This window comes from Methylophilus sp. 3sh_L (genome assembly GCF_046766015.1).
Taxonomy (GTDB): Bacteria; Pseudomonadota; Gammaproteobacteria; order Burkholderiales; family Methylophilaceae; genus Methylophilus.
In genome coordinates, this window is sequence record NZ_JBKOUF010000001.1 from 338,318 (window position 1) to 395,012 (window position 56,695).

Annotated in this window: 57 protein-coding genes and 1 tRNA gene (2 of these 58 cut by a window edge); 27 read left to right on the top strand and 31 right to left on the bottom strand. The window is 49.7% G+C overall.

What is annotated here, in order from left to right:
• The 3 genes from ACIDF8_RS01710 to ACIDF8_RS01720 all read left to right on the top strand — a co-directional run.
• On the top strand, positions 1-629 hold the 3' portion of the coding sequence (locus tag ACIDF8_RS01710; protein ID WP_412008896.1) for a M23 family metallopeptidase. The gene continues 274 nt to the left of window position 1, outside the view; the window shows 629 of its 903 coding nt (coding positions 275-903); its start codon lies beyond the left edge, outside the window; it ends in the stop codon at positions 627-629.
• Between the two features lie 101 nt (positions 630-730).
• On the top strand, positions 731-3,463 hold the full coding sequence (gene secA / locus ACIDF8_RS01715; RefSeq protein ID WP_412008897.1) for a preprotein translocase subunit SecA: 2,733 nt from the start codon (positions 731-733) through the stop codon (positions 3,461-3,463).
• 51 nt (positions 3,464-3,514) lie between these two features.
• Entirely contained in the window at positions 3,515-3,700 is a 186-nt protein-coding gene (locus ACIDF8_RS01720; protein ID WP_412008898.1) for a DUF1289 domain-containing protein, read from the top strand.
• Between the two features lie 176 nt (positions 3,701-3,876).
• On the opposite strand, the gene ACIDF8_RS01725 is transcribed toward ACIDF8_RS01720, so the two are convergent.
• The 10 genes from ACIDF8_RS01725 to ACIDF8_RS01770 form a co-directional block, all read right to left on the bottom strand.
• A complete protein-coding gene (locus ACIDF8_RS01725; RefSeq protein WP_412008899.1) occupies positions 3,877-4,344 on the bottom strand; it encodes a MarR family winged helix-turn-helix transcriptional regulator in 468 nt (155 codons plus the stop codon).
• A 190-nt stretch (positions 4,345-4,534) separates the two neighbouring features.
• On the bottom strand, positions 4,535-5,299 hold the full coding sequence (locus ACIDF8_RS01730; RefSeq protein ID WP_412008900.1) for a DNA-binding domain-containing protein: 765 nt from the start codon (positions 5,297-5,299) through the stop codon (positions 4,535-4,537).
• Positions 5,299-6,177 (bottom strand): DUF692 domain-containing protein, encoded by an 879-nt coding sequence (locus ACIDF8_RS01735; protein ID WP_412008901.1) that lies wholly within the window; start codon positions 6,175-6,177, stop codon positions 5,299-5,301. Before ACIDF8_RS01735 ends, ACIDF8_RS01730 begins: the two co-directional genes overlap by 1 nt.
• A gap of 14 nt (positions 6,178-6,191) precedes the next feature.
• Complete coding sequence (locus ACIDF8_RS01740; protein WP_412008902.1) at positions 6,192-6,539, bottom strand: hypothetical protein; 348 nt, start codon at positions 6,537-6,539, stop codon at positions 6,192-6,194.
• A gap of 52 nt (positions 6,540-6,591) precedes the next feature.
• Positions 6,592-6,840 carry a zf-HC2 domain-containing protein gene (locus tag ACIDF8_RS01745; protein ID WP_412008903.1) on the bottom strand — a complete coding sequence of 83 codons (249 nt, stop codon included), beginning with the start codon at positions 6,838-6,840 and terminating at the stop codon, positions 6,592-6,594.
• A gap of 23 nt (positions 6,841-6,863) precedes the next feature.
• A complete protein-coding gene (locus ACIDF8_RS01750) occupies positions 6,864-7,406 on the bottom strand; it encodes a sigma-70 family RNA polymerase sigma factor (protein ID WP_412008904.1) in 543 nt (180 codons plus the stop codon).
• 79 nt (positions 7,407-7,485) lie between these two features.
• Positions 7,486-8,136 carry an MOSC domain-containing protein gene (locus tag ACIDF8_RS01755; RefSeq protein WP_412008905.1) on the bottom strand — a complete coding sequence of 217 codons (651 nt, stop codon included), beginning with the start codon at positions 8,134-8,136 and terminating at the stop codon, positions 7,486-7,488.
• Positions 8,137-8,259: 123 nt separating this feature from the next.
• Positions 8,260-8,709 carry a DUF1841 family protein gene (locus ACIDF8_RS01760; protein WP_412008906.1) on the bottom strand — a complete coding sequence of 150 codons (450 nt, stop codon included), beginning with the start codon at positions 8,707-8,709 and terminating at the stop codon, positions 8,260-8,262.
• 2 nt (positions 8,710-8,711) lie between these two features.
• On the bottom strand, positions 8,712-9,371 hold the full coding sequence (gene nth / locus ACIDF8_RS01765; RefSeq protein WP_412008907.1) for an endonuclease III: 660 nt from the start codon (positions 9,369-9,371) through the stop codon (positions 8,712-8,714).
• Positions 9,372-9,384: 13 nt separating this feature from the next.
• The gene (locus tag ACIDF8_RS01770; protein ID WP_412008908.1) at positions 9,385-10,104 is read right to left on the bottom strand and encodes an RnfABCDGE type electron transport complex subunit B; all 720 of its coding nucleotides are present in this window, start codon (positions 10,102-10,104) and stop codon (positions 9,385-9,387) included.
• 200 nt (positions 10,105-10,304) lie between these two features.
• Here ACIDF8_RS01770 and dapA point away from each other — a divergent pair, with 200 nt between their 5' ends.
• The 3 genes from dapA to ACIDF8_RS01785 are packed head-to-tail and all read left to right on the top strand — an operon-like array spanning position 10,305 to position 13,260.
• The gene (dapA, locus tag ACIDF8_RS01775) at positions 10,305-11,186 is read left to right on the top strand and encodes a 4-hydroxy-tetrahydrodipicolinate synthase (RefSeq protein WP_412008909.1); all 882 of its coding nucleotides are present in this window, start codon (positions 10,305-10,307) and stop codon (positions 11,184-11,186) included.
• A 40-nt stretch (positions 11,187-11,226) separates the two neighbouring features.
• Positions 11,227-12,480 carry an outer membrane protein assembly factor BamC gene (gene bamC / locus ACIDF8_RS01780; RefSeq protein WP_412008910.1) on the top strand — a complete coding sequence of 418 codons (1,254 nt, stop codon included), beginning with the start codon at positions 11,227-11,229 and terminating at the stop codon, positions 12,478-12,480.
• Positions 12,481-12,492: 12 nt separating this feature from the next.
• Entirely contained in the window at positions 12,493-13,260 is a 768-nt protein-coding gene (locus tag ACIDF8_RS01785; protein WP_412008911.1) for an MBL fold metallo-hydrolase, read from the top strand.
• Positions 13,261-13,267: 7 nt separating this feature from the next.
• Here ACIDF8_RS01785 and ACIDF8_RS01790 read toward each other — a convergent pair whose 3' ends face one another.
• The 12 genes from ACIDF8_RS01790 to ACIDF8_RS01845 form a co-directional block, all read right to left on the bottom strand.
• Entirely contained in the window at positions 13,268-13,600 is a 333-nt protein-coding gene (locus tag ACIDF8_RS01790) for a P-II family nitrogen regulator (RefSeq protein ID WP_412008912.1), read from the bottom strand.
• A gap of 44 nt (positions 13,601-13,644) precedes the next feature.
• Entirely contained in the window at positions 13,645-16,746 is a 3,102-nt protein-coding gene (locus ACIDF8_RS01795; RefSeq protein ID WP_412008913.1) for an efflux RND transporter permease subunit, read from the bottom strand.
• Positions 16,747-16,749: 3 nt separating this feature from the next.
• Positions 16,750-17,901 carry an efflux RND transporter periplasmic adaptor subunit gene (locus tag ACIDF8_RS01800; RefSeq protein WP_412008914.1) on the bottom strand — a complete coding sequence of 384 codons (1,152 nt, stop codon included), beginning with the start codon at positions 17,899-17,901 and terminating at the stop codon, positions 16,750-16,752.
• 10 nt (positions 17,902-17,911) lie between these two features.
• Entirely contained in the window at positions 17,912-19,156 is a 1,245-nt protein-coding gene (locus tag ACIDF8_RS01805; protein WP_412008915.1) for a TolC family protein, read from the bottom strand.
• Positions 19,157-19,249: 93 nt separating this feature from the next.
• Entirely contained in the window at positions 19,250-19,603 is a 354-nt protein-coding gene (locus ACIDF8_RS01810) for a hypothetical protein (protein ID WP_412008916.1), read from the bottom strand.
• A gap of 283 nt (positions 19,604-19,886) precedes the next feature.
• Positions 19,887-22,142 (bottom strand): ATP-dependent Clp protease ATP-binding subunit ClpA, encoded by a 2,256-nt coding sequence (gene clpA, locus ACIDF8_RS01815; RefSeq protein ID WP_412008917.1) that lies wholly within the window; start codon positions 22,140-22,142, stop codon positions 19,887-19,889.
• 260 nt (positions 22,143-22,402) lie between these two features.
• The gene (gene clpS, locus ACIDF8_RS01820) at positions 22,403-22,714 is read right to left on the bottom strand and encodes an ATP-dependent Clp protease adapter ClpS (RefSeq protein ID WP_412008918.1); all 312 of its coding nucleotides are present in this window, start codon (positions 22,712-22,714) and stop codon (positions 22,403-22,405) included.
• Positions 22,715-22,795: 81 nt separating this feature from the next.
• Complete coding sequence (locus ACIDF8_RS01825; RefSeq protein WP_412008919.1) at positions 22,796-24,067, bottom strand: HlyC/CorC family transporter; 1,272 nt, start codon at positions 24,065-24,067, stop codon at positions 22,796-22,798.
• An 82-nt stretch (positions 24,068-24,149) separates the two neighbouring features.
• A complete protein-coding gene (gene secF, locus ACIDF8_RS01830; RefSeq protein ID WP_412008920.1) occupies positions 24,150-25,094 on the bottom strand; it encodes a protein translocase subunit SecF in 945 nt (314 codons plus the stop codon).
• Between the two features lie 44 nt (positions 25,095-25,138).
• Complete coding sequence (gene secD / locus ACIDF8_RS01835) at positions 25,139-26,968, bottom strand: protein translocase subunit SecD (protein WP_412008921.1); 1,830 nt, start codon at positions 26,966-26,968, stop codon at positions 25,139-25,141.
• 60 nt (positions 26,969-27,028) lie between these two features.
• Complete coding sequence (gene yajC, locus ACIDF8_RS01840; protein WP_412008922.1) at positions 27,029-27,343, bottom strand: preprotein translocase subunit YajC; 315 nt, start codon at positions 27,341-27,343, stop codon at positions 27,029-27,031.
• Positions 27,344-28,353: 1,010 nt separating this feature from the next.
• Positions 28,354-29,544 (bottom strand): tRNA guanosine(34) transglycosylase Tgt, encoded by a 1,191-nt coding sequence (locus ACIDF8_RS01845; protein WP_412008923.1) that lies wholly within the window; start codon positions 29,542-29,544, stop codon positions 28,354-28,356.
• A gap of 156 nt (positions 29,545-29,700) precedes the next feature.
• On the opposite strand from ACIDF8_RS01845, the gene pssA reads away from it, so the two are divergent.
• From pssA to ACIDF8_RS01865, 4 genes are all read left to right on the top strand, one after another.
• Positions 29,701-30,489, top strand: a complete 789-nt coding sequence (gene pssA / locus ACIDF8_RS01850; protein ID WP_412008924.1) for a CDP-diacylglycerol--serine O-phosphatidyltransferase — start codon at positions 29,701-29,703, stop codon at positions 30,487-30,489.
• 124 nt (positions 30,490-30,613) lie between these two features.
• Entirely contained in the window at positions 30,614-32,146 is a 1,533-nt protein-coding gene (locus ACIDF8_RS01855; RefSeq protein ID WP_412008925.1) for a 2-isopropylmalate synthase, read from the top strand.
• Positions 32,147-32,229: 83 nt separating this feature from the next.
• Positions 32,230-33,123, top strand: coding sequence for a drug/metabolite exporter YedA (yedA, locus tag ACIDF8_RS01860; RefSeq protein ID WP_412008926.1), 894 nt, complete (start codon positions 32,230-32,232; stop codon positions 33,121-33,123).
• A 24-nt stretch (positions 33,124-33,147) separates the two neighbouring features.
• The gene (locus ACIDF8_RS01865) at positions 33,148-33,819 is read left to right on the top strand and encodes an HAD family hydrolase (protein ID WP_412008927.1); all 672 of its coding nucleotides are present in this window, start codon (positions 33,148-33,150) and stop codon (positions 33,817-33,819) included.
• 31 nt (positions 33,820-33,850) lie between these two features.
• On the opposite strand, the gene ACIDF8_RS01870 is transcribed toward ACIDF8_RS01865, so the two are convergent.
• Entirely contained in the window at positions 33,851-34,684 is an 834-nt protein-coding gene (locus tag ACIDF8_RS01870) for a cytochrome C assembly family protein (RefSeq protein WP_412009634.1), read from the bottom strand.
• A 137-nt stretch (positions 34,685-34,821) separates the two neighbouring features.
• On the opposite strand from ACIDF8_RS01870, the gene ffh reads away from it, so the two are divergent.
• Entirely contained in the window at positions 34,822-36,183 is a 1,362-nt protein-coding gene (gene ffh, locus ACIDF8_RS01875) for a signal recognition particle protein (RefSeq protein WP_412009635.1), read from the top strand.
• 139 nt (positions 36,184-36,322) lie between these two features.
• A tRNA-Lys gene (locus tag ACIDF8_RS01880) sits at positions 36,323-36,398 on the top strand.
• A 338-nt stretch (positions 36,399-36,736) separates the two neighbouring features.
• Here the strand turns inward: ACIDF8_RS01880 and ACIDF8_RS01885 are convergent.
• The gene (locus ACIDF8_RS01885) at positions 36,737-37,375 is read right to left on the bottom strand and encodes an FxLYD domain-containing protein (RefSeq protein ID WP_412008928.1); all 639 of its coding nucleotides are present in this window, start codon (positions 37,373-37,375) and stop codon (positions 36,737-36,739) included.
• A gap of 211 nt (positions 37,376-37,586) precedes the next feature.
• On the opposite strand from ACIDF8_RS01885, the gene ACIDF8_RS01890 reads away from it, so the two are divergent.
• A complete protein-coding gene (locus tag ACIDF8_RS01890; RefSeq protein WP_412008929.1) occupies positions 37,587-37,877 on the top strand; it encodes a hypothetical protein in 291 nt (96 codons plus the stop codon).
• 177 nt (positions 37,878-38,054) lie between these two features.
• On the opposite strand, the gene ACIDF8_RS01895 is transcribed toward ACIDF8_RS01890, so the two are convergent.
• On the bottom strand, positions 38,055-38,600 hold the full coding sequence (locus ACIDF8_RS01895; RefSeq protein WP_412008930.1) for a hypothetical protein: 546 nt from the start codon (positions 38,598-38,600) through the stop codon (positions 38,055-38,057).
• A 458-nt stretch (positions 38,601-39,058) separates the two neighbouring features.
• Here ACIDF8_RS01895 and ACIDF8_RS01900 point away from each other — a divergent pair, with 458 nt between their 5' ends.
• From ACIDF8_RS01900 to ACIDF8_RS01925, 6 genes are all read left to right on the top strand, one after another.
• Positions 39,059-39,268, top strand: a complete 210-nt coding sequence (locus tag ACIDF8_RS01900) for a hypothetical protein (RefSeq protein ID WP_412008931.1) — start codon at positions 39,059-39,061, stop codon at positions 39,266-39,268.
• Between the two features lie 213 nt (positions 39,269-39,481).
• Positions 39,482-39,817 carry a hypothetical protein gene (locus tag ACIDF8_RS01905; protein ID WP_412008932.1) on the top strand — a complete coding sequence of 112 codons (336 nt, stop codon included), beginning with the start codon at positions 39,482-39,484 and terminating at the stop codon, positions 39,815-39,817.
• Between the two features lie 334 nt (positions 39,818-40,151).
• On the top strand, positions 40,152-40,769 hold the full coding sequence (locus ACIDF8_RS01910; RefSeq protein ID WP_412008933.1) for a nucleotidyltransferase domain-containing protein: 618 nt from the start codon (positions 40,152-40,154) through the stop codon (positions 40,767-40,769).
• Complete coding sequence (locus tag ACIDF8_RS01915; RefSeq protein ID WP_412008934.1) at positions 40,714-41,157, top strand: hypothetical protein; 444 nt, start codon at positions 40,714-40,716, stop codon at positions 41,155-41,157. The genes ACIDF8_RS01910 and ACIDF8_RS01915 overlap by 56 nt, the downstream gene beginning before the upstream one ends.
• Positions 41,158-41,495: 338 nt before the next feature.
• Positions 41,496-42,194: a DUF2490 domain-containing protein gene (locus tag ACIDF8_RS01920; protein WP_412008935.1), complete on the top strand. Its 699-nt coding sequence runs from the start codon at positions 41,496-41,498 to the stop codon at positions 42,192-42,194.
• Between the two features lie 155 nt (positions 42,195-42,349).
• Positions 42,350-42,889, top strand: coding sequence for an AAA family ATPase (locus tag ACIDF8_RS01925; RefSeq protein WP_412008936.1), 540 nt, complete (start codon positions 42,350-42,352; stop codon positions 42,887-42,889).
• A gap of 240 nt (positions 42,890-43,129) precedes the next feature.
• Here the strand turns inward: ACIDF8_RS01925 and ACIDF8_RS01930 are convergent, their stop codons facing one another.
• Both ACIDF8_RS01930 and ACIDF8_RS01935 read right to left on the bottom strand, forming a co-directional pair.
• A complete protein-coding gene (locus ACIDF8_RS01930) occupies positions 43,130-43,996 on the bottom strand; it encodes an AraC family transcriptional regulator (protein WP_412008937.1) in 867 nt (288 codons plus the stop codon).
• 281 nt (positions 43,997-44,277) lie between these two features.
• Complete coding sequence (locus tag ACIDF8_RS01935) at positions 44,278-44,958, bottom strand: PepSY-associated TM helix domain-containing protein (RefSeq protein WP_412008938.1); 681 nt, start codon at positions 44,956-44,958, stop codon at positions 44,278-44,280.
• 259 nt (positions 44,959-45,217) lie between these two features.
• On the opposite strand from ACIDF8_RS01935, the gene ACIDF8_RS01940 reads away from it, so the two are divergent.
• Positions 45,218-47,353: a TonB-dependent siderophore receptor gene (locus ACIDF8_RS01940; RefSeq protein ID WP_412008939.1), complete on the top strand. Its 2,136-nt coding sequence runs from the start codon at positions 45,218-45,220 to the stop codon at positions 47,351-47,353.
• Between the two features lie 223 nt (positions 47,354-47,576).
• Positions 47,577-47,918, top strand: a complete 342-nt coding sequence (locus ACIDF8_RS01945) for a PilZ domain-containing protein (protein ID WP_412008940.1) — start codon at positions 47,577-47,579, stop codon at positions 47,916-47,918.
• A gap of 75 nt (positions 47,919-47,993) precedes the next feature.
• Here ACIDF8_RS01945 and ACIDF8_RS01950 read toward each other — a convergent pair whose 3' ends face one another.
• Positions 47,994-48,230, bottom strand: a complete 237-nt coding sequence (locus ACIDF8_RS01950) for a hypothetical protein (RefSeq protein WP_412008941.1) — start codon at positions 48,228-48,230, stop codon at positions 47,994-47,996.
• A 71-nt stretch (positions 48,231-48,301) separates the two neighbouring features.
• On the opposite strand from ACIDF8_RS01950, the gene ACIDF8_RS01955 reads away from it, so the two are divergent.
• The 5 genes from ACIDF8_RS01955 to ACIDF8_RS01975 all read left to right on the top strand — a co-directional run bounded on the left by ACIDF8_RS01955 (position 48,302) and on the right by ACIDF8_RS01975 (position 51,899).
• A complete protein-coding gene (locus ACIDF8_RS01955; RefSeq protein WP_412008942.1) occupies positions 48,302-48,487 on the top strand; it encodes a hypothetical protein in 186 nt (61 codons plus the stop codon).
• 80 nt (positions 48,488-48,567) lie between these two features.
• Positions 48,568-51,000, top strand: a complete 2,433-nt coding sequence (locus ACIDF8_RS01960) for a putative bifunctional diguanylate cyclase/phosphodiesterase (protein WP_412008943.1) — start codon at positions 48,568-48,570, stop codon at positions 50,998-51,000.
• Positions 51,001-51,116: 116 nt separating this feature from the next.
• A complete protein-coding gene (locus ACIDF8_RS01965) occupies positions 51,117-51,326 on the top strand; it encodes a hypothetical protein (protein ID WP_412008944.1) in 210 nt (69 codons plus the stop codon).
• Between the two features lie 12 nt (positions 51,327-51,338).
• Positions 51,339-51,611, top strand: a complete 273-nt coding sequence (locus ACIDF8_RS01970) for a hypothetical protein (RefSeq protein ID WP_412008945.1) — start codon at positions 51,339-51,341, stop codon at positions 51,609-51,611.
• 60 nt (positions 51,612-51,671) lie between these two features.
• A complete protein-coding gene (locus ACIDF8_RS01975) occupies positions 51,672-51,899 on the top strand; it encodes a hypothetical protein (protein WP_412008946.1) in 228 nt (75 codons plus the stop codon).
• A 142-nt stretch (positions 51,900-52,041) separates the two neighbouring features.
• Here ACIDF8_RS01975 and ACIDF8_RS01980 read toward each other — a convergent pair whose 3' ends face one another.
• Positions 52,042-52,479 (bottom strand): MarR family winged helix-turn-helix transcriptional regulator, encoded by a 438-nt coding sequence (locus ACIDF8_RS01980; protein WP_412008947.1) that lies wholly within the window; start codon positions 52,477-52,479, stop codon positions 52,042-52,044.
• Between the two features lie 244 nt (positions 52,480-52,723).
• On the opposite strand from ACIDF8_RS01980, the gene ACIDF8_RS01985 reads away from it, so the two are divergent.
• On the top strand, positions 52,724-54,115 hold the full coding sequence (locus tag ACIDF8_RS01985; protein WP_412008948.1) for a 3'-5' exonuclease family protein: 1,392 nt from the start codon (positions 52,724-52,726) through the stop codon (positions 54,113-54,115).
• Between the two features lie 47 nt (positions 54,116-54,162).
• On the opposite strand, the gene ccoG is transcribed toward ACIDF8_RS01985, so the two are convergent.
• Together ccoG and ACIDF8_RS01995 are read right to left on the bottom strand one after the other, a co-directional pair.
• Complete coding sequence (gene ccoG, locus ACIDF8_RS01990; RefSeq protein ID WP_412008949.1) at positions 54,163-55,575, bottom strand: cytochrome c oxidase accessory protein CcoG; 1,413 nt, start codon at positions 55,573-55,575, stop codon at positions 54,163-54,165.
• A 98-nt stretch (positions 55,576-55,673) separates the two neighbouring features.
• Positions 55,674-56,695, bottom strand: partial view of a PLP-dependent aminotransferase family protein gene (locus ACIDF8_RS01995; protein WP_412008950.1) — the 3' portion only. 397 nt of this gene lie beyond the right edge of the window; the window shows 1,022 of its 1,419 coding nt (coding positions 398-1,419); the start codon falls outside the window, past its right edge — the gene reads right to left on this strand; it ends in the stop codon at positions 55,674-55,676.

Consider the following 56,695-nt stretch of genomic DNA (forward strand, 5'->3'; position numbering starts at 1 on the left):
ACCAGCGCTTGTCCAAACTGGCGGGTGTCAAATCTACGGCCGAGCCCATCAATGAAAGAACGCCAGTCAATGAGATTATGGGGCGTGGTGGTCCGCTGGTGAAAGATTCCCCCCTGAGTGAAGCGGACTTGAAAGCAACGATAGAGCAGATGTCTGCTGATCTTGATCTGCGTGACGAATATCAGGGCAAGCTGGAGGCCAAATTATTGCAAAAAAGCGTGTTGCGGGAGATGTTGCCTAACAGTAGTCCGGTAGAAGCCGCTTACAGTTCGTCCAGTTATGGCTGGCGTATTGACCCCATGAGTGGGCATCGCGCTTTTCACGAGGGCTTGGATTTTCCTGCCTCCGTCGGGACGCCTGTCTATGCTGCTGCGGATGGTATCGTGACCAGCGCGGTTCAAACTTCAGACTATGGTAATTTGCTCAAGATTGATCATGGCGCTGGTCTGGAAACCCGTTACGCACACAATTCAAAGTTGCTGGTGAAGTCTGGTGACCGCGTCACCAAAGGTCAGAAGATCGCACTGATCGGCAGTACTGGCCGTTCAACCGGCCCGCATTTACATTACGAAATTCGTCTCAATGGTAACCCGCTGGACCCTCGGGAATACCTCAAAAATCACTCCTGAGCCAGTCAGGGAGTACAATAATTGAGACAATCCCCCTCTATATCTTATACAATCTCTGTTTATTTCAATTAACGCCGCGTCAGCGGAAATCGGTGTGACTCATGTTAGCCTCGTTGTTTAAAAAAGTATTCGGTAGCCGCAATGACCGGCTCGTCAAGCAGTATCAGCAAATCGTCAAACAAATCAATGCGTTAGAGTCTGAAATCGCCGCGCTCACAGATGAGCAGTTGCGCGCCAAAACAGAAGAATTCAAACAGCGTTACGCAGGCGGTGAAAGCCTGGAAAAACTGTTGCCAGAGGCCTTTGCGGTCGTCCGTGAGGGAGGCAAGCGTGTATTGGGCATGCGTCATTTTGATGTGCAACTGATCGGTGGCATGGTGCTGAATGCAGGCAAGATTGCTGAAATGCGCACCGGTGAGGGTAAAACACTGGTGGCTACCTTGCCGACTTACCTGAATGCCCTGACCGGTCAAGGTGTGCATGTGGTGACCGTTAACGACTACCTCGCCAAACGTGATGCCGAGTGGATGGGTAAGCTATATAACTTCCTGGGCCTGACCGTGGGCATTAACCTGTCACAAATGCCGCATGATGCCAAACAACAGGCCTATGCAGCAGATATCACCTACGGGACCAATAACGAGTTTGGCTTTGATTACCTGCGCGATAACATGGTGTTCAGCAAGGAAGAGCGCGTACAGCGTCCTTTGCATTATGCATTGGTGGATGAAGTCGACTCTATCCTGATTGATGAAGCCCGTACGCCATTGATTATTTCTGGCCAGGCTGAACACAGTGTGGACCTGTATGGCGCAATTAATGAAGTAGCCAAGCAATTGGTGCGTCAGCAAATCGAAGACGGCGAGGGCGACTTCTGGGTAGATGAAAAAGCCCAGAGTGTGACCATGAGTGAAGCCGGGCATGAGCATGCCGAGCAGTTACTAGAGCAAACGGGCTTGCTGGCGGCAGGTTCAAGCCTGTATGAACCTGCAAATATTACGCTGGTGCATCACTTGTATGCGTCCTTGCGTGCGCAAAACCTTTATCACCGTGACCAGCATTATGTCGTGCGTAGCGGCGAGATCGTGATTGTGGATGAGTTTTCTGGCCGGATGATGCCGGGCCGTCGCTGGTCAGACGGCCTGCATCAGGCGGTGGAAGCCAAAGAAGGTGTCGCGATTCAAAAAGAAAACCAGACCCTCGCCTCGATCACATTCCAGAATTACTTCCGCATGTATCAAAAACTGAGCGGCATGACTGGGACTGCCGATACCGAAGCCTATGAGTTTAACCAGATTTATGGTCTGGAAACCGTGGTTATTCCGACTCACCGACCCGTTCAGCGTCTAGATGCGATGGACAAGGTCTACCGCACGGCGATGGAAAAATACAAAGCCGTCATTGAGGATATCAAACAGTGTCAGGCCAAAGGCCAGCCTGTGCTGGTCGGGACCACCTCCATTGAAAATTCCGAACTAATTTCCAAGCTGCTTACGCAGGCCAAGCTAGAGCATCAGGTGTTGAATGCCAAACAGCATGAGCGCGAAGCGACCATCGTGGCAGAAGCCGGGCGTCCAGGCGTGATCACCATCGCGACAAATATGGCGGGCCGTGGGACGGATATTGTTCTGGGCGGCAATTCCGAAAATGAAATTCACGCCATCCAGCAGGATGAAAAATTGTCCGAGGCAGAAAAAGCCAGCAAAATCGCCCAGCTCAAAGCCGAATGGCAGCAACGTCATGATGCGGTACTGGCCGCAGGTGGTTTGCATATCATCGGTACTGAGCGACATGAATCCCGCCGGGTGGATAACCAGTTGCGTGGCCGCGCAGGTCGTCAGGGCGATCCAGGCTCCAGCCGCTTCTATTTGTCGTTGGAAGACCCCTTGCTGCGTATTTTCTCTGGAGAGCGCGTGGCGGCGATTATGACCCGTCTCAATATGCCAGAAGGTGAAGCCATTGAGCATGCCATGGTGACACGTGCCATTGAGAACGCGCAACGTAAGGTGGAAGGCCGTAACTTCGATATCCGCAAGCAATTGCTGGAATACGACGATGTTTCTAATGACCAGCGTAAGGTCATTTACGAACAGCGTAATGAATTGCTCGAATCCGTGGATGTGGGTCAAACCATCCATGCCATGCGTGAAGATGTTATCAATAGCTTGTTCAATACCTATGTGCCGCCTGGCAGTGTAGAAGAGCAATGGGAGGTTTCAGCCCTGGAGCAGGCCTTGCAAGCAGAGCTAGGCTTGAGCCTGCCGGTGGCAGAGTGGCTAGAGAATAATCCAGACCTGCATGAAGAGACCCTGCGTGAGCGTATCCTGAATGCGGCCAATGAGTTCTATGCCTCCAAAGAGTCGCTGGCGGGGAATGACAACATGCGCAATTTTGAGCGTGCAGTCATGCTGCAAAGCCTGGATAACCATTGGCGCGAGCATTTGGCGGCACTGGATCACCTGCGTCAAGGCATTCATTTACGCTCTTATGCGCAAAAGAACCCCAAACAAGAATACAAGCGTGAAGCGTTCGAGCTGTTTGAGTCACTGTTGAATACGGTAAAAAGTGAAGTCACCAAAATCACCATGCAGGTGCAGATCCGCTCCCGCGAAGAGCTGGAAGCCGAAGAGCGCCGTGCCGAAGAAGCCATGCGCGCTGCCGAGGTGGCAAATGTGCAGTATCAACACACTGATTACGACGCTGCCCTGGCTAACAGCGATACCGCGGCTAGCGAAGCGTTGAGCTTGCCAGAGGGGGTGCGCGTCGGCCGCAATGATCCTTGCCCGTGTGGTTCTGGCAAAAAATATAAAAATTGCCACGGTGCCTTGAGTTAGGCGTCTTAAGTTAATTTCGCTGATTGAATATTGGATTGAGAGGAAATGACAATGTCTGAGCAGGAAATTGCTTCTCCTTGTGTTGGAGTATGCAGCATGGATGAGGTGACCGGTTTCTGCCAGGGCTGTTTTAGAACGCTGGAAGAAATCCGTCAGTGGTGGGATATGGACAATGTGGCCAAAACAGAAGTGATCAAAACCGCCGCCGCACGTGAAGCAGCGGTATTCGGCGAATAAGCCTTTTAGCAATACAGTGACGCAAAAAGTAAAAAGTCGGCAGTTGCCGACTTTTTTATGTGCATGACATCTCCATCTTTAACCATTGGAAATGGCACAGCCCGGTGACGAACTGACATCGCAAGCTAGAGCATCTGGACCACTGAGATACCGAGCAAGTAACCTGCACTGTTTCTTTACATTTCACCTAACGGCTGATTGGCAAGCGATTTGGACTGCGCATCCAGCTTGGTAATCACCATATTCAATGAAGTATTCAAGGCCTGCAAGGATCCAGTATCCAAAGTGTGCAGTACTTGCGGCAGGATGCCATCGACGGGCTTGGGTGCTTTGGCTAGGACAGCATGTCCTGCCTCCGTCACGATCAATCCCACTTTACGTTGGTCTTCACTTTGGCGTTGCTTCTGCACCAGTTGTTTTTTGACCAGCTTCTCCACCAGCAGGCTACAAGTGGATTGATGAATCGCCAGATTTTCTGCCAAGCGCGAAACGCCGAGTTCTGGATGAGTGGCGATTTCATGTAATAACCAGAGTTGGGAACCTGAAATGCCGCATGAAGCTTCAATCTCTCTGAAGTGCTGTCTGACTGTTCCAAAAATAATCCGAAATTGTTTTAAAGCTTCTTTGGCAAGGGTGTTTTGCATGATTAATTTAATGTAAATATTTATGGGTTGATTGTATCAGTTTCCCTGGATTTTCACGTGCTGCCTGGTGCTTAAGCTTGGGAAAAACTCCCAAACAATCATTATTTTAGACAAAAAAGTCCTTGCTGCGATAATTATTTATTAAATTTATATTTATTGGGAAATAATTGTCGGCTATTGTCTTTTTTGGTTAGCGATGCTGGGGCATAAAGAGGATGGCCTGCTGTGTGGCCAGTGAGCATAAAGTCTGCAGGCCAAACGCCAGCAGAGTGTCTATCGGCAGGTCAGGCAGAAAGGTGGACAAATGACGCAGGTGCTGCTCGGCAGTGGCCGTACGTGCATGGACATGTTGCAGCAGTTGATAGGTGAGGGCATTGAGTTGGATAAAGCGTATCTGCATGTCACAAGTCCGGTAAACCAGTAAATAAGTTTCTGAGGCTGGTAGATCTGGTTGCTTGCGCGAAAGTTGATGCACCGGAAATGCATACTGCTGGAGCCGATAAACGGCAGGTAGTCGCACCTGCATGCTGAGCGTAGGTTCGAACGCGGGCGATTCTAGTGCCTGCACCGGCGATGTCATTGTCTGCTCAGTGGGTTCGCGACTCAGTGCCAGCTCCAGCCATTCATAATGTGCCAGTGCCGCTGTGTACGGGGGCAGATCGGGCGTCGGATTTGCGTTTAAGAAATCGACAAAGCTGGCTGGAATGCTTTGAAATAAAGGGTTGCTAAACCGATGTTGACTAAAACAGCCGCGGACCAAGCGGCGGAGTTTGCGCTTGCCTAATATGGAGGCCAGGACTGGAAAACAGGCGCTCACACTGCCAAAAAATTGATTAAACACAATCTGCTGGTAAACCCGCATGCGCCTGCGGTCGGTGCCGCGAGGGGGTGCACAGTGCGCAGGACGGCGCAGCGATGCCGTAAAGGCGGCTTGGTAGTCTTGAAAGTCGACCATCAGGATACCCTGGGAATTTGCTTGGCGTCGTCTGTTAGGTGCGGTTGCTGCAATTGCGCAATCCTGTCTACTTCAGTAAGCACTTCGGCCAGCGCCGGAATATTGCTGTCGCGCTCCAGCAAGGTCGGGAATACGCCCAGGTGCTGATAGGCGTAATCCAGTAATTGCCAGACCGGTTCAATGACTGCTTCACCATGCGTATCGACCAGCAGGTCGGCTTGCGCTTGCCAGTGTCCGGCCAGGTGGCCGTACACTACCCGTTTGGCCGGGACCTGATCCAGGAAGCGATATGGGTCAAAGTGAAAGTTGACGCTGTTCACATACACATTGTTGATATCCAGGTGCAGGTCGCAATCCGCCTCGGTCAGGACGGCATTGATAAAGCTGATTTCATCCATTTCTGAAATCGGCGCCGCCACATAAAAAGAGGTATTTTCAATGGCGATGCGCTGCTCCAGGATCTCTTGCGTTTGCCGGATGCGTTGCGCCACATATTTCACCGCTTCTTGCGTGAAGGGGAGAGGTAATAAGTCATAAATATAGCCATTGCTCAGATCGCTGCAATAACTCAGGTGCTCGGTATAAAGCGGGATCTCAAAATCCCGCAAAAACTGTTTGACCTGTTTGAGGAAGCCCACATTGAGTGGGTCGGGTCCGCCCAGGGATAAGCACAAGCCATGGCAAACAATAGGATAGCGTTGCGCAAACCAGTCCAGTTCTACGGCGTATTTGCCGCCCGCCTGTAACCAGTTTTCAGGGGCAAGCTCCACAAAATTCAGAGATTTAAGCAGGGACTCATCCTGTTGCTGCATCAACGCAGCAATCAGCTCACGTTTGAGCCCCAAGCCAGCCCCCTGAATCTCACTGCGTAACGCCATGTTAACCGCCGCAATCAGGGTTTGCTGGCGTGGCAGCTACCCTCTTTCATCTTCTCTGCAGAACAGCTCCCTTCCTTCATTTTTTCTGCGGAGCAGCTGCCTTCTTTGCTCTTCGTGTGGTGGCAGGAACCGTCTTTCATTTTCTCGGTAGAGCCACTGCCTTCTTTCATCTTTTTCATCTGTGCGCCGCATTTGCCGTTGGCACATTTTCCTTCTTTGGCTTTGCTGGCGGATGCATCTGCCAGCTGATAGCCTTGATCCAGTGTTTTGATTTCAAAGGGGTTGGCCGCGGCATGCGCGACAGCTGCAGCAATCGACAATGCTACCGCGCCTGTCATTAACGTTACCTGATGCTTTTTCATAGGGTTTCCTTCTTGAATGGATTTTAAAGCGGACATTTAGTTAAAGCGGATATTAGTGAAATTTGTCCAGTTGTTGTGTGATTCGTTCTTTGGCTACCGAGGATAACCCAAGTGACTGATCTTCAGTCACCCGTTGCTGCCAGTGGGATAACTGCCTGCGAATCCACAGCAGTTGCTGCTTAAAGCGCCTGCAATAGACGCAAATCAGTAAATGCGCCCTCACGGCCCATCGTTCACGCCAAGTGAGTGGACGGTCCAGTGATTGCGACACCAGCAGGCTGGTTTGTTTGCAATTCAACATTTCTTTTCCTGTGCCACCCGAAGTTACCAGTTCATTTCAAGACATTTACGCAAACCCATGCGGGCACGATATAGCATGACCCAAGCATTGGTCGTGGTGATCTCGAGTTCCTTACAAATTTCGTCATTGTCCATGTCGTCGACTTCACGCATGGTAAAAATTGCTGCCAGTTTTTGTGGCAAGCGTTCCATGCATTGTTGCAAAATTGCCAGAAATTGGCTTTGTTGCAAGGCTTGCTGGGGCAGGTCCCAGGCCTGCGGTTTTTCTGCCCAATGTCCGGTGTCATCAAAAAACTCATCCATATTGGCATCTTCTTCGCTCATGAGTTCCGAAGCGGGCACTTCACGCAATTGTTTGCGCATGCAATCGATGATTTTATGCTTGAGGATGCCTGTTAACCAAGTGCGTGGACTGGAGTGCTCGGCAAAGTTAGGGTTTTTGATTGCTGCGAGCAAGGTTTCTTGCACGACATCTTCAGCTTGATGACTGTCGCGCAAGCGGGCGAGGGCAAACCGGTAAAGATAGTCGCCATGTTCATTGAGCCAGTCATGCGGATTCGGTTTCATGGCGGCTATTGAATCATAGATTCAAAGGAGGGGGAATAGTGGACGTGCAGACCAGCGGCAGGCACGCGGATCTGGGCGGTCATCCCGCCATGCGTGACAGCCGTTCTGAATAGACTTTGCGCAGCAAAGGCGGCAAAGAAGGTACCTGTAAAGCTTTTTGCAGGAGCGCATGGTCGCCTTCGTCCAGTTTTTGCAGTCCGAGGGCCGTCCGTATGCTAATGCCATGGGTATCGTGCTGCAAAATCTTGATTTCGTCACCGGCCTGAATTTGCCCGGTTTTGACTACCCGCAAATAAAACCCGCTAAAACCACTGCGCAAAAACTCGTCCAGGATATCGGGCTTGCCAACTTTATGGCCAAACTTAAAACACGGAATACGTGGCATGGTGACTTGCAGCTGTACTTCCTCCCCTATTTGCAGGAGATCACCTACGCAGACCTCGCTTTCGAGCAGCCCTTCTATCGTCAGGTTTTCACCAAAGGTCCCGTAAGGCAGTGTGGATGTTTGCAAACGGTTTTGCCAATGGGCATAGTGTTCAATTGGGTAGGCATACAGTGCCTGGTATTCGCCACCATGCACCGTTAAATCCGCCTGGCCATCCCCAGCCAAGCCCAAGGCCTGTACAGTCACTTTCCCTGCAAGTGGAGTTTTATTAATGCCAGTGAGAACAGCTTTGCCGTTGATGTGCACGGTTTGCGGCATGGCTGCATTGACTGAGAGTAGTTTCATCGCATAAAAGTATGAAGATTGAGTAATGCAGTCATGCTCGCACAAATCCGCATGGGATTTAATAAGTGATTCAACTTACTTCTTGCTGCGCCAGTGACTCCATGCTGCGCCAGGCACGAGGGCCTATTGACTGGGCGGCATCTCGGCGCGCTGTTCTATCAACTGTAAATAATGCGCAGCATCGAGCCCGGTCTGATTACGTTGCGCCAGCCAGATGGTTTCAGCCAGACATTCGAGCAAGGCGTGCTGGGCGGCGTGCTCCTCCTGAAAGCGGGTGCAAAGTTTGCCGTAGGCCTGCGTGATGCCGATGGGCTGGTTGATGCTGATTTGTTCCTGGATGGACAAATGCAAACTCATGTGCAAAAACGGATTGGTTTCCCCCATTTCAGGGTAATAAGCCTGCTGCAGGTACTGTTCTGGCCGGTCAAGCATCTCGTGGTATTCAGGATGCATATGTATGATGCCCACAGCCATTTTCTCCAGCTCAGTTAAGCCTTGCTGTTGTTTGAATTTTGCCCAGGCATCAAAGAAAAACTGCCTCACTTCATCGCGGCTGGGATTAAACAAGGCCATGGCTAAACTCCTGCCGGTGGGGCAACCGGCTGTATCTGTTTGTCGTGAAATTCACATAAATCTGCAATACAGCACTCGCCGCATTTGGGGGTGCGCGCCGTGCAGGTGTAGCGGCCATGCAGAATCAGCAAATGATGCGCATCTTTGAGAAACGCCTTGGGGGTCGTGCTTAAAAAACGTTGCTCTACCTCGAGCACATTTTTGCCTGTGGCCAATTTGGTGCGGTTGCCAACGCGGAATAAATGGGTATCCACGGCAATGGTAGGTTGGCCAAATGCCGTATTCAGGATCACATTGGCTGTTTTGCGGCCAACGCCAGCGAGGGCTTCCAGCGCTTCGCGGGTATTAGGCACTTCGCCCTGGTGCAAGCGCAATAACTGCTCGCAGCATTTGAGGACATTTTGTGCTTTGGCGTGATACAAGCCTATGGTCTTAATATAACTTTCCAGGCCTTCTACCCCCAGCGCGAGAATCGCTGCGGGCGTATTGGCGACCTTGAACAGCTTTCGCGTGGCAATATTCACGCCTTTGTCCGTCGCTTGGGCAGACAAAATCACGGCAATCAGTAACTCGAAGGTCGAGCTGTGCTCGAGTTCAGTGGTTGGATTGGGGATGGCTTTGGCCAGTCTTTCAAAAATGGCCAGTCTTTTTTGAGCATTCATAACAGGGGTTCAATCATGGTTTGCCAGCCTTAACCTGCTTGCTGGATTGGATCCGCGACAGTGCTGCTGCAATTGCCGCCTGCTTGATGGCTTCTGTCGGTGACGGAGCAGTGCCGCTGACGGCGGACTGCGGTGCCGGATCTTTGTTTAAAGTGTGGGTTGTTGTATTGTTTTCAAGCGCTAGCCGTTTGAGCCGGTGCTGATGGCGGCGTCTGGCAAGCTCGGATTCTGTGGCAGACATTGCCATTTCGCGGCCCGGGATGGCTTGCAACTGGATGCAGTCCACCGGGCAGGGTGGCAGGCATAGCTCACAGCCTGTGCATTCTTGCTGGATGACGGTATGCATTTGCTTGGATGCGCCGACGATGGCATCCACCGGGCAGGCCTGAATACACAGCGTACAACCGATGCAGTGCGCTTCATCAATCACAGCGACTATTTTGCCTTTTGTCACGCCATGCGCAGGATTGAGCGGCTGATAGGGTTGCCGCAGCAAGTTAGCCAGCGCATGAATCCCCGCATCGCCTCCGGGCGGGCATTGGTTGATCGCTGCCTCGCCGCGGGCGAGCGCCTCGGCATAGGGCCAGCAACCCGCATAACCACATTGGCCGCATTGGGTCTGTGGTAGCACGGCGTCAATTTGTGCAACCAATTGTGCAACCAAGGATTCATTATCCGACGAAGCGGCAGTGCCTGCGGGTGCATCAACTGGGAGGTTTGCGGAGGGCTGCATGAAGCATGATAGAGCGTTGATCCGGATGGCCTGATTATAACTGAAAGCGGGCTTCAGCCCGGTGTTTATGCAGTAGGAGGTTGATTAAAATCTGGCATGCTCGCAGCATGGCCGGGTCACAAAACCGTTACAAGCGGTTCTTTGGCGTTCATGCGCATAATCAGTTAAAATATTCGCTTTATTATTGAATGGCGTTAGGTATGTTGACGGGCAGTTTGGTCGCAATTGTGACCCCGATGTTTGAAGATGGTCGTTTGGATCTGGACGCACTCAAAAAGCTGATCGACTTTCATGTCGATGCTGGTACCGATGGCATTGTGATTGTCGGTACGACCGGTGAATCACCGACGGTGGATGTAGACGAGCATTGCCTGCTGATTAAAACGACAGTGGATTATGTTGCCAAACGTATCCCCGTGATTGCGGGCACGGGGGCCAATTCTACCGCTGAAGCGATCGCCTTGACTGCCAAAGCCAAGAGCCTGGGCGCAGATGCCTGTCTGCTGGTCGCGCCTTACTACAATAAGCCTTCGCAAGAGGGCTTGTACCAACATTTTAAAGCCATTGCCGAGGCAGTGGATATCCCGCAGATTTTATATAATGTGCCTGGCCGTACCGGCTGCGACTTGACCAATGACACGGTGTTACGGCTGGCGCAAGTCCGCAATATTGTGGGGATTAAAGATGCGACCGGCGGCATAGAACGCGGGACGGATTTGTTGCTGCGTGCCCCGGCCGAGTTTGCAGTTTACAGTGGTGATGATGCAACTGCGCTGGCCCTGATGTTGTTGGGTGGTAAGGGTGTGATCTCAGTCACTGCCAATGTGGCACCGCAGTTGATGCACGAGATGTGCGCGCAGGCGTTGAGTGGCAATCTGGCTGCTGCCAAAGCGGCCAATGCCAAGTTGTTTGCCTTGCACCAGAAGCTGTTTGTTGAGGCAAACCCGATCCCCGTGAAATGGGTACTGCAACAAATGGGCATGATTGGTACTGGCATCCGTCTGCCGCTGGTCAATTTGTCCAGCCAGTATCACCCAGTATTGCGTCACGCCATGCAACAGGCCGGCATTGCGGCTGCGTGAGCGCGCAAACACTAATTTTAGGATAAGGCAAGTGAAACACATGAGTCATGTATGGTTACAACGCGCAGTGCTGTTCAGTCTGGTGACTGTGTTAGCCGCCTGCGATTCCATCCCGTTTATCAATAACAGTTCAGACTACAAAGGGGCCAACCGCTCCAAGCCGCTTGAGGTGCCGCCTGACCTGACCGCGGTGCGTACCAGCAGCACTTACAACGTGCCAGGGGCGACCAGTTATTCAGCGTATAGCCAAAACCAGGAGGCCCAGGAGCAGAATGGTCCACAGCCCGTACTGGCAGATATGAAAAATGTGCGTATGGTCAAAGCCGGCTCCCAGCGCTGGTTGGTGGTCAATGCGCCGCCAGAAAAAATCTGGCCGGTAGTCCGTGATTTCTGGCTAGACCAAGGCTTTGCCGTGCGAGTTGAAAATCCTGAAATCGGCGTGATCGAAACCGAATGGTTGCAGTCGGATGCGATTAAGCCAAAAGAAGACAATCGTGGCTATGGCGAAAAGTTCGATGCCTGGCTGGATAAACTCTCAGGGTTTGCCGATAGACGTAAGTTCCGTACCCGTCTGGAGCGGGGTGAAAAAGAAGGCACCACCGAGATTTACATGACACACCGTACAGTCGCTGGCGCACCCGATGATGGTAAAAACTATGTCACTACGCAGTTGGGTGTGATTGATACCGGCTACAGACCGAATGCGGCAGACAACAAAAACAATGCCGGCAAAGAGTTTGATGCGGATCTGGATGCAGAATTACTGCGTCGTATGATGGTAAAACTTGGCCTGGATGAACAAAAAGCGGATCAGGTCATGACCCAGGCAGCTTCTGATAAGCGCGCGGATGTGGTGAAAGAAGCCGACCAGAGTGTGACCCTTAAATTGAACGAGCCCTTTGACCGCGCTTGGCGCCGTGTGGGCCTTGCCCTGGACCGGATTGGCTTTGTCACCGAGGATAAAAACCGCTCTGAAGGGATTTTTTATGTGCGTTATGCTGATACCGATGCCGAGGATCCGATCAAGCAGAAGAAAGGCTTGCTGGAGCGTCTTAAATTCTGGAGCAGTGATGACGACGAGAAGGCCGCGACGCCAGCAGAAGTAAAAGGCGATAAAACCAAATTTTGGAAAGGCACTTCTGACGGGGACAAAGCGAGCAAACAGTACCATATCCAGGTACTGGAAAATGCGGATGACACCACCGATGTCTATGTGTTGACGCCGGAAAACAAACGCAATACTTCTACGACGGCAAACCGTATTATTTCGCTCTTGTATGATCAATTGAAATAAGCGGGACCGGTTGTGCGATTTGCATCATTGGGCAGTGGCAGCGCAGGCAATGCCACGCTGGTAGAAGCCGGGGAAACCCGGCTTTTGCTTGACTGCGGCTTTAGTGTCAAAGAAACCGTACAACGTTTGGCCCGCTTAAACTTGCTCCCGGAGCAGCTAACCGGCATCCTGGTCACGCATGAGCATGATGACCATGCGCGTGGGGTATTTAAACTGGCGGCCCGCTACCAGATCCCGGTTTGGCTAACCCATGGCACTTATCGGATGTGTGAACGCTATCTGCCTAGCCAGCCAGTCAAGCTACATTTGATTGATGCCCATACTCCGTTTGCGCTGCGGGACATTGAGGTGCATCCTTATCCCGTCCCCCATGATGCGCGCGAGCCCGCACAATTTGTATTTACGGATGGCGCACACAAGTTCGGCGTGCTCACCGATGTTGGCAGTGTCACGCCGCATATTGTGGCGATGCTACAGGCCTGTGATGGCTTGTTGCTTGAATGCAATCATGACCTGGAGATGTTGCGTACCGGGCCGTATGCGCAATCGCTTAAAAAACGGGTAGGCGGCTGGTTGGGGCACCTGGATAATCAATCCAGTGCCCAGCTATTAGCTCAGTTGGATAACCGCCGTCTCAAACATCTGGTTGCTGCGCATTTAAGCGAGAAAAATAATACGCCTGCCTTGGCCAGGCAGGCGTTGAGTGAGGTCTTGCATTGCGCCAGTGACTGGATAGGCATTGCCCATCAGCAGGAAGGACTCGATTGGCGCGCTTTATAGCAGTGACTTAGTCTATGACCATGATTTGCTCTGAAAGCCGAATCATACGCTCCACCGGCGTCACCCAGACAATGCCATCGCCCACATTGCCGGTATGGGCCACTTCGACAATGGTCTGTAATACACCTTCCACCAAATCGTCCGGCACCACCATATAAAGATACACTTTGGGGCTGTAATCCGTCAGCTCTTCACGTACGCCAACACTCGGCTTTTGCAGATAAGGACCGCAGCCTTCAATCTTGCTGACAGACATCCCAGGAAAGCCCTTGATGTTGCGTAAGGCTGAACGGATTTTAGGTAGCCTTGCCGGTTGTACAACCGCTTTGATTTCTTTCATAAACAGTCATCCTGAATATTTTACGCCGTTAGTGTAGGCGGGGATTATGCCTCTATTTTGCTTTCTTCAAACTTACGGTACAAGGTCGGGACTACAATCAGCGTCAACAAGGTAGATGTGATCAACCCCCCGATAACGACGATGGCCAATGGCCGCTGTACTTCTGAGCCAGGGCCGGTAGCGAACAAGAACGGCACCAGGCCCAGCATGGCTACCGTGGCGGTCATCATCACCGGCCGGAACCGCTGTGCACAACCCTTACGAATGGCTTCAAGCTGACTCAGGCCTTCCTCGCGCAAGGTGCGGATATATGACACCAGTACCACGGCATTGAGCACGGCAATTCCCCACAGTGCAATAAATCCGACAGAAGCGGGTACGGATAAATATTCGCCGGTGACAAATAAGGCAATCACGCCGCCAATCGAGGCAAATGGCAACACCAAAATAATCATGGTGGCAAAGCGCAACGACTGGAACAGCAGGAACAGCAGGAAGAAAATCGCCGCAATCGTCACTGGGATAATGATCATCAGGTGACCCATGGCGCGCTCCATGTTCTGGAACTGGCCCCCGTATTCGAGATAATAGCCATCGGGCAACTGCAGACGCTGGTTCAGCACTTGTTGCAACTCCGCTACGAAGCCCCCCAGGTCTCGGTCTTTCACATTGACGCCAATCACAATACGGCGCTTTGCCAGCTCGCGGCTGATCTGCGCCGGACCATCCTTCACTTCAATATCGGCCACATCGTCCAGCGCCACACGCGAGCCGTTAGGGGAGGTCAACATAATGTTGCGGATGGCTTCTTCATTATCACGGAAAGATTCTGGATAGCGCACCGCGGCAGAAAACCGGCGTTGACCTTCAAAAATCTCGGTGGCGATCTTGCCGCCAATCGCTGTTTCAACGATATCGTGAACATCGGCAGTATTAATGCCATGACGGGCAATTGCCTGACGGTCTATCGTAATATTCAGGTATTGTTGCCCGGAGACTTTCTCGACCTTGATTTCTGTGGCGCCTTTCACTGTCCCGGCAATCCTGGCGATTTCGTCAGCTTTCTGCTTCAAGGTATCCAGGTCTTCACCGAAAATCTTGACTGCAACATCGGCCCGTACCCCGGTCAATAACTCATCCACACGATCAGAAATCGGTTGTGCCATGATGATCTGTACCCCTGGAAGATACTTTTCAAGTACTTGACGCATTTTTTCCGCGATGTCATCCTGGTTCCAGCCTGCAGGCCATTCTTCACGGGGTTTCAGGCTGATAATCGGGGTCGATTCGTTTTGTGCCTGCGCGTCGGCCGGACTTTCACCGCGACCCAGCCCTGAGATGGCGGATTTGACGCCTGGCACTTGTTCCATAATCAGCTTCATCGCCTTGTTTTCCATTTTCATGGACTCTTCCAGCGAGATATTCGGCACCCGGTTAATGCCCGGCACAATCGAGCCTTCTTTCATTTCTGGGATAAACGAGGTGCCCAGGAAAGGGAATAAGCAAATCGTGCCAACAAACAACAGCGCCGAGAAAGTAATGGTTTTTTTCTCGTTATTGAGTACCCAGTTTAAGGCTGATAAATAAGGTTTTTTGATCGTCTGTATTAGCTTGGTGTCTTCGCCGCTTCCTCCTTTTAACACATAAGAGCAGAGCGCAGGCGTCATCGTCAGTGACAAGACCAGGGAGACAAACAGGGCAATGGCAATCGTGTAGGCCAGTGGCGCAAACATTTTGCCCTCCATGCCTTCCAATGTCATTAATGGCAGGAACACCAGAATAATGATACCTACGCCAAATAAGACCGGTGTTGCTACCTCACTGGCAGCCTCGAGGACGACACGGATTTTGCTCTCCTCCTTGCGATGCCCCAAATGGTGAAAGGCATTCTCCACCACCACCACCGAGCCATCGACCATCAAGCCAATTGCAATCGCCAGACCACCTAGGGACATCAGGTTGGCAGAAATGCCATAGTGGTTCATCACCATAAAGGTAATCAGCGGCGTCAGCACCAAGGTGCCCACGACAATCAGGCTGGAGCGTACGTCGCCCAGGAACAAGAACAGAATCACAATCACCAGGATAATGCCTTCAATCAGCACTTTGGTGACAGTGTGTAGCGCTGCATCAACCAACTCACTTCGGTCGTAGTAGGGCACAATCTGCAGGCCATGTGGCAGCATGCCTTTACTGTTGATTTCTTCGACCCGCGCCTTGATCCGGCTGACGACCTCTTTGGCATTACCGCCACGCATCATGATGACAATGCCGCCCACAGATTCGGTGTCGCCATTTTTCAAAACGACGCCGACACGCACCTCATGGCCGATGGTCACTTCAGCGACATCACGGATATAGACGGGGATGCCGTTTTCTTCCTTAAGTACCATGTTGCGGATATCGTCCAGGTTTTGTACCAGGCCCACACCGCGGATCAGGTATTGCTCGGCATAGTGTGGCAGGATACCACCGCCACTGTTGGCATTGTTCCGAGCCAGCGCTTCGTAGACATCTTTAAGCTTGATCGAAAAATGCGTCATCCGGTCTGGATTCACCAATACCTGGTACTGTTTGACATAGCCGCCTTGCGAGTTGATTTCGGCCACACCAGGAATCCCCCGCAGCAATGGGCGCACGACCCAATCCTGGATGGCACGTCTTTCTGTCAGGTCTTCCCGCGTCAGCGCTTGCTTGCCATCGCTAGGTTTGTCTAGGGTAAATTGATAGACTTCACCCAAGCCGGTAGAGACGGGGCCCAGGATGGGCGTGACACCTACAGGCATCCGTTCCATGACTTCCATCAGGCGCTCCATCACCAGTTGCCGTGCGAAATACACATCGGTGTTGTCGGTAAACACCAAAGTGATCAGCGATAGGGCGTTTTTGTTGACTGACCGCATTTCTGTCAGACCGGGCAGGCCGGTCATGGCAATTTCCAATGGGACGGTAATAAAACGTTCAACTTCTTCGGGCGATTTGCCCGTAGCTTGGGTGGCGATCATGACCTGGACATTGGTCACATCTGGGAAAGCATCCACCGACAATTTTTTAACCGCAAACAAGCCTGCCACAATCAATGCGACGGCCAGTACCAATACAATCAGGCGCTGCTTGAGCGCACTGCGGATTAATGACTCAATCATGCCTTACTCCATTTCTTTGCGCTTACGCTCGTTATTGACGTGGAAAGCGCCATCCAGCACGATTTGATCGCCCGGTTGCAGGCCCTGCAAGACTTCCCGGTTGCCCTGATAGGTTCTACCCAGGGTGACCGGCAGCAGTTTATATTGGGTCGGTTTTAGGGTTTGCACAAACACATGGTCAGCATTGTTTTCACGCACGACGGCAGTGGCCGGTACCGCGACCACTTTTTCCGGCTTGGCTTCAAGCAGGATGGTGATCAGCATGTCGGGCTTCAACAGCATCTTGGCGTTGTTAATGTTGGCACGCGCCATCACCGTGCGGGTGGCCGGGTTGACGATATCGCCCACAAAAGCCAGCGTGCCGGTAAGTTCGGCATCATCCAGTGCCGGGACTTCAATATTAATGGTTTGGCCTTCACTGATATGTGCAATTTGCTGTTCGGGGATCTCTGCCACCGCCCAGACATGGGATAAGTCTGCAATCACAAATAACTCTTCCGCTGGGGCAACCACTTGCCCCAGCCTGGCATTACGCGCAATCACTGTACCGGTGATTTTTGAGTTGACCTGGCTGGTAGACATGCCGCTATTGGCCAGCCCCAGCTGTGCAATGGCATTCGGTGCCATCCCCAGCACCAGCAATTGGTCGCGTGCCGCATTCACTTCGGCATTGGCGGCATTGAGTTCACCCTCGCGGCGTTGCAATTCTGCCGGGCTAATCACATCTGCTTCAAGCAATTGTTGGGCACGGTCCACGGCTTTTCTATGCAATTGCATTTGCTGGCTGGCTTTAATGTAGCTCAATTGATACTGCGCCAGTTCTGTACTTTTGATGGTCGCCAGCCGTTGACCTGCCTTGACTTCGTCCCCCAAATTGACATCCAGCGTACTGATACGGCCGGTAATGGAGGCCCCTGCACGGGACTCATATTGCTCATCGACCTGGATGCGGCCAGGGATGCGTAAGGTATCGACAAATTGGATTTCGGTTACCGGGCCGGTTTTGATATTGGCTTGTAACTCTTTGGTCAGGCTAACCAGGCTAGGATCGACCACTTCTTTTTTTTCTGCAACCGGCGCAGGTTTTTCTGAGCACGCTGAACACATCACAGCCAATGCAGCTGCCAGCAAGGTTGAAAATAATACACGAGACATGACCATCCCCTTAAGGTTGTACCAAATCGGAACCGATGAAACGTTCGATTTGCAAGACACTGAAAAAATAATCGAATTTGGCAATCAGGTAGTCCCGTTTGACTTCACGATTGACGCGTTGCGCATCCAGGTATTCCAGGATGCCGCGTTCTCCGAACTTATAAGCGGCTTCAGCGCGACTCAACGTCGCCTGTGATTGTTGCAACAGCCCGTTTTCAAACACTTTTAGCTGGTTGCTGGCAATCACCGTGCGTTGGTAAGCACTGTCGATTTCCTTACGCAGCAGCAATTGTTGCTGCTTGATATTGGCATTCGCTTCTTCAATCCCGGCGGCGGCTTGTGCAATCTGGCCTTCGCGGCGGTTCCACACCGGTAAGGGGACAACTACGCCTAGTCTAAAGGTATTGAGGTCAGGGTCTTGTGTGAAATCTGACTTCAAAGTTACTCCAGGGAAGCGCAATGACTGCTCCAGTTTGAGTTTGGCTTCCGCACTATCCCTGGCGCTCAGTAGCTGCTGTAGGTAAGGATTGTTCTCAGCCGAACGTCTTAACTCAGTGATATCGGGCAGGCTAGAGATGGTCGGTAACTGACGCTTGATCTCAAACGAATCCGGCATATTGCCTATCATGCCATGCAATATCGCCTTGGCTTCATCAATTCTGGTTTGTGCACTGGCATAGTCACGCTCAGTCGCCAGCACTTCAGTATCCGCCTTAATCAGCTCGTATCGTGCGGCTTCGCCGATCTCGACTTTGCGTTTCACCCGGCTTTGTACTTGTTGCAGCAAGGTCAGGTTTGCCCCCAACATTTCCATAATTTGCTGCCTAAGCAGGACATTCAAATAAGCCGCCTTAATCTGGTTACGCAGATCAAAGCTGGTGGTATGGATGCCTTTTTCGGCGTAATTGAACTGCTGTTCTGCATACTCGCGCCGCGACGCACGCGTACTCAAAAAGTCCAATGGTTGGGTGATTGTAATGCCGTAATTTTGACGCGAGCGCTGATCTATATGACGGGCTCTGGATGGACCTGTCATGATCTCTAGATCCGGATTATAGTAAGAGCGCGACACGGTAATTCCGGCAGCCGCCGCCGCCGTTTGCGCTTTGCTCACAGCAATTGAAGGGTTTTCTGCAACGGCTTTGTCCAGCAGCATTTGCAGGTCAAAAGTTTGGCCCTCGGCCAGTGCGAGGACAGGCAGGCTACACAGCCATCCTAGCCAACATAAGGTTCGCCAACGAATACAAGACAACATAATGATCCTCATAGCAGGGGGCTGTTGACAGCACCCTGGGAATACATATGACGCCTGCGTCAAATCGTAATGATTTGCGCAGGCACGACGTCTTTAAACAGATTGCGGAGGCCGGTCTAGCAAGGCGGGTAAAAGCAGATGATAGGAAGAGGACAGGTGTTCAGGCGGATTGAACTGAGTTTTATGCAAGGGATAGCTAAAGCCAGGGAGCAAGATTTTATCAATGTCGATTTCGGCAATTTCCAGCATGTCTATCGAATTGCTGACCTCGCCAAAGTCTGCCGATAAGGCGTCATCGGCCGCATTAGACAAGGTCGTGACCGTAATACTTGCAGCATCAAGCAAGCCGGTTTCGAGCAGGGTTGTGGTCGCCGCCGGTTCGGCAGCGGTTGTTTGCAAGGCAAACAATAAACACAATAGATGAAGTAAATAAAAAATCTTTTGCATGTACAAAATCGGATCTGTCAGGCAATACATTGATAGCAATAACTATACCAGCATTTTTGTTATCGCTAACATATTGATTTTAGGCTTGCCTGTAGCAGTGCCTGGTTACAACGCAGATATTACGTATGCTTTACAAAAAAAGACTGCACCAAAGTTGTGCAGTAGTCCCGTGTCGCTAGGGCCGCCCATTGATTGGTGTATAGGCTTTGCCGAACATTAAATACAAAAGCCTACCAAGACCTTGGAATTGAGGGTCTTGGTAGGCTGAAAGTTCAACCTTAAATCAGGCTGAGACCGTTTCTTCTTTGAAAATCAACTGGATTTGGTCATGGTCATCAATGTCGATATGGACATGACCACCGTCACTTAAGCGACCAAAGAGCAATTCGTCAGCAAGTGCTTTGCGGATGGTGTCTTGGATCAGGCGTGCCATTGGACGTGCGCCCATTAATGGATCAAAGCCTTTTCTACCCAGATAGGCTTTGAGCTCCTCGCTGAAAGTGACATCGACTTTTTTCTCATGCAACTGATCTTCAAGCTGCATCAGGAACTTGTCTACCACGCGCAGAATCACTTCCTGGTTCAATGCGCTGAAGGACACCGTCGCATCCAGGCGGTTACGGAACTCAGGACTGAACAAGCGTTTGAGATCCGCGGCTTCGTCAGTACTATCCTTGCTGTTGGTAAAGCCGATGCTGGCTTTGGACATGCTTTCTGCCCCGGCATTGGTGGTCATGATGATGGTCACATTGCGGAAATCTGCTTTGCGGCCATTATTGTCGGTCAGTGTGCCGTGGTCCATGACTTGCAGCAGGATATTGAAAATATCCGGATGCGCTTTTTCAATTTCGTCCAGCAACAAGACGCAATATGGCTGTTTTGTCACAGCCTCGGTGAGTAAGCCGCCCTGATCAAAACCAACATAACCCGGAGGCGCACCAATCAGTCGTGAAACGGCATGACGCTCCATGTATTCGGACATGTCAAAGCGTAGCAATTCAATCCCAAGAATGTAGGCCAATTGTTTTGCCACCTCGGTTTTGCCGACACCAGTCGGGCCCGCAAACAGGAAGCTACCGATCGGTTTGTTGCCATTGCCCAAGCCGCTGCGCGCCATTTTAACCGCAGAAGACAGGACTTCAATCGCCTTGTCTTGACCAAACACGACGGCTTTAAGGTCACGTTCCAGTGTTTTAAGCGCATTGCGGTCGTCGCTGGAAATGTTTTTGGGTGGAATGCGTGCAATTTTGGCAATGATCTCTTCAATCTCTTTGTTGCCAATAACTTTTTTCTGCTTGCTCTTAGGCAGGATGCGCTGCGCAGCCCCGGCTTCATCAATCACATCAATCGCCTTATCTGGCAGATGACGATCATTAATATATTTGGCTGACAACTCAGCGGCGACCGTCAGTGCGCTGGCACTGTATTTCACGCTGTGATGCTCTTCAAATTTGGTTTTCAGGCCTTTCAGAATCTCAATGGTCTCAGCCACACTCGGCTCTTGCACGTCGATCTTTTGGAAGCGGCGTGACAATGCGTGGTCTTTTTCAAAGATACCGCGATACTCCTGGTAAGTAGTGGCGCCTATGCACTTGAGTGAGCCATTGGAGAGCGCTGGTTTCAGCAGATTGCTGGCATCCAGCGTACCGCCACTGGCTGAGCCCGCACCAATCAAGGTATGAATTTCGTCAATAAACAAAATGGCATCCGGCTTTTCGGCCAGTTGTTTCATAACCGCTTTCAAGCGTTGTTCAAAGTCACCACGGTATTTGGTGCCGGCGAGCAGCGCACCCATGTCGAGCGAGTACACTGTGGCATTTTCCAGGACTTCCGGAATTTCCTTATTGACGATGCGGGAAGCCAAGCCTTCTGCAATGGCGGTTTTACCTACGCCAGCCTCACCCACTAACAGTGGGTTGTTTTTGCGGCGGCGGCACAGCGTCTGGATGACGCGTTCAAGCTCCAGGCCACGGCCAATCAGCGGATCAATTTTGCCCGCAACGACTTGTGCATTGAGGTTCAGCGTGAAGTTTTCCAAGGCGCCGGTGCTGACGCTTTCACCTTCGGTTTCCTGCTCAGTGCTACTGGATTTGGGCTCGTTTTCCTGGATTTTTGCCACGCCATGCGAAATGAAGTTCACCACGTCTAAACGGGTGACGCCTTGTTGGTGCAGGAAAAATACTGCATGAGAATCTTTCTCGCCGTAGATGGCGACCAGCACATTGGCACCGGTCACTTCTTTCTTGCCTGACGATTGGACATGTAGCATGGCGCGCTGAATCACGCGCTGGAAGCCCAGGGTAGGCTGTGTATCTACCTCATCGCTACCGGCAACGGTGGGCGTATGCTCTTCGATATATTGGGTAAGTTCGCTACGCAGGGTATCAAATTTGGCACCGCAAGCGCGCAAGACTTCAGCGGCTGTCGGGTTATCTAACATAGCCAATAACAGATGCTCAACCGTAATCAATTCGTGACGCTTTTGTCTCGCGTCCATAAAAGCCATGTGCAGGCTAACTTCAAGTTCTTGAGCAATCATGATGACTTTCCTTAATACACTACACTACAAAAAACGCCGGATTCACAATAGCAACCCTGCAAACTGTCAAAAACGATTTGTTTTCTTGTTATCGTGCTTTTTTCAAAAAAATTCAATGCCCCAATCGTACTATTTGCTCAAGTTTAAATGAGTCAAACTAAATGAAACCATGTATTCACATGCTACCACCGGTGCCTAGACTTCTAAGCTTAAGAATGTCAGCGGATTTGCCCGATATTCTTGCGATGCTTATTGCTGTCTTACGCCGCTTCAATCACGCATTGCAGCGGATGTTGCGCTTCTCTTGCCGATTCCAGCACCTGATGCATTTTGGTTTCTGCAATATCCTGCGGGTATACCCCACACACCCCTACGCCCTCGGTATGTACTTTGAGCATAATTTGTGTGGCTTGTTCGCGCGTTTTGCTAAAAAAACGTTCAATCACCGCCACCACAAATTCCATTGGGGTGTAGTCATCATTCAGTAACAACACCTTAAATAGTTCGGGAGGTTTAGGCTTGGCGATTTGCGGGGCTACCGCCAAATCACTATCACGCTTGGGTCGTACCATAGTTTCGTATACCTGTGTTAGGACTTATTTTGCGCCTTGTATTAAAAAATTCAAGTGCTGAATACGGAAGTTATCCGTGTTTTAAAGATAAATTTTGACGCGCTTGACGATACGGTCCTGCGCTTCCAGAATTTCGAGCCGATGATCGCCAATCTTGAAACTGGTATTTGGCTCGGGGATATCCTCAAAGTGCTCCAGAATCAGTCCATTCAAAGTACGTGGACCATCGGTGGGTAATGAGAGTTTCAATTTGCGGTTAAGGTCGCGCAACAGGCTGCTGCCGTCGACCAGCCAACTGCCATCTTCATGTTGGTGAAAGTGGCGCTCTTGTTCCGGGGATTGCGTGGTGAATTCACCAACGACCTCTTCCAGGATATCTTCCAGCGTGAGCAAGCCTTTAAATTCACCATACTCGTCCACGACCAGCGCGATGCGTTCATGGTGCTTCTGGAACTGCTGCAATTGCGTATACAGCGGTGTGCCAGAAGGAATGTAGTAGGGCAGGCTCATCGCGGCTTGTAGCAGTGCTTTAGTCGGCGTCTGGCCGGTATGGAAGTCGCGCAGGAGCGGCAGGACTTTGCGCACATGTAAGATGCCGACAATGTCTTCATGATCCCCCTGGCGCACGGGTAACCTGGAATGGTGGCTACGCACCAGTTGTTCCATGATTTGCTCCACCGGATCGTCCAGGTCGATGAACTCCACCATGGTATGCGCCGTCATGGCATCGTCGACAATAATATCTTCCAGGTCGAGCAAGTTAAGCAAAATGGTGCGGCTTTGCGACGGGATATATTGGCCCGCATCACTGACAATACTGCGTAATTCTTCCGAGGTCACGGCTTGGGTGTGTTCGTCAAAATTGACCCGGATGTGCAGTAGCTTGAGAAACGCTTTGACGAACAGGTTGACAAACCAGACGACGGGCGTAAATAGCCATAACAGGGGATAAAGCAGGTAACTGCTGGCGAATCCCAATTTTTCGGCATGTGCAGCAGCAATCACTTTGGGTGAAATTTCACTGAAGACCAGAATGGCAAAGGTGATCGCCAGTGAGCCAAACATGAGCACATAGTCGCCTTCGCCGAACAAGCGCTCGGAAATAATGACTTCCAGCGTTGATGAACCCACAATACAAAAGGTGTTGCCTAACAGGATGGCGCCCAGGGTTTTATCGGTTTGTGCAATCAGGCGGCTGGCCAGTTTGGCGCCCCGGTGACCCTCTTTGGCCAGATGCCGCATACGGTAACGGTTGAGCGACATCAAACTGGTTTCGGCAATGGAGAAAAATGCCGTTAAAGACAGCAACAGCAGTAGCAGGCTAATCTGCCAGCTTAAGGGGATATTGTCCAAGGAGGGTGACGTTAAAAACAAGAAGCCACTAGTGTACTCACCAGTGGCTAAAAATCAAGGGAAACCGGGACTAGGCCGCGGCTTAGGGGGCAAGGACGGCTTCGTCTTCTTTATGCTTTTTCTCGCTGTCGCCAATCAGGTTGGCGCGGCTCACGCCCAGCCACATGGCAATCGGGCAAGCGACCAGTACTGAAGAGTAAATGCCGAATAGAATGCCGATGGTTAAGGCCAGCGAGAAGTTGTGCAAGGTTTCGCCACCAAAAAACAGCATGGAGCAGACCATGGTTTGCGTCATCATGTGGGTGATGATGGTGCGTGACATGGTGCGGGTAATCGCATTGTCGATCACTTGCACTGCGCTGGCTTTACGCATTTTTTTGAAGTTTTCCCGCACGCGGTCAAAGACCACCACAGATTCGTTCACTGAGTAACCCAGGACGGCCAGGATCGCCGCCAGCACCGTGAGGTTAAATTCCCACTGGAAGAAGGCAAAGAAGCCCAAAATGATAATGACGTCGTGCATGTTGGCGATAATCGCTGCCACGGCAAAGCGCCATTCAAAGCGTAAGGCCAGGTAGCCCATGATGCCAGCACACACCAGCAGCAAGGCCAGTGCGCCATTTTCATACAGCTCTTCACCGACTTGAGAACCGACCGATTCCACCCGGCGGATTTCAGCACCAGCATCCGCGCCTTTGAGGGAGGTTGAGATTTTTTCCGAGAGCTGGGCAATGGATAATTCTTTTTTCACCGGCAGCCGGATCAGCACATCCTGGCTGGAGCCAAAGTTCTGTACAGTGACATCTTTCAAACCAACGGCATCCATGACCTGGCGGATTTGCTCGATATTGGCCGCCGCCGGGTAGTGTACCTCCATCACGGTACCCCCGGTGAAATCCACGCCATAATTGAGGCCGCGGTGCAGCAGAAAGAAAATCGCCAGTATGAAGGTGATCAGTGAGATAGAGGTGGTGAGACGCCCGTAACTCATGAACGGGATGTCTTTTTTAATTCTGAATAATTCCATAATGTGTTCTCTTAAATGCGTTTCTAGTCCAGGCAGGTCGGGGATTAGCCGATCCGCAGGCGTTCAATCTTGCGGCGGTAGCCATACAAGAGATTCACCAGTGCGCGAGAAACCAGCACGGCACTAAACATAGAGGTCAGAATACCCAGCACGTGGACCACGGCAAAGCCTTTGATCGGACCGGTGCCGAACATAAACAGTGCCAGGCCTGCAATCAGGGTGGTGACGTTGGAGTCCAAAATGGTGTCAAACGCGCGGTCATAACCAGCGTGGATGCTGGCTTGTGGCGTGTTGCCGTTGCGTAACTCTTCACGGATACGTTCGTTAATCAGGACGTTGGCGTCAATCGCCATGCCCAGTGCCAGCGCAATCGCAGCCAGGCCAGGCAAGGTGAGTGTGGCTTGCAGCATGGAAAGAATCGCCACCAGCAACAACAGGTTGACGCCCAAGGCCATCACTGACACGCCACCAAACACCATGTAATACACAATCATCATCACGGCAATCGCGGCAAACCCCCACAGTGTAGAGTGCACCCCGCGTTTGATATTCTCTTCACCCATGCTTGGGCCAACGGTCCGCTCTTCGATGATTTCCATCGGCGCTGCTAGTGCACCCGCACGCAGCAGCAATGAAATATCTGTTGCTTCCTGAGCATTGGCCATGCCGGAAATCTGTACACGGCCACCGCCAATTTCTTCGTTGATGACAGGCGCCGTAATGACTTCAGTGCTGCCTTTTTCAATCAGCAAAATCGCCATGCGTTTGCCAACATTTTCACGCGTAACGTTCTTAAAAATGCCAGCGCCGCGGCCATCCAGCGTGACATTCACGACTGAAGCGCCATTTTGGCCATTCACGCCAGGGCCGGCATCGGTAATGCGGTCACCGGTCAGCACGACATTCTTTTTAACCAGTACAGGGCGGCCATCACGGTCACTAAACAGCTCATCGCCAAACGGCACCTGTCCATTTTGCGCCTTTTGCAAGGTCGCCATGTCAGACTTCTCTTCGTCTACCATGCGGATTTCCAGCGTGGCAGTTCTACCCAGGATTTCCTTGGCCTTGGCGGTGTCTTGCACGCCTGGCAACTGCACCACAATGCGATCCATGCCTTGCTGTTGCACAATCGGCTCAGCCACGCCCAGCTCATTAATCCGGTTATGCAGGGTTTGCAGGTTTTGCTTGAGCGCGAATTCTTGAATGCGTTTTTGCGCCATCACGCTCATGCTGGCAGTCAGGTTAAAGTCCTTGTCGCTGCCCGTGATTTTATAAGTCAGGTCTGAATAGTCCTTGGCCAGCAGGTTGCGAGCCTTGGTGGCTTCTGCTTCGGATTCAAATTTCACTACCACCACTTGGCCCTGGCGCTCAATGCCGAAATAATTGACTTTTTCTTTACGCAAGGCCATGCGGAAATCGCCCATGGTGCTTTCCGCCGCTTTATCCAGTGCGGCTTTCATGTCTACTTGAAGTAGAAAGTGCACACCGCCACGCAAGTCCAGACCCAGATACATCGGCTTGGCGCCTATGCTTTGCAGCCAGTTTGGCGTTTGTGGCACCAGATTGAGCGCGACGGTATAGTCTTTGCCCAGGTTGGCGACCAATTTGTCTTTTGCCAGCAGTTGCGTATCGGTATTGGCAAAACGTACCTTCACGCCGCTCGCATCCATAAACACGCCATCAAACGGAATATCCGCGAGCTTGAGCGTATCCTCCACTTTGCGCAGCAAGCCCTCATCCAGCTTGAGCGAAGTTTTGGCCGGACTGATTTGTACCGCAGGCGACTCCCCAAAAAAGTTGGGGATCGTGTATAGCAGGCCAATCACAATCACGGTGCCGATCAGCACAAATTTCCATAACGGATAACGGTTCATAACAAACTCTTGTTCAGAATGAAAGGCAAGCGCGTTGCGCTTGCACTAAATGGATAACAATTAAATGGACTTTAAGGTGCCCGCTGGCAGCAGAGTCTGCACGGTGTGTTTTTGCACATGCACCACGGTATTGGCGGCGATTTCGATACTGACAAAGTTTTCGCTGACTTTTGTCACTTTGCCGACGATCCCGCCATTCGTTGCCACTTCATCGCCCGCTTTCAGTGTTTCGAGCATGGATTTATGCTGTTTGGCCTGCTTCACCTGTGGACGGATCAGCATGAAGTAGAACAACACAAAAATCACCACCATAGGCAAAAAGCTCATGAAGTCGGTGGCTGGCGCGGCTGCGGCATAGGCATTGCTGATAAACATAATACTTGTTCCTGAATGAATCTAAGAAGTAACTCGCGATTCTAGCACAGGGAAGAGAAGAATAAATGGCGGGGTGTTATTCGAGGATGAATGGGCTTGATTTCCTAAAGCGTGTTTTATGGGTATCTCTTGGCGATGTCGGTAGGAATCTGCAAGGTTAATACTAATCTTATTAAAATCGAAGAACGAGTGATGGGTTTTCTGTAAGTCTTTGTTGGTATTTCTCAGGCGCTTTAGCTTTATTTTTCGCCCTTCGGCGAGTTCCTTTTCTTTGCTTGCCCAAAGATAAAGTAACCAAAAGAAAGTGCACCCCAGCTTCCGCTTTTATCCTGCGCTACTCGGCTTGCCGGGCGGCCATCGAAACTCGCCCTAGCGGCTTGCAAAGAACGCAAGCCACCGCGGAACTCGGACAGCCGATGGCCGAAGGCTCCCGCCAAGCCTGCGTTGCTCGGCGCGGCAGATGGGGACCCCGAAAACCATGCGAGCGCAACGAGCGTAGGATTGAACAAAAGAATTATTTTTTTTGAGCAGTTCAAACATCAACCGTGTGAGTTTGGCTAGATGAATCCCATTCCATCACGCAGAGTAGCGGAAACAAAGTAAGGAAAAAGGGAGCGACTGTCTGAGATCCGCAACAAGCCACGACGTGTGTGGCTTGTCAGGGCGAGTTTCGTGACCGCTTACTTGTTGATAACTAAGACTGCAAAGCAGTCTATTACGGCGTAGGCTAACTCGCATAGCGACGTTAAGCGCAGCGGCCGTAGCCAACAACGCAAGGGAGCCGCAAGGCCGTGATGGCTGGGTGTCGTCCTCTTTGGCTACGGCCGCCACGATGTGGCTTAGCCTGAAGGTTAGCCTACGCCGCAACACTTCGTTAGTTGTGGTCACTTTCTGTGGGGCAAGCACCAGAAAGTGACTCGCCGAGAGGCGAAATACAGTGTTGTAATGAGAATGACCTTTTGTTCTAAATCATGCCTTGTTGCGACTCGCCCATGCGTCAGATTGCGACGTTAACGTTTTTCCGCCCGCTTCCGAGCAAATTCCGCCTTAAACGCCTCAAAACGGTTTTCTTCAATCGCTGCCCGCATGCCTTGCATTAACACTTGGTAATAATGCAGGTTATGAATGGTGTTCAAACGTGCCCCTAGAATCTCGCCGATGCGGTGCAAATGATGTAAATAAGCACGGCTGAAGTGTTGGCAGGTATAGCACTCGCATTCCTCATCTAGTGGCCGTGTATCTGTTTTATAACTCGCATTTTTGATTTTGACATCGCCATATTGCGTAAATAGCCAGCCATTGCGCGCGTTTCGGGTTGGCATCACGCAGTCAAACATGTCGATACCGTAGCTGACGGCATCGACCAGGTCTTCTGGCGTGCCGACGCCCATGAGGTAGCGTGGTTTGTCTTTTGGCATTTGTGGGGCGGTATGCGCCAGGATGCGTAGCATATCTTCTTTGGGTTCGCCCACGGACAAGCCGCCAATCGCGTAGCCGTCAAAGCCGATCGCCTCCAGGCCCTGGCGCGAAATATCGCGCAGGTCTTCGTACATGCCGCCCTGAATAATCCCAAATAAAGCGTTGCCGTTAGTTGGTGTGATGTCTGAACGCAACTGGTTCACTTCGGCAGGGCCACCCACCATGGTCAGCGTGTGGGTGATGGTCTGCGTTTGGTAGACATTAAAGGCGTCGCGGCTGCGTTGCGCCCAGCGCAGGCTGAGCTCCATCGACTTGCGTGCCTGGTCGTGACTGGCAGGGTAGGGCGTGCATTCGTCAAAAATCATGACGATGTCGCTGTTCAGCACGCGCTGGATGCGCATGGACTCTTCCGGCGTCAGAAAGCAGCGGTCGCCGTTAATCGGAGATTGGAACTTGACGCCTTCTTCGGTAATTTTGCGCAATTCGCCCAGGCTCCATACCTGAAAACCGCCTGAGTCCGTGAGGATGGGTTTGTCCCACCCCATGAATTTGTGCAGGCCGTCATGTGCCGCAATCACTTCCAGGCCAGGCCGTAACCACAAATGAAAGGTGTTGCCGAGCACAATGTGCGCTTGTATCTCGTTGAGTTCTTGCGGCGACATCGCTTTGACCGTGCCATAAGTGCCCACCGGCATAAAGGCCGGGGTTTGGACTTCGCCATGGGGAAGGCTAACGGTGCCGCGGCGGGCAAGGCCATCGGTGTTGTGTAAGGAAAACTGCATGAACGTGCGATAACTGGCTTAAATAAACCATTATTTTAGCACAAGCGCCATGCTTGCCCCTTGCTGAGAAAGTGCGCTTGCGTAGAGCGCGTACGCTTGCATTTTTTGTGATTGCCCGCAACAATGCAGGTATTCTGCAATTCTGAAAAGCCCTCTATGGTTGAATCACAAAACCGCCCTTCTAGACGCGAGCAACATACCACCCTGCGCCAGCGTGGGATTTACCTGCTCCCTAATTTATTTACCTCCGCGTCATTATTTGGCGGTTTTTACGCCATTGTGCAGGCGATGAACCAGCATTTTGAGCAATCTGCCATTGCAATTTTTATTGCCATGGTGATGGATGGCCTGGATGGCCGTGTGGCACGGATGACCAATACGCAAAGTGCATTTGGTGCCGAGTATGACAGCCTGGCAGACATGGTGTCGTTCGGGGTTGCGCCTGCGTTGATCATGTATGTGTGGGCCTTGCAGCCCATGAACAAGCTGGGCTGGATTGCGGCGTTTATTTATGCGGCCTGTGCGGCCTTGCGCCTGGCCCGGTTCAATACCAAGCTGGATGATCCATTTCAGGACAAGCGCTACTTTCAGGGCTTGCCTAGCCCGGCCGCAGCAGCCTTGATTGCCGGATTTGTCTGGGTATCTTATGAATACAATATCGATGGCCGCGAGATTTTCTTTGGCGCATTGCAGGTGAAATGGATCGCCTGGTTTATCACTATTTTTGCCGCAGGCTCTATGGTCTCTGACCTCAAGTTTTATAGCGGCAAGGATATCAACCTCAGACATTCGGTGCCGTTCGTAGCCATTTTGGCGGTAGTGATGGCCTTTGTGCTGATTTCATACAGCCCGCCAGAAGTATTGTTCAGCGTGGTGTTTGTCTATGCCTTGTCTGGCTATTACTTGTGGGCGCGTGAGCGGTTGCAGGCCAAACAGGCAGGCTAGTGAAATGCCTATCTAGAAAACGCGCTTGTATGAGCGCGTTTTTTGTTTGGCGCAGGCTGCTGGTGCAGTTGTAGTCATTTAAAGGACAAGCGGGTAAAATCCGGCTGTCAGATTAGGAATACTCATGGAACAAATTATTATTTTTGATACCACGTTGCGTGACGGTGAGCAAAGCCCGGGCGCAGCGATGACCAAAGAAGAGAAAATCCGTATCGCGCGCCAGTTGGAAAAACTGGGTGTGGATGTGATTGAAGCCGGGTTTGCTGCGGCCAGCCCAGGTGACTTTGACGCGATTTCCGAGATCGCAAAAGTGATTAAAACGTCTACCGTTTGCTCGCTGGCACGTGCCAGTGAAAACGATGTGCGCCGTGCAGGCGAGGCGATCAAACATGCTGCCCGCGGCCGTATCCATACTTTTATTGCTACCAGCAAAATCCACATGGAAAACAAGCTGCGCATGACAGAAGACCAGGTGGTTGAGCGTGCGGTGCAAGCAGTGAAATGGGCGCGTGAGTATACCGAGGATGTGGAGTTCTCTGCTGAAGATGCGGTGCGTTCAGAGATTGATTTTCTGGTACGCGTGTTTGAGGCGGTGATTGAGGCAGGTGCAAAAACCATTAACGTGCCGGATACGGTGGGTTACAGCATCCCGGCGGTATGGGGCGAGCGCTTTGCCACGTTGATTAAACGCGTCAAAGGGGCTGACCAGGTGATCTGGTCCACACATTGCCATAACGACTTGGGCATGGCGGTGGCAAACTCGCTGTCTGCGGTCATGAATGGCGCGCGGCAGGTCGAGTGCACCATCAATGGCCTGGGCGAACGGGCTGGGAATGCCAGCCTCGAAGAAATCGTCATGGCGATTAAAACCCGTAGCGATATTTTTAACCTGAGCACCCGCATTGATACCACGCAAATTGTGCCGTCCTCCAAGCTGGTGTCTACCATCACCGGTTACCCAGTGCAGCCGAACAAAGCGATTGTGGGCGCCAATGCTTTTGCGCATGAATCCGGCATCCATCAGGATGGCGTGCTCAAGCATCGTGAGACCTATGAAATCATGCGTGCCGAAGACGTGGGTTGGGGCGCAAATAAATTAACCTTAGGCAAATTGTCTGGCCGTAATGCGTTTAGAACCCGCTTGAAAGAGTTGGGCATTGAGCTCGAAAGTGAAGATGCCCTCAACGCAGCGTTTGCGCGTTTTAAAGAGCTGGCAGATAAAAAGTCGGAAATCTTTGACGAAGATCTGCATGCGCTGGTCAGTGATGAAGTGGTGCAGGAAAGCCGTGAAATGTTCAAACTGAGCTATTTGCAAGTGGCTTCGCAAACCGGCGAGATCCCGCATGCGATTTTGACCCTGAGCGTGGATGGTGCAGAGCAGCGCACCGAAGCCAACGGTGGTGGCCCTGTAGATGCAACCTTCAAGGCGATTGAGAGCGTGGTGCAAAGTGAGTCTGAATTACTGCTGTATTCAGTAAACAACATCACCAGTGGGACCGATGCGCAAGGTGAGGTCACCGTGCGCTTGTCCAAAGGCGGCCGCATTGTGAACGGGCAGGGCGCGGATACTGACATTGTTGTCGCCTCTGCAAAAGCCTACCTGAATGGTCTCAACAAGCTTTATGCCAAAGCAGAAAAATTGAACCCGCAAGTGTAAGCAGGCTCTGAATGAACGCTTGTTGCCTGCGGGTGGCAAGCGTTTTCTTTTTTAACCATGACAAACAGGAAAGGCAAGCCGCAATGACGCAAAAAAATCATTGGTTGCTGGTGATCATTGCGCTGTCTTGCACCTACCTTATCTGGGGCTCCACTTATCTCGCGATTAAGTATGCGATTGAGAGTTTTCCACCCTTTGTGATGGTGGGGCTGCGTTTTACCATTGCGGGAAGCCTGTTGTATGTCACTTTGCGCTTGCTTGGGCATGCGGCCCCCACACGGTTGCAGTGGCGTGGTGCGGCTTTGGTCGGCCTGCTGTTGCCCGTGCTCGGCAATGGGACGGTGTCACAGGTGCAACTGCATGTCTCCTCCAGCGTTGCGGCCTTGGCGATTGCAACAGCACCCATCTGGATGGCGGTTTTTTCCAGCCTGTGGGGACACAAAATCAGCCGCCGCGAATGGTTGGGGATTGCGGTTGGCCTGGTAGGTATTTTATTGCTGAATACCCGCGGCAGCCTGCAGGGCGATTGGGTCAGTGCCTGCTTGCTCATGTTTGCTGCCGCATGCTGGTCACTGGGGTCGGTCTGGGGCAAGCATTTGACTATGCCTTCCGGACTCATGGGGCCAGCCAGCCAGATGTTGTGTGGCGGCATCATTGCCTTTTTATTCAGCATCGCCTTTGGCGAGCATCTGCCTGCAGAGGTGTTGCCCCGGTCGTGGGTGGCCCTGGGCTTCATGATCGTGCCTGGGTCTATTGTTGCCTTTTCTGCCTACCATTGGTTATTGCACCATGTGCGACCCCTGGTCGCCAGTAGCAACACCTTTGTCAATCCGGTGGTCGCTTTTGTGGTCGGCGTCAGCTTTGCCGGCGAGCAGGTTCACCCCATGGAATATATTGCGCTGGCCGTGATCCTGGTCGGCGTGTTTTTAGTGCTGACGGCGACCACCGAAGCCGTGCCCGATGAACAAATTGTTTAATGTTGATTAAAGAAATGAAGCGTGATGAAACAAAACCTGGCCTTATTTGATTTGGATAACACCCTGCTGGCAGGGGATAGTGACTATAACTGGAGCGTGTTTCTGATTAGCGAAGGCCTGCTGGATGGCGCACAACACAAGGCACGCAATGAGCAGTTTTACGAAGACTATAAAAACGGTTGCCTGGATATTTATGCTTTTCTCAAGTTCCAGTTGCAACCCTTGTCGCAACATACCAAAGCGTTTTTGGATGAGCTGCACAAAAAATATATGACCAACGTCATCCGCCCCATGATGACGCAAAAAGCGCAGGACTTGGTGAATCAGCACAAGGCGAATGGGGATTTGTGCATGGTAATTACCGCAACCAACAGTTTTGTCACCAAGCCGATTGCCACCGCATACGGCATCGAGCATCTCATTGGCACCGATCCTGAAATGGTGGATGGGCAATATACCGGCGGTGTCAGCGGCACGCCCAGTTTTCAGCAAGGCAAGGTGACCCGTCTGAACGAATGGCTGGCGGCACGTGGTCAGAGCTTGGCTGATTTTGAAAAAAGTTATTTTTACAGTGACTCACACAATGATTTGCCACTCATGAAACTGGTGACCCATCCGGTGGCGGTGGATGCAGACCCCACGCTGACCGCGTATGCGCAAGGCCAGGGCTGGCCGATTATCAGCCTGCGTAATTAAGTTAAGGCTTGGATTGGGGGCAGGTGCTTGCTTAGCGCCCCAGCACTACATGCAGTACAAAGCGGCTGCCTATATAGGCCAGCAGCAGTAACACAAAGCCCACCAGCGTCCATCGCGTGGCGACTTTGCCCCGCCAGCCATATTTAAAACGCCCAAACAACAACCAGGCGTAGATCATCCATGAAGCAATCGAGAAGACGGTTTTGTGGTTGAACTGCAAAGGTTTGCCGAAAATCTCTTCACTAAACAGCATGCCGCTGATCAAGGTAACCGTCAGCAAAACAAAGCCGACATGCAGCACTTTAAACAGCAACGCATCCAAGACCAGTAATGGCGGAAAGCCAGGCAGCGACAGCCAGCTGTTTTTTTGATGCAAGGCGCGCTCCGCCATGCGCATCAGGCACGCATGCAGTGCAGCAAAGGTAAACAGGCTGTATGCCAACATGGCAATCAGGATATGCAGATTAAACAACGTGAAGCCACGCGTATCTACATAATAGTCTGTCACGGCAAAGCCTGGCATCAGCACGCAAAGCGCGGCCGGGGGCAATACAAACGCCTGCAAACTATGCAATGAGTGCTTTAAGTCGGCGACCCAGTAGATTAATACGGTGAGCCATAAAATCGCCGACAGTGCGTAATACACCCCTAAATTGACTGAGCCAATGGCAAACATGTCGCGGTACAACAGGCCGCCATGCATGACCAGCCCCAACGCTACCATGGCGCTGTGCAGTTGAAACGGGAAGGCGTTTTCATCCACCGGTTTGCCCTGTTTGGCGATGCGCCAGTAATCGAGCGCCACCGCCATATAGACAAACGCGACAATCAGGTAAGGGAGCAGGTGTTGAGTCATGCTTGGCATTATGGCAAAACTCATTACGTTCGCCTAGGGTTGCTGCGGCTAAACCGCCCTAATATGCGCTTTATTACGAGGGTTGCCCTGCCATGATGTAAAATCCCTTTATTCAAGTTTGATGATTTGTGAAAGAAAGGCCTTCCATGCTGGAAAACCTGACCGGCCGTTTGCAAGGGGTCATTAAAAACCTGCGCGGCCAAGCCCGTTTGACTGAAGACAATATTGCCGATGCCATGCGCGAAGTCCGCATGGCCCTGCTTGAGGCCGATGTGGCCCTACCGGTGGTAAAAGACTTTATTGCCCGCGTCAAAGAGCGCGCCAACGGCCGCGACGTGTTGCAAAGCCTCACGCCTGGCCAGGCCGTAATTGAGGTGGTGAATGAAGAGCTCACCGAGCTCATGGGTAAAGCCAACGTTGGCCTTAACCTGGCCGCCGTGCCCCCCGTGGTGATTTTGATGGCTGGTTTGCAGGGTGCGGGTAAAACCACCACCTCAGGCAAGTTAGCCAAACTGCTTAAAGAACAAAAGAAAAAAGTACTGCTGGCCAGTGCAGACGTTTACCGCCCGGCGGCGATTACCCAGCTGCAAACCCTGGCCAAACAACTTGAGATCGACTGCTTTGATTCCAACCCGCAGCAAAAGCCGCTGGATATCGCGGCACAGGTGATGGATCAAGCTAAAAAGAATTACTACGATGTGGTGATTTTCGATACCGCTGGCCGTTTAGCCATTGACGAAGCCATGATGGCTGAAATCAAGGACCTGCACGCCTACCTCAAGCCGACCGAAACCTTGTTTGTGGTGGACGCCATGCAAGGCCAGGATGCGGTCAATACTGCCAAAGCGTTTGGCGAAACCTTGCCGCTTACCGGCGTCATCGTCACCAAGCTGGACGGCGATGCGCGCGGCGGTGCTGCGCTCTCGGTGCGCCACGTTACCGGCAAGCCGATCAAGTTTATCGGCGTCAGCGAAAAAGTAGATGGCCTGGAGCCTTTTCACCCTGACCGTATGGCCGGCCGTATCTTGGGCATGGGTGACGTCTTAAGCCTGATTGAAGAAGCGCATAAAAAGGTCGATATGGCCGAGGCGCAAAAAGTCGCCGACAAAATCAAGTCTGGTGCCAAGTTTGACCTCGAAGACTTTAAAGCGCAAATGCTACAAATGCGCAAAATGGGCGGCATGGCATCACTCATGGACAAAATGCCTAGCCAGATCTCGGGTATGGCGCAAAAGATCAACACCGACGACGTAGATAAATCCATGCGCCGCATTGAAGGCATCATTAATAGCATGACGCCAGAAGAGCGCCGCAAACCCGAGCTGATTAAAGCCACGCGCAAAAAACGCATTGCCGCCGGTAGCGGCGTGCAAGTACAAGACGTCAACCGCCTGCTCAATCAATTTGAAGAAACCCAAAAGATGATGAAGATGTTTAGCAAAGGCGGCATGGCCAAGCTGATGCGGGGCATGGGCGGCATGATGGGTGGAAAATTCCCCGGAATGTAAAGCAAAAAAGCGGGATGAATAAAAAAATAAACTTTTTATACAAAAAAAGCCAAAACAGCATTGACCAAATCTAATTCATCCCCCATAATCGCGTTCTTTCAAATTTGACGCAAAACAAAGCGGCAAACAAGAAACAGATGGGGTGTTAGCTCAGCTGGTAGAGCAGCGGACTTTTAATCCGTTTGTCGTGGGTTCGATCCCCGCACACCCTACCAAAATACAAAAGACGGCTTGCAGAAATGTGAGCCGTTTTTCTTTTCTCACGGTCGTGAGCGGGACAAAAGTTTTAATGGATATTTAATTAAACTCCACTGAGGTAGATACACGCGACCAAAAGAAGGGGACTTGATCATTATCCCAAGTTCTTCTACGTTAATGGCTTTCATATCTTCAATCGTCGTTATAATAAATTCCACCGTTCCTGAGGCGCGACCATTTTCGAAGAGCACGGAATCTCCAACCAGTATTTCCGATCCGTCTTCATATATGAACATTCTACTTTTCGATAAAAGACACAATTTTTAATATAGGAGCAAGATTTCAGCTTTTTCGATCATGGGGTTTCATTATTGTTAGCAGCTTTTTTAGAGTTTGCCGCGGAAGCAATACTTTCAATTGCGGTTATCTGTTTAGTAAGTAGGGAGTTCTGGTTACTAATTGCAGTTAACATTTGGTCTTGGATCGAGCCTTTTCCACTGTATTTACGTGCAAGAAACATCCAAACACCAATAAAGATAACCATTGGTACCCATGAAATTAGGTACTCAAACACTGCGTTTCGCTCCTCTGGTGCAGGATGTGGGGCTTGAGGGGGGTGTGCTTCTGCGCTAATGACGCGCGCTTGCACTTCACTGTAAGCGTTTTTGCTAGCTGCCGCTGACGATTGAAGCCGAAAAGCTACTTGTTGTCCCGCGGGTATTACCAAGCCATACACGTGCTCAGTAAGCACATCAATCACTTTGCCATTGCGATCTGTCAGTTTTGCTTCAACGACAAGGTTCTCGATTCGGTCACCAGTAGGATTTTTGAGGGTTCCAAGAACGGTTAAGATTAGTGGGCCATCATTTTGTGATGTACTCCATGATGCTTCTGTCACTTGAATAGATGAGCCTGCCTCTGGAAAATCATGGTCTGCACATGCTGTCGCGTTCAATGCGAGTAAGGCTAACGATATAACAATGAATTTTTTCATAATAAGCATAGGTTTATTAAAGTTTATTTTGAATTATTGAAATGAGATATCGCTTAATCAAACTGATAGTTAATAAATTGTATATCTGCTAAATTTTGTTGATAAGCAGAATAAGAAATGATTTATAGGCTTTATCCAGTAGTGATGCGCTTGGCTTATAGCACGGCTCGGTTATAGATATCCAAGGATTTTTAATGTTAAGAGTGAAATTATGAATGATGTTATTAATTACGAAGAGACTGGATTTCTAAAGAAAACAATATCGGCTGTTAAGTCTGCTGAGCAGATAAATGTCGTTATAAAACAGAAGAGACATATCAAACTATTGCAGTCTCAACTTAACATCGTCACAACCGATAGTTTGGTTGAGTTAGTACCCTCTGCTAATTTAATTTTCTTTATGTTGCCATTCGTCACTTTGCATTTTTACGCCCTGGCTAGCGGATATAAAGCTGCTTATGAAAACAATTTCAATAATTTGAATTTCATCTATATGAAATAGGAGGGTGTTTTGGAGATCTTAAAACTTAGCGGTTGTTTGCGAGCATTGACGGTTAATTATTAATAAAAATCAGTTTGTTAACGCAACTTTTAATCCGTTTGTCGTGGGTTCGATCCCCGCACACCCTACCAAAATACAAAAGACGGCTCGCAGAAATGTGAGCCGTTTTTTCTTTACTCAGCGCTCTGCTGAGAACTTAACTTGACGCGTGAGTTTTTTAGTCAGTTTTTTGATTTTTGTTGTTTCAGTAATCAACTCCTCAGTTTTACCAAGATACCAATCACCTATTTTCTTTAGCGCTTCAACACCTTGTTCCAATGCACGTATGTCCGCAATCCCATCAACATGATTCAATCCAGCTTTAGACCTTAAAGAGCCTTTACTTCTCATCCAGACAATTTTCCTTTTTCCACTTACGTACCAAAAAGAATGTACAACTGAATTCCTGAATTCTTCAGCGGCAACCAAAGAATTTTTGACCGCTTTGATATTCATTTCAGGCCAATCTTTCCATCGCCGAGTCGGATAAATTTCACAAAAGAAATCAACCTTTTGTTTAAAACTCATAGCAGCAGAAATCCGATACACATCTTTATCTTCTTTTAGCATTAAAAGTTTACCAATGAAATAAGCAAGGTCGTTTTCAATAAACTGAAAGCTGATAACGGTATCTCCAATAGCAATTTTTAATTTATCTGTTTTAATTAATTCATCGTTGTACATTGGGTCACCATAGCATTCATCATAACTTTTCTAGTTTCAGTATTTGAACACAGCTTTTTAGTTTTCAGAATTTCACTATTTTCATATAGGTGCAGTTTTCAGAGTTCCGGCAACTTTGCTACAAATTCAGCCACTCGCTCCCCAATCTTGCCTATAGTCGTAAACCTTGAGCCATAGCCAAGCAATCTGGAGCTGGCTGGTACGACGGTAATCCCCGTAATCGTTGGCCGTTATGTTGGCTTGGCGAAGAGTTTTGGATTTTTCCAGGGGGAATGCTTTGGATTAATATGAGATTCGATTGTTAGGTGGGCAATTCAGTATGATGCTTAAGGTTAACGCCTTAGGTCTTTTTTGTCAGAGCGCGAGGTAGATGAGTCATCAATTCTTATATTTACTTGTTTGACTTATAAATAGCCGTATATCTTGAGCTATGAAATGCACTTAAACGGAAATTAATAATGTATATTCGATTAACAGTAATTAGTTTGATAGTTTTAGGTGCAGCTGCATTTGTTGTAAAAATTAACTTAGGGCCAACTTTTGAGGATCAGCTGAAATTCACTGAAGTTGCACTGAGAGAGTGCAAGAAAGAATTTAAATCAGAAGTTATAACCATTACCGTTAGAGAGTGCGCTGAATATAAAGTATCAATCAAGATGAGGGATTGAATCGCCCCGGCTAGCCTAGATATTTTCGAGCCTCGAAAATAATTAGGGTCGGAGTGGGGTAGCCCAAGAGTAAAATTAAATCTTTGTTCTTATTTAAAATTGAATCTTTTAGCCCACATCAGCTAGAGTGTTTCATCATCAGCTCGGCTTCACGATTGCTTGAACCTGCCTTTATCACTAGAATGTGTTTCCCGAGTATCTTGAGGTGACAACATGGCGATTAATAAGCAAGTAGTTTCAGTTTTATTCTTTGGTGCGCTTTATTTGGGTGCCTCAACCAGCGTGATTGCTGAAGATAAATGGGCGGATGGCCATGTAGACGAACATGAACACCATCATGGGAAAGATGGTCATGCGGACGAGCACGAGCATCATCACGGCAAGGATGGTCATAAAGACGAGCATGAGCATCATCACGGTAACGACGGTCACGCCGACGAACACGAACATCATCATGGAAATGATGGTCATGCTGATGAGCATGAGCATCACCATGGGGCGGGCAGCAAAGATGAGTCACATGAGCATCATCATAAGACCGGTAAGTAAATGACATTTATTGTTACATGCGTGGTTGTGGGTGGCTCTTGAGCTTCAAATTGCCATATAAGACGGTTTGCAGAAATGTGAGCCGTTTTTCTTTTCTGGCCGAACCTAGTTAAGCTGCCCATTGGTAAAGCGGATTCAGTTCGAGCAGAGTGAGCTCTGTGGTCTAGCTGCTACAGCTACATGTACATTGCGGTCAGTCTCGTGCCGCTGTAAGCTTTTGTTCTAGTTGCTTATCCAACAAGCTTGACCACCTATTGATCAATAGAGAGTGCTTGATTTTTAGTTTTAAACGTAGCATTATTTGCTACTTTTGTAGCAAAAAAGAAAACGATATATGTTGTCTGATCTATTGTTTGGTGAATACAGAAAGCGTATTTTAGGATTGCTTTTATTACATCCTGAACAAAGCTATCACGTGCGTGAATTAGCCAGGCTCACCCATACGAGTGCGGGAACCTTGCATAAAGAACTCAGTAAGCTATCGGATGCTGGGATTCTACAAAGTAAAAAGGTAGGTAATCAGCAGCACTATAGCGCAAATGTACAATGCCCAATTTTTGAGGAGCTTGCCAGTATTTTTCGTAAAACGTCTGGTTTGGCCGATGTGATAGCGAATGCCTTGTCCAATGCCAAAAACCAGATTCAGCTTGCTATGGTGTTTGGCTCTGTGGCCCGGGGTGAAGAGCAGGCAAATAGTGATATTGATGTGATGGTGATTGGCGAGATTGGTTTTGGCGATGTGGTTGGTTTGCTGCACAAGAGCCAAGCAACGTTAAAGCGTGAAATTAACCCTATCGTGTACTCGGTGGATAGCTTTAACAGTCGTGTCGAGAAAAATGACTCTTTTATAAAAGAAATTTTAAATAGGCCGAAGTTGTTTATTATCGGCTCTGAACATGAGCTTAGACAATTTACTGAAAATCAAACAGCTTCAATTGCATCATCCAACTAACGATGCTTTGCTTCGTTTGCTGGATGCAATTAGGCGCAACATTGCAGACTCACAGGTCGAAGCTGTGAGTGGTGAGACCCGGTTTGATGCGGCTTATAAAGCGATTATGCAAAGTGCCATGATGGGATTGTGGTTGAATGGTTATCGCACCTCTACAAGCCAACCTGGACATCATCAAACAGCGATTCAATCCTTATCAATGACGCTAGCTGTTGATAAATCGGTAGTGATTATTCTGGATGTCTTGCGTAAGCAAAGAAACGTCAGTGATTACGAAGGCGACCCCATAAGCGATGAAGCTGTGAAGGAATGCATTAAGCAGGCTGAGTGTTTGCTCAATCACTTAGAGGAATGGATTAGAAAAAATCGTAAAGAGCTTGGTATCTAAATACCGTAGCTTAAAACTACTCAATGAGTAAAACTAGGCTGGCTCGATCTCAGCACTGGCTACCAAAATACAAAAGACGGCTCAGAAATGTGAGCTGTTTTTCTTTCCCAATGCCGATCGGCGACGCAGATTTCAGTTTTTCAACATTATGCGTTTTTTACTGTTTTCCCCTTCCACGAGCCGTTCCCGAAACTTACTCACCTTACTACCTCAAACACTACCGCTCATGGTCGCACATGAGAATTAAGATTGAATTCATCTGCACTCAATAAACTGCTTTTATACAGTAATGATCACTTGATCAAAATATTCCTATCAATAAGCGATAAGAGGATTTTATGCTGATGATACCCCTAAATTTAAAAGCCAGTTTGTTATTGTTCACGTCCATGCTCGTAGCCAGTTCCCCAACTTGGGCCGGTGCCGAAGAGGATGGTGGCTATTGGTTTAATGTACATATGCAGGGGGACTTGCCGATACAGAATTTTGGATGGAGCATGGACACCAATCCACGCTATCGCAATGAAGGGAAGCATATTGATGCTCTTTATTTGCGGCCAGCTGTTTTGTATAAGCTTAGTTCGCATGCCAGTTTATGGTTAGGGCACGATACAATTATTGGACATCCTGCGGGTAAATCCGCTTATCGTGAGACTCGCTGGTATGAACAATTTCTGTATCAGTTTGATCCGACGTCCACTGTCGCTTGCAGCAGCCGTACTCGTTTAGAAGAACGAAGGCGCGGGGGATTCCAGAATACTGGGCACCGGTTACGCCAAATGCTCAAAGTCAGTATCCCTGTTAAGCAGCATCCAAAATTATCTGTAGTTGTTTATGATGAGTTGTTCATTAACCTGAACGATACTGATTGGGGCGTTCGACACGGAATGGATCAAAACCGCATATTCATTGGTGGTAAGTGGAAATTCAACAGACACACTTATTTCGAAGCTGGTTATTTGAATCAATTCGTGAATAAGGCTGCAGTGAATATTGAAAACCATGTAATTTCGGCCACGCTGGGCTTTAGGTTTTAGTGTGACGGCGCATGATTTGAGTGACTCTCCTGATTGCTGCTTGTCTTGAAGGCAGAGATGATATTCATCCAAGCGAAAGAAATTTATCGTGGATAATCAACTAGATTGTTGGGGGCGCTATTCCCAAGACTTAAGGTTAACCCCTTGGGTCTTTTTTGTTTTGGGGTGTTACTATTCAATTAAGTCAAACCCAGGGATCAGCTGTGAATCAAAGAGGTACTTTAACTTTCTTTTGTGGAAAGATGGGCGCAGGAAAAACTACAAAATCAAAGGCGCTTGCGCTTGAGAAAAACGCTGTATTGATTTCAGAGGATGAGTGGTTGTCTACGCACTATCCAAATGAAATAAATTCTTTTGACGAATATTTGGCATATTCTGCTCGAATAAAGACCTTTGTTAAACTGCATGTTCAGTCAATTCTTAAAACTGGCACTAATGTAGTGATGGATTTTCCAGCGAATACTATTAACCAAAGAGCTTGGTTTAATGGGCTGTGTAATGAAATTGAATGCAACCATGAGCTGATTTATCTTGATTTAAGCAATGCGCAATGTCTTTTACAGATAGCCAAACGTAGAGATGAACAGCCAGAACGTGCGCAGTTTGATAATGAGGCTGTGTTCTACCATGTGACTAACTTTTTTGAACCACCCTCAGAAAACGAAGGGTTGAACGTCATACGGATTAAACATTGAGTCAATAGATTAAGTAATACTTGGAGTTTGGCCTGACTCATCAGGCGAATGGCTATCAGTTTTCAAACACGCAAGATCCAGACAATCATTCAATCGGTATTTCCAGTCATACATTTAGATAGATTGGACTTTACTTTACAGTTCAATCGACGAACCAGACACCCCGTCGCCTTCTGATGCATATATGGTTCAGCGGGCAGCATAGGGTTGGTCAGGTCGTCGAGCCATCATTTTGTATGACTACTTCAATGGTAGATAGATATCTGTAACCAAATCGGCTTCAGCAATATCTGGCAGTAAGTTTAAATAGTGAAAATATAGTGGGAAGTCGCGTAACTCTTCACCACTATTGGGTAGCCACTCTTGATATAGCGGATAGATCGACTCTCCTAAACGGTTATGTGATCCCAAATGCCTTACTACTGCGCAACGTCCATAAGGAATTATTTTCATGATGATTCCATGAGCATTTTCTGGGATATCATTTTTAACTTCACCAGCGATATCAAAACGAAATTTTGATGGTTCAGTTGTATCTGGATTGTCATAAGCAATGCCAAAAGTTCTGCTTGTGTTTGTAGGAGACAATCCTGTGGCTTTCCTCCAGGCTATAAACTGACCTACTGTATTGTTCAGATTATCGACGGGGCCCAGATGTTCTTTGACAGCAATAAACGTACTTTCAAAATTGATAATATCGACTTGCACTTTATTATTCCTTTCAGGTAACCGAAAATCGAATACTTTGTGCCAGGCTTCCCAATCAGGATTTTTTCTGAAAGCAGAGGGAGACTTGCCAACTGCATTCTTAAAAGCACGGGTAAACGATTCTGGAGTTTCAAAACCGGCATTCAATGCGATATCGATAATCTTTACTGATTCGTCGAAAGCTATTCTGTAGGAAGCTTGCTTAAGACGAAGCAATAAAACATATCGAGCCACAGTAATGCCTATGTAATCGGCAAATTGCCTATGGAAATGGAATTTCGAGAAATTAGCGATTGAACAAAGCTGATCGACTGTCAATTCTTCGTCGAGATTGTGCTCAATATAACTTAGAACATTTTGGAGCCGAGCCGCATACAGCTTTGATTTCTGCTTATTCATCATATTTTCCTTCACCACCAGCAGAAGTATGATGATTCATAAGGGGTTAAGCCTGACTGAAATTGCTAACTTTGACTGAAGGACGCAGGTTTAGGTAAATAGTACAACAGATGCATGTCGGATTTTGGGATGCGGCTGTTGGTTAATGACATCAGCCTACAAAATAAAACAAAGGCTTGCAGAGATGCAAGCCTTTTTCTTTTGGTTCGGAATCAATAATCTTAATGTATTCCAAGCGGCATAAAGCAAAGAGGTCAGTTGAATTGAATCAAGAATTGAACTCAAGCAAACATCGTCTTAAAGGCAATCACGATCATCCCTGCCAATGAGGCTACAAAAATAACAGCCCCGATAGTTTTTCTGCGGTTGAGTTCGGTCCAGAGGAGTATCCCTGTCACGGAGAGCAGGATCATGCTGCCGCCGATACTGTCAGCCAGCAGAACCCAGCCGATACCTGCGCCATTGGCCCTATGGAAGTTATCGATCGTTCCTACCCAGGTTTCATCCGTGCGTTTCACGCTCGCCATATTTGAACCGACCCAGTAATCAATCACAACTTTGTACTGTGGGGCAACAAACCGAATATCCCAGTGTTCAGGTTGCATGACCTCTTGGCCGTTCCAGGAGACAAGCTCTGCTTTTTCTTTTTTGATGCGCGGTTCTCTATCCATGGATAAGGTTTCTCGTAACCAGCCGCTCATGGCTTCCGGACTTTTCTTTGCGGACTCGGGAACCATTAATCTGACTTCGTTGGATACCGGTTTCGCTAGTTCGATTTTGAGTACGGTTCTGTGGTTGTGAATGATGCCAGTGACACCAAACAGCAATCCCAGAACTGCCCCCCACAGCCCAATCCAGCCATGTAGATCCCTGAGTAGTTTGAGGAACGCACTACGTCGGGATCTGGAGGTCTGTGGTTTGGGGGAGAGTGATTTTGCTTTGTGGGTAATGGTCGATGTCATTTGAGTCTATGGTTAGCTAACTATTTTGGGATAGGCGAGTGCTTGCGGGTTGATGTCATGCTTGCTTTAAGAGGCGCATCATCAGGTTCTCAAGTATCTGTGACTGCCGTTGCCTCGTCAGTATCAGGCCAGTCACGCCATCACGCTTCACTCTTTACTTAAAATTATACGTTGCCGATTTGGGATAAGGCATTAATGCATCTTGAAAATGTTACAATTTAATAATGAGAATCGTTAACATTATCATAAAGGTTATCAAATGAAAATTAAATCCGCTGTGATAGCGGTTGCGCTGTCTTCTCCATTCGTCAACGTTTTTGCGGAGGAGCTGGATAGTCAAACGGATACCTTGCCAGAAGTGGTGACTCGTTCTAAAAGACTCAAAGAGTCTACGACGGGCCCCATTCATAAATACAAAGCCTCACAGGCGCGTACAGCGACAAAGTCAGATGCTCCAATTAATGAAACCGCACAATCCATATCAGTGGTTTCAAGCGAACAAATACGGGATCAAAGCGTTCAAACTTTGGCCGATACGCTCAAGTTTGTTGCTGGGGTGGATGCCGGGCAACGTGGGCGGCGGGGCCTTGATGATTTTTCTATCCGAGGCTTTGTCCAGAGCGATTATGTGTTGCGTGACGGGATGAGGATGTTTTATGACACCGCTTGGGTGCAAGCTGAGCCATTCGGATTTGAGCGTGTCGAGATCATGAAAGGTCCCGCTTCTGTGCTGTATGGTCAAACGGGGCCGGGAGGCTTTGTAAACGTTGTGAGCAAGCGGCCAACCTATCAACCTTTGGCAAAAGTAGGACTGACACTGGGAAATTATGACCAACAGCAATGGACCGCGGATGTTTCGGATGCATTGAATCAGGATGGTACACTGCGTTACCGTCTGGTTGCCCTCACTTCAGAAAGTAATGATCAGGTTGATTTTGTAGACCGTAGTCGCACTTATATTGCGCCGTCCTTAACATGGGATATTGGTGATCGGACCAGTATTACGTTGCTGACAAGCTATCAGAAGAGTCATTATGTGCCAGTGCGTGGGTTGCCGGCAGGAGGTACGGTGCTATTTGACCGAAATGGCGACATTCCTTTCAGACGCTTTACAGGCGTGCCTGGTGTTGATAAATACGAAACCGAAATGACGCTACTGGGTTACGAGTTTTCCCATAGCTTCAACGATACGTTTACCTTCAGGCAACATGTTAGATACAACACGTTCAATGTGGACGGGACTTTTACCGAATACAATAGTAATCTTACAAGTCCGCCACCGGTCAATAACTTAAGCTACACGCGTCGCGCAAATGTGCGCAATTTATCAGCGCAAACATGGACTATTGATAACCAGTTAGCTGCACACTTTCAAACGTTGGGGGTGAAACATGACATGCTAATAGGCGCAGATATTTTGCATTACAACATGGCGCGGACGTTCGCGAACCGCACGGTGACGCCGCTTAATCTGTATCAACCCAACTATGCTGCCGCTGTGATTGGTGCGCCGGTAGTGGTCGCAAACAGCACCGGCAATGACATGGCTAAGCAGTTTGGGATTTACCTGCAAGACCTGATCAAATTTGGCGAGGGGTGGAATGTCCAGCTTGGCCTGCGCCACGATGAGACCGATCTGGTGCAGACACGCATCAATAATACCCGCACCAAATCTGACCCTTCAAAAACGACAGGCAAGGCAGGCTTGCTGTATGCATTTGAGAGTGGGTGGTCACCTTACATCAGCTACAGTGAATCATTTTTACCTTTAACCGGTAACACGGCGGATGGTACGCCATTCAAACCTGAAACAGGCGAACAACGCGAAGCGGGCATTAAGTATGAGTCCCCAGATCACCAGTTCGGGACCACATTCGCGGTGTATGACTTAAAAAGACAAAATGTCACCACGACAGACCCTAACAACACGGGTTTTAATATACAAACGGGAGAGCAGCGGCATAAGGGGTTTGAGTTTGAAACCACCGGCCAATTAACAGATCGCCTGAATGCCGTGGCGACTTATACTTACATTGATGCAGAGATCACCAAGAGTACCACCAACACTTTGGGTAAAAGACCTATTCTGGTGGCCAAAAATATGGCCAATGTTTGGCTGCGTTACGACTTATCTGGTTGGGCACAAGGCTTAGCAGTAGGTGGTGGGGCAAGATATATTGGCGATCAAGCTGGGGACGCGCAAAACACTTTTAATGTGCCCTCTTATACCCTGTTTGATGCGGCAATTTATTACAACACACCTTCATGGCGTTTTGCACTGAATGCCAGAAACCTTGCTAATAAACAGTATATCGCTGGATGTGCCAGCATTAACCAGTGTTATCCAGGCGATCCGCGTACAGTGATGCTGACAGCCAACTATTCGTTCAAATAGTGGTCGTTCAAATAGTGGTGGGATGAAGGGCGGCTTGCAGAGACGTGGGCAGCCTTTCATCCCTTAGTACCGAAGGGCGAGCCCGCTTGCCAGTGTACTTACATTGTTTTATTAAAAGCGGGGATTTAATGTTTTTTCTTTAAAGAAAATCCTCTTGTTTGGATAAAAAATCCTCAATAAAATATCGGTTAGTTAAGTAAGCGTTATTGGCATTTTTAGCATCATGTCTTCCAGTAGTTTTTACAACAGTTCAACAGACGTAAACCGCCGCTTGTGGCGTAAAAAGTCACAACTCATTGATAGTACTGGCCGCACCTACACTGCTTTTACACATGATATTTCCATGCATGGCATGAGCCTGTTTGCTGATAAATATTACAAGCCGGGGCAAGTGTGTGATGTTGAGATCCCGATGCCTGCGGAGGCGGGGATACGCAATTACAGGTTTAATTGCCGGGTGGTTTTTTCATCGCTTTGTGGCATGCGTGGCTTTAGGACTAATCTGGAGTTTCTAGATGTGCCGTCAGAACATAAAAATTTGATCCAGTCAGTGATGTCCAGATAAGAAATGCTGCCGCATTGTAGTCAGTCGAATTAAAAAAGACCCAGGGTGTATGCCTTGGGTCTTTTTGTTTTTAGCTTACTGTTTTTTGCGTAGTGTGCACTTTTTCCAGGTGTAGGTGCTGCAGGTCATGACATAGAGGATGGCGGAGAAGATATTCAGTACGGGCACCATGCTCCTGAAGGTGAGAAAGAAGGCTTTGCCCAGCGCGTGTTTGGGGGTGTTGAATTCGCAGTTTCTGAATTCGATCAGGGAGCCAATGGCAGAGATCATGAGTGGGACCAAATAGAACGCCGAAAATACTTTAAAGTCCATTCTGTGCCCCTCACTTTTGCTAAAGTTATTTTTAATGATTATAAATAAATCTGTTTCACCCAGGGGTAGGCATGATTCCCGCTTTTGACCTGGGTCAGATTTGCCAGGATGTGGCTGGTTATTTTGGAAAGCTTGTATTAGCATCGTTGCTGGGAATGCTACTGCACGCGCGCCTGATCGCACTAAAATCCGTATCGGTGAATTTGTCCGATTTTTATCTGTGTATTTGGGGATTTGATTTTAATCACTTCCCTTAAATTAGTGGGCGGGGGCTTAGGCTTATACATCCATGACTGCACAAAAAAATATATTCGCAGCAAAGGGCAGGTTGATCAGAGTGGTTTGGCTGATTGGCTTGTTGAATCTATTGGTTTGCCTGTATTCGGCGGCAGGCAGCGGCTTTTATGCTCAACCTCTGGTGGGCCTGCTTGGTTTGGGCTTGGTCATTTGGAGCCTGGGCGGCTGGTGGGCCTGGCGGCAACAGGTACGGTTTAAGCGTGATATGGATGCGCAGTATTTGGCCGCCAGTGAACAACACGCCAGACTCAATCAACTCTACCTGGCACTCAGCCAGTGTAATCAGTTAATTATTCATAGCCAGGACAAGCAGTCTTTATACGATCAGATTTGCCGGGTGATCGTCAATCTGGGCCATGCAAACCTGGTCTGGATCGGCGAGCTGGACCATGAATCCAAACAGATACGGGTCGCGAGTGCTTATGGTTCGGGGCTTGAGTATCTTGATCAGGTGACGATTACTGCCGATCCTTCCCAAGCCAGTGGCCGGGGCCCTTGTGGTCTAGCCATTGTGTCTGACCATCCTTATTGGGTGCAGCATTTTCAAACCCATCCCGTGAGCGCCCCCTGGCATGAAAAGGCCAAACAGTTTAATTGGCACGCGGCCGCTTTTTTACCCTTGCATACCGAAGGACGGGTGGTGGGGTGTTTATCTTTATACGCGCAACAACCGCAAGCGTTTCACGACAATATCCAGCATTTGCTCAAAGACATGGCGGCCAATATTGATTTTGCGTTAGACCGTTTTGCGGTAGAGGCGCAACGTGCGGCCTTCAGGCGTGACTTGCAGATCAGTGAACAACGCGCACAGCTCGTGCTTGAAAATGCGCTTGATGCGATTGTGAATATTGATCAGGCGGGGCGGGTGATTGAGTGGAACCAGGCGGCCAACCAAATGTTTGGCTACGCCAGAGCAGAGGTGATCGGTCGGGACTTGGGCGATGTGATTGTCCCGGCAGCATACCGGGAAGCACATCATCAGGGCATGCAGCGCTTACAGCAAACCGGGCAATCCAAGCTGTTGGGCAAGCTGATTGAAATTACCGCGATACGGCGGGATGGGCAAGAGTTTCCCATTGAGTTGACAATTGTTGAAATCGAGCGCCATCAAGATCGGTATTACAGTGCATTTATCCGTGACATCACCACGCGTAAAGAGGCGGAGGAACGCATCCGCTTTTTGGCGAACTATGATGCATTAACCGGCTTACCTAACCGCAATTTGCTGACAGAGCGCGTGAATGCAGAAATTGAAAAGGCTTGGGACCAGGATGGCCAGTTTGCCTTGATGTTCCTGGATCTTGATCATTTTAAGGACGTGAATGATAGCCTGGGGCACCGCTATGGCGATAATTTACTGGTTGCGCTGACCAAGCGTTTTCAGGCCATGGTGCGTCCGCAAGACACCATTTGCCGCTTGGGTGGGGATGAGTTTGTATTTTTGCTGGCCGAAGCTGATCAGGCGCGGGCCAAGGAAATGGTAGAGCGGTTGCTAAGGGTGGTTGAGCAACCGGTGATCATTGATCAATATGAGTTAACGATTACGGCCTCGATTGGCGTTGCGATTTACCCGGATGACGGGCTGGATATGGAAAGTCTGCAACGGAATGCCGATGTGGCCATGTACCGCGCCAAGCAGGAAAGCCGCAACAGCTTCCGCTTTTTTAGCAATCATATGCAACTGCAAACTGCACGAAATTTGCAGTTGGTGAATGGCTTGCGGCATGCCATCGCGTTGGGGCAATTGTCAGTATATTACCAGCCGCAAATTGAACTCGAAGGTGGCAAGCTGATTGGCGTTGAAGCCCTGTTACGCTGGCAGCATCCACAGCTGGGGTTTATCTCACCGGCAGAATTTATCCCTTTAGCTGAGTCCAACGGGTTGATTATTGCCATTGGCAGTTGGGTGCTGGAGCAGGCCGCGCAGCAAATCCAGCGCTGGCACCAGGCAGGCCTGCAGCAGATCGCCGTTTCGGTCAATCTCTCCAGTATCCAGTTCCGTGATCCTAAATTGCCTGCGCTGGTGAGAAACACATTGGAGCGCTACGAAGTTTCGCCGGATTGCCTGGAGCTGGAACTGACTGAAGGCGTGGCCCTGGAAAACCCTGCCGGTGCGGTGACCATGATGGACGCCCTCAATGCCTTGGGCGTGCGCTTGTCGATTGATGATTTTGGCACTGGCTACTCTTCTTTAAGTTATCTTAAAAAATTCAAAGTCTACAAGCTCAAAGTCGACCAGACTTTTGTGCGCGACATCACCACCGATGATGAGGATAAGGCTATCGTCATTGCCATTATCCAGCTTGCCCGCAGCCTAGGCCTGAAAACCATTGCCGAGGGCGTAGAGACGCCGGAACAAAAAGCCTTTTTGCAAGCGCAGGGCTGTGATGAAATGCAAGGTTACCTGTTAAGCAAACCCATGAATGTGGAAGAAGCCACGGCATTTCTGCTGGCTTACCCGCACCGCTCCTGATTCATTTCCCTCAGTTGTCCCAGCCGCCAATCCCCAGCAGTCGTTGAGTCTTAGTGGTTGACTTTATAAATGATAATCATTATCATTTAATCTCAGTGAGCTAAAGGAGACTTGTGATGAAACGTCAAACTGTTGTGGGTAAAACCATGTTGGCAGGCAAGACCGCATGCAAAGTACTTTATAACCAATCATCTGACATGGTGGAGCTTGAAGTAGGCGGCACCACGCTCAAGTTTGAGGCGGATAACTTTATTGTGATTAATGAAATGCTGCGCAAGGCGGCTGCGCGTATTGTGATGCAGACCGATATTGCGATGACTATTTAAGGAGAACACCCTATGCAAAGCATGAATATGCCGGTGATGCGTTATGACCCCAGTTTGCCAGATGCCGAGTCCGTCATGGCTTCGTTGCTCTATGTGGCGACCTTGTACATCAAAAAACCGACTTATGACCTGGCCAAGCAGGCGTTGCGGCTGGCAGAGACGCTGGCTGCTCCTGAGTATGCTGATTCTGACTTGATTTGCCATGTCTCGCGGCGCATGTGTGTGCACTGGACCCTGCTGGTCAATGAGCATGAGCAGGCTGGCGTGTCATTGGCCACCCGTTAAGCGGGCTGTGTTGGCGTTGTTGGATGCGCCTTAATCAACAAATACGAGAAAGAAAACATGATGTGTAAAAAAATACTCTTGTCTGGCCAAAGCGGGTTTCGTGTGCATTATTGCGAAACACACCGCACGATTGAGCTGGAAATTGGCGCCATGAGTTTGCGCCTGGATGAAGATGCGCTGGAGGTAATGAGTGATGCGCTTTCAGAGTCGCTGAGCAAACTGCAGGCTTTACATGCAACACAAGGTTCCTTTCGTGCCTTTATGCGCCAACTCAATATGCCTGACTAGTCGTCATCTCATAAAAGGTTGCACCGGCGCTATCATCCATGGCCGCCGATAAAAAACCAAGCAATAAAAAAGCTGTGATGTCTGCATCACAGCTTTTTGCTTTTGGCAATTGCACTAAAGTGAGTGGTAAGCCAGGAGGTAATTAGCCTGGAATTTTGGCTGAAACGTTTTTAGTTAAATTGCTCAAGGTTTTGTTCAGACCATCAAAATCGGCATTCGACAGGCCGGTGTCACAAGCGACACGCTTTTGCACGTCCGACAGTTTGCTACGCAAGGCCTGGCCTTCTTCGGTGAGGCTGACAATCACCACGCGTTCATCATCTTTCTGGCGTGTACGTTTGGTCAGCTTTTTGGCTTCGAGACGTTTAACCACCGGTGTAATCGTCGCCGGTTCAAGCAATAGTTTTTCGGCAATTTCTTTAATTGACAGTTGTTTGTATTGCCACAGCGCGACCAGTACCAGATATTGTGGGTAGGTCAGGTTTAATTTATCCAGGTCAGGCTTGTAAGAGCGCAATAAGGCATGAGTGGCGGAATACAGCGAAAAACATAATTGATTTTCTAAGTATAAATTTGGCATGGTTAAAATTATATTGTCATTAATATGTATAAAAACAATTACAGCACCATTTATCGAGGGTGTCCATAGTTGTTTTGTAGGAGTATGTAACTAACGTTACAGAAAACTCATTACATCTTATCTAATGAGGCTTACATCAGCCTTGCAATGGGACATTTCGCAAACTGCAATAAAGCCGGCATTCTAAGCTAAAATAAACACGATGAATTTCTTGAGATGGTCTTAGCGATCCTTTGCCTTGTTGATGTTGCCTTCTGTCACCTTTCTTGACCTCGAGACGACCGGGGCGACGCCCCTTAAAGACCGTATTACCGAAATTGCGCTGGTACGCTTTGATCACGGGATTGAAACGGCGCGCTGGCAAACGCTAGTCGATCCCCAGCAGCCGATTCCCCCATTTATTCAATCACTGACCGGCATCGATGATGCCATGGTGGCAGATGCACCCACGTTTGCCGAGGTAGCCGATACCTTGCTGGCTTTTTTGGAAGGTACTGTGCTAGCTGCACATAATGTGCGTTTTGATCATGGCTTCTTAAAGACTGAATTCAAGCGGATTGGCATCACTTTGCGCCAAAAAGTCTTGTGTACGGTCAAGCTGTCACGGCTGCTCTATCCGCAACATTATAGCCATGGCATTGATGCCATCGTCGCTAGGCACCAGATCACAGGCCTGGCGCGGCACCGTGCCATGGGCGATGTGGAAGCCATCCTGGTCATGCTCAATGATGCCCGTCGCGATCTCGGTGAAGAGGTGGTGAAAGCAGCCGCGCTGAAGCTGATGTCTGCGCCGACTTTGCCGCCGCATATTGATGCCAGCCTGGTAGGTGAGTTGCCGGAAGCGCCTGGCGTTTACCTGTTCTATGGTGAGAACGAACTGCCTTTGTATATAGGTAAAAGCGTTAATTTGCGCGCGCGGGTGTTGTCACATTTTAGTGGTGACCACGTATCGACTAAAGAAATGCGCATGACGCAGGAAATGAAGCGCTTTGAATGGATCCCCACCGCAGGCGAGTTTAGTGCTTTGCTGCTGGAGTCCCGGCTGGTTAAGGAGCGCCAACCAATTTATAACCGTCAACTGCGGCGCGAGCGTTCGCTGTGTAGCTGGCAAATTGATCCGGCTGCCCAACCGCTGGTCAAGCTGGTGCACGAAGATGAGATTGACCCTAGCCAGATGAGCCATTTGTTTGGCACTTTTAGAAGCAAGCGCCAAGCGGTGGAAACCTTACGCAAAATTGCTGACCTCAGCCATTTGTGTGTCAAAGCGTTAGGGCTGGAAATAGGACGGAGTGGGCCTTGTTTTGCTTTTCAGCTCAGGCGCTGCAAAGGGGTATGTTGTGGTCAGGAGCCACCTGAGATCCATGCGTTGCGCGTACAACAGGCGTTGATGGCGCATAAGCTTAAAGTCTGGCCCTACCGCGGCAAAATAGGCATTGAAGAATACAACCTTGAGCACGATCTACGCCAGATTCACGTATTCGAGCATTGGGTCTACCTGGGCGTGGCGGAAGACGATGACAGTTTGCATGAATTACGTAGGCAAAAAACAGCGCTCAAGTTTGACTTGGATAGTTACAAACTGCTGCTGAAAATGTTGGCGCAAAAAAAGACCCGTGTACTTGATTTGGCAGATTAAATAATTCAACTGTCATCCAATGTACACGGGCAAGGGGCACGGTGTGCTTAAGGCTGGTAGAAGGTACTGTCCGTCGTGACTTTCTCGCCGCTGGATAAGGCGGTTACCTCTATCTGGATGCGTTGGCTGCCACGTTGGTTGCTGGCGGGGGCCAGCAGGCTTAGCGGGACCAATATTTCCTCGGTCGATTGAGCGGTCAGTATTTGTTCACTTTCAATCTGCAAGCCTGCCAAGCCCAGAGCACGGATTTTGTAATTTTCAGGTTGCTCGGTGGCATTGCTGAGATGCAGCTGGTAAGCATTTTCGATGCCTTGGCTGGTTTCACGGTACATGATATTGCGGTCACGCATGATGTCGACCTTGAAGTCCGGCTTATGCAGCAAACCATAGCCCAGCCAGGCAATGGCCAGCGCAAACAGCCCACTGTAGATCAGCACACGCGGACGCAGCAGATGTTTGCTCAGTGCGTGTTGATCGGTCGTGCCAGCGGCTGAGAAACGGATCAGGTCGCGCGGATATTGCATTTTGTCCATCACCTCATTGCAGGCATCAATACACAAGCCGCAACTGATGCATTCATACTGCAGGCCCTGACGGATATCAATGCCGACCGGGCACACTTGTACGCAGATGCTGCAATCAATGCATGCCCCTAAGCCTTGAGTCTTGGGATCTTGGCCTTTGCCGCGGTGGCCACGCGGTTCGCCGCGCGAGCTATCATAGGCGACAATCAAGGTGTGGTTATCAAACATCGCACTCTGAAAGCGTGCGTAGGGACACATGTGTTTGCAAACCTGTTCGCGCATAAAGCCTGCATTGCCATAAGTTGCAAGGCTGTAAAAGCCTAGCCAGAAACAGGACCAGCCCCCTAATTGCCATTGCGTGAAGTCAGTGACGAGCGCACGGATAGGCGTAAAGTAGCCAACAAAGGTCAAGCCGGTCACCAGTGAGAAGCTCAACCAGGCGGCGTGCTTGCTGAATTTGATGCCGGTTTTGCGTAGGCCCCACGGCTGGCTATCCAGTTTTTGCCTGGCCAGGCGGTCGCCTTCAATGGTGCGTTCCATCCATAAGAAAATCTCGGTATACACCGATTGCGGGCAAGAAAAGCCGCACCAGAGCCTCCCTGCCACGGCGGTAAACAAAAATAAGCCGACGGCGCAAATAATCAGCAACATGGCCAGGTAAAACAGGTCCTGCGGAAAGATCACCAGGCCAAACAGGTAAAACCGGTGCGTATCAATATCCAGCAGAAATGCCTGGCGGCCGCCGTATTGCAGCCAAGGCAAACCATAAAATACGAGTTGTGTGGCCCAAATCATAAACCAGCGCCAGTTTTTAAAGTAACCGTTGACGCTACGCGGGTAGATTTTGCGGGTTTTTTGATAGAGCGAGATGGTTTGTTCTGCGGTAGCTGGCGCAGCCACAATCGGGATCACGGTTTTACTGCGGGAGGAATTCATACAGGCACTCAATCTCAAGGAAACGCCTGCAGTGTAAAAGAATGGCTAGGGTTAAAACAGATTCAGTTTTTAAATAAAAAACCATATCAGATTGACATTTAACCCTCGCTGCTTTGTTTCATCCACCGCCCCAAGGTCGCGATGGCTTGTTGGTGTTCTGCCGTTAAAGCGTGGCCATAATTCAACCGCACATACCCTGCATATTGCTGTTGAGAAGAAAATAAATGCCCAGGGGCAAGGCTAATGTTGTGATGGATGGCTTGCTGAAATAAGGCCAGGCTATCCTGGCCGTGGGGTAATTGCAGCCATAAGAAGTAGCCTCCTTGCGGTAGGGTGTAGCGAACCTCCTCTGGTAATGATTGATGAATGGCCTGGGTGAACTGTAATTGTTGCAGCATGAGCTGGTGGCGAAGTTGGCGCAAATGTTTGTCATAACCGCCTTTGGCCAGGTAGCTGGCCAGGGCCAGTTGTGCTGGAATTGAGGTGGCCAGGGTGGTGGAAAGCTTGAGGCGGGTGATTTTTTCGCTAAAACGCCCGGCAGAGACCCAACCCACGCGATAACCCGGCGCCAATGATTTTGAAAACGAACAGCAATGCATGACCCAGCCCTCATTGTCCCAGTGCTTGGCGGGCAGCGGCCGCTGTTTGCCAAAATATAACTCGCGATAGACGTCATCCTCTATGAGTGGTAACTGGTAGCGGGACATTAAAGCCACTAATGCCTGTTTTTTTGCTTCCGGCATCAGGCTGCCAGTGGGGTTCTGAAAATTGGTCATCAGCCAGCAAGCCTTGGGATGGTGCTGAATAATGGCTTGCTCCAGCGCGGCCAGGTCTATGCCTAGTTCAGGGTCGCTGGGGACCTCAATCGCTTTCAGTCCCATGCGCTCTATGGCTTGCAGTGCGGCATAAAAGCTGGGTGATTCAATAATCACGCACTCCCCTGGCTGCGTGACGGCAGCCAGGCATAAATTGAGTGCCTCCATCGCGCCATTGGTCACCACGATCTCATCCTGCTCTGTCGGTGTGCCATCCAGCTGGTAGCGTAGGGCGATCTGCCGCCGCAGTTCGGCGTCGCCCTGGCCAATATCACTGACCGTCACTTGTGGTTGCATGCGGCGCA

Excerpts from the sequence above, each read along its gene's own strand:
- yajC (WP_412008922.1), bottom strand. The coding sequence starts at position 27,343 with ATGTTTATCAGCAATGCCTATGCCGCAGCCGCGCCAGCCACCGACTTC.
- ACIDF8_RS01985 (WP_412008948.1), top strand. The coding sequence starts at position 52,724 with ATGTTGCCTTCTGTCACCTTTCTTGACCTCGAGACGACCGGGGCGACG.
- ACIDF8_RS01900 (WP_412008931.1), top strand. The coding sequence starts at position 39,059 with ATGTATATTCGATTAACAGTAATTAGTTTGATAGTTTTAGGTGCAGCT.
- ACIDF8_RS01805 (WP_412008915.1), bottom strand. The coding sequence starts at position 19,156 with ATGTTGTCTTGTATTCGTTGGCGAACCTTATGTTGGCTAGGATGGCTG.
- ACIDF8_RS01965 (WP_412008944.1), top strand. The coding sequence starts at position 51,117 with ATGAAACGTCAAACTGTTGTGGGTAAAACCATGTTGGCAGGCAAGACC.
- clpS (WP_412008918.1), bottom strand. The coding sequence starts at position 22,714 with ATGGTACGACCCAAGCGTGATAGTGATTTGGCGGTAGCCCCGCAAATC.
- ACIDF8_RS01745 (WP_412008903.1), bottom strand. The coding sequence starts at position 6,840 with ATGTTGAATTGCAAACAAACCAGCCTGCTGGTGTCGCAATCACTGGAC.
- clpA (WP_412008917.1), bottom strand. The coding sequence starts at position 22,142 with ATGATTGCTCAAGAACTTGAAGTTAGCCTGCACATGGCTTTTATGGAC.
- bamC (WP_412008910.1), top strand. The coding sequence starts at position 11,227 with ATGAGTCATGTATGGTTACAACGCGCAGTGCTGTTCAGTCTGGTGACT.
- ACIDF8_RS01865 (WP_412008927.1), top strand. The coding sequence starts at position 33,148 with ATGAAACAAAACCTGGCCTTATTTGATTTGGATAACACCCTGCTGGCA.
- ACIDF8_RS01790 (WP_412008912.1), bottom strand. The coding sequence starts at position 13,600 with ATGAAAGAAATCAAAGCGGTTGTACAACCGGCAAGGCTACCTAAAATC.
- ACIDF8_RS01855 (WP_412008925.1), top strand. The coding sequence starts at position 30,614 with ATGGAACAAATTATTATTTTTGATACCACGTTGCGTGACGGTGAGCAA.
- ACIDF8_RS01750 (WP_412008904.1), bottom strand. The coding sequence starts at position 7,406 with ATGAAACCGAATCCGCATGACTGGCTCAATGAACATGGCGACTATCTT.
- ACIDF8_RS01740 (WP_412008902.1), bottom strand. The coding sequence starts at position 6,539 with ATGAAAAAGCATCAGGTAACGTTAATGACAGGCGCGGTAGCATTGTCG.
- ACIDF8_RS01935 (WP_412008938.1), bottom strand. The coding sequence starts at position 44,958 with ATGACATCGACCATTACCCACAAAGCAAAATCACTCTCCCCCAAACCA.
- ACIDF8_RS01920 (WP_412008935.1), top strand. The coding sequence starts at position 41,496 with ATGCTGATGATACCCCTAAATTTAAAAGCCAGTTTGTTATTGTTCACG.
- ACIDF8_RS01895 (WP_412008930.1), bottom strand. The coding sequence starts at position 38,600 with ATGTACAACGATGAATTAATTAAAACAGATAAATTAAAAATTGCTATT.
- ACIDF8_RS01735 (WP_412008901.1), bottom strand. The coding sequence starts at position 6,177 with ATGGCGTTACGCAGTGAGATTCAGGGGGCTGGCTTGGGGCTCAAACGT.
- secF (WP_412008920.1), bottom strand. The coding sequence starts at position 25,094 with ATGGAATTATTCAGAATTAAAAAAGACATCCCGTTCATGAGTTACGGG.
- ACIDF8_RS01975 (WP_412008946.1), top strand. The coding sequence starts at position 51,672 with ATGTGTAAAAAAATACTCTTGTCTGGCCAAAGCGGGTTTCGTGTGCAT.
- ACIDF8_RS01800 (WP_412008914.1), bottom strand. The coding sequence starts at position 17,901 with ATGTCTCGTGTATTATTTTCAACCTTGCTGGCAGCTGCATTGGCTGTG.
- ccoG (WP_412008949.1), bottom strand. The coding sequence starts at position 55,575 with ATGAATTCCTCCCGCAGTAAAACCGTGATCCCGATTGTGGCTGCGCCA.
- ACIDF8_RS01940 (WP_412008939.1), top strand. The coding sequence starts at position 45,218 with ATGAAAATTAAATCCGCTGTGATAGCGGTTGCGCTGTCTTCTCCATTC.
- ACIDF8_RS01885 (WP_412008928.1), bottom strand. The coding sequence starts at position 37,375 with ATGAAAAAATTCATTGTTATATCGTTAGCCTTACTCGCATTGAACGCG.
- ACIDF8_RS01795 (WP_412008913.1), bottom strand. The coding sequence starts at position 16,746 with ATGATTGAGTCATTAATCCGCAGTGCGCTCAAGCAGCGCCTGATTGTA.
- ACIDF8_RS01915 (WP_412008934.1), top strand. The coding sequence starts at position 40,714 with ATGAGCTTAGACAATTTACTGAAAATCAAACAGCTTCAATTGCATCAT.
- ACIDF8_RS01760 (WP_412008906.1), bottom strand. The coding sequence starts at position 8,709 with ATGGCCTTGTTTAATCCCAGCCGCGATGAAGTGAGGCAGTTTTTCTTT.
- ACIDF8_RS01870 (WP_412009634.1), bottom strand. The coding sequence starts at position 34,684 with ATGCCAAGCATGACTCAACACCTGCTCCCTTACCTGATTGTCGCGTTT.
- ACIDF8_RS01890 (WP_412008929.1), top strand. The coding sequence starts at position 37,587 with ATGAATGATGTTATTAATTACGAAGAGACTGGATTTCTAAAGAAAACA.
- ACIDF8_RS01930 (WP_412008937.1), bottom strand. The coding sequence starts at position 43,996 with ATGAATAAGCAGAAATCAAAGCTGTATGCGGCTCGGCTCCAAAATGTT.
- ACIDF8_RS01980 (WP_412008947.1), bottom strand. The coding sequence starts at position 52,479 with ATGCCAAATTTATACTTAGAAAATCAATTATGTTTTTCGCTGTATTCC.
- ACIDF8_RS01810 (WP_412008916.1), bottom strand. The coding sequence starts at position 19,603 with ATGCAAAAGATTTTTTATTTACTTCATCTATTGTGTTTATTGTTTGCC.
- ACIDF8_RS01955 (WP_412008942.1), top strand. The coding sequence starts at position 48,302 with ATGATTCCCGCTTTTGACCTGGGTCAGATTTGCCAGGATGTGGCTGGT.
- ACIDF8_RS01950 (WP_412008941.1), bottom strand. The coding sequence starts at position 48,230 with ATGGACTTTAAAGTATTTTCGGCGTTCTATTTGGTCCCACTCATGATC.
- pssA (WP_412008924.1), top strand. The coding sequence starts at position 29,701 with ATGGTTGAATCACAAAACCGCCCTTCTAGACGCGAGCAACATACCACC.
- ACIDF8_RS01770 (WP_412008908.1), bottom strand. The coding sequence starts at position 10,104 with ATGCAGCCCTCCGCAAACCTCCCAGTTGATGCACCCGCAGGCACTGCC.
- nth (WP_412008907.1), bottom strand. The coding sequence starts at position 9,371 with ATGAATGCTCAAAAAAGACTGGCCATTTTTGAAAGACTGGCCAAAGCC.
- secA (WP_412008897.1), top strand. The coding sequence starts at position 731 with ATGTTAGCCTCGTTGTTTAAAAAAGTATTCGGTAGCCGCAATGACCGG.
- ACIDF8_RS01725 (WP_412008899.1), bottom strand. The coding sequence starts at position 4,344 with ATGCAAAACACCCTTGCCAAAGAAGCTTTAAAACAATTTCGGATTATT.
- ACIDF8_RS01755 (WP_412008905.1), bottom strand. The coding sequence starts at position 8,136 with ATGAAACTACTCTCAGTCAATGCAGCCATGCCGCAAACCGTGCACATC.
- dapA (WP_412008909.1), top strand. The coding sequence starts at position 10,305 with ATGTTGACGGGCAGTTTGGTCGCAATTGTGACCCCGATGTTTGAAGAT.
- secD (WP_412008921.1), bottom strand. The coding sequence starts at position 26,968 with ATGAACCGTTATCCGTTATGGAAATTTGTGCTGATCGGCACCGTGATT.
- ACIDF8_RS01720 (WP_412008898.1), top strand. The coding sequence starts at position 3,515 with ATGTCTGAGCAGGAAATTGCTTCTCCTTGTGTTGGAGTATGCAGCATG.
- ACIDF8_RS01730 (WP_412008900.1), bottom strand. The coding sequence starts at position 5,299 with ATGGTCGACTTTCAAGACTACCAAGCCGCCTTTACGGCATCGCTGCGC.
- ACIDF8_RS01970 (WP_412008945.1), top strand. The coding sequence starts at position 51,339 with ATGCAAAGCATGAATATGCCGGTGATGCGTTATGACCCCAGTTTGCCA.
- yedA (WP_412008926.1), top strand. The coding sequence starts at position 32,230 with ATGACGCAAAAAAATCATTGGTTGCTGGTGATCATTGCGCTGTCTTGC.
- ffh (WP_412009635.1), top strand. The coding sequence starts at position 34,822 with ATGCTGGAAAACCTGACCGGCCGTTTGCAAGGGGTCATTAAAAACCTG.
- ACIDF8_RS01905 (WP_412008932.1), top strand. The coding sequence starts at position 39,482 with ATGGCGATTAATAAGCAAGTAGTTTCAGTTTTATTCTTTGGTGCGCTT.
- ACIDF8_RS01945 (WP_412008940.1), top strand. The coding sequence starts at position 47,577 with ATGTCTTCCAGTAGTTTTTACAACAGTTCAACAGACGTAAACCGCCGC.
- ACIDF8_RS01845 (WP_412008923.1), bottom strand. The coding sequence starts at position 29,544 with ATGCAGTTTTCCTTACACAACACCGATGGCCTTGCCCGCCGCGGCACC.
- ACIDF8_RS01910 (WP_412008933.1), top strand. The coding sequence starts at position 40,152 with ATGTTGTCTGATCTATTGTTTGGTGAATACAGAAAGCGTATTTTAGGA.